Annotated in this window: 43 protein-coding genes (1 of these 43 cut by a window edge); 18 read left to right on the top strand and 25 right to left on the bottom strand. The window is 40.5% G+C overall.

The genetic code is table 11. The features are described 5' to 3' along the window. Positions 1-30: 30 nt before the first annotated feature. Positions 31-177, top strand: coding sequence for a transposase domain-containing protein (locus FW757_RS12645; RefSeq protein ID WP_446441277.1), 147 nt, complete (start codon positions 31-33; stop codon positions 175-177). A 272-nt stretch (positions 178-449) separates the two neighbouring features. Here FW757_RS12645 and FW757_RS12640 read toward each other — a convergent pair whose 3' ends face one another. Further along, a complete protein-coding gene (locus FW757_RS12640; RefSeq protein WP_182719543.1) occupies positions 450-1217 on the bottom strand; it encodes a hypothetical protein in 768 nt (255 codons plus the stop codon). A 362-nt stretch (positions 1218-1579) separates the two neighbouring features. On the opposite strand from FW757_RS12640, the gene FW757_RS12635 reads away from it, so the two are divergent. Both FW757_RS12635 and FW757_RS12630 read left to right on the top strand, forming a co-directional pair. Next, positions 1580-1900 (top strand): DUF2834 domain-containing protein, encoded by a 321-nt coding sequence (locus FW757_RS12635; RefSeq protein WP_149982410.1) that lies wholly within the window; start codon positions 1580-1582, stop codon positions 1898-1900. A 340-nt stretch (positions 1901-2240) separates the two neighbouring features. Beyond that, complete coding sequence (locus tag FW757_RS12630) at positions 2241-3095, top strand: CPBP family intramembrane glutamic endopeptidase (protein ID WP_182762551.1); 855 nt, start codon at positions 2241-2243, stop codon at positions 3093-3095. 266 nt (positions 3096-3361) lie between these two features. Here the strand turns inward: FW757_RS12630 and FW757_RS12625 are convergent, their stop codons facing one another. Further along, complete coding sequence (locus FW757_RS12625; protein ID WP_446441275.1) at positions 3362-3994, bottom strand: trimeric intracellular cation channel family protein; 633 nt, start codon at positions 3992-3994, stop codon at positions 3362-3364. 224 nt (positions 3995-4218) lie between these two features. Then, complete coding sequence (locus FW757_RS12620) at positions 4219-5235, bottom strand: LacI family DNA-binding transcriptional regulator (RefSeq protein WP_149982408.1); 1017 nt, start codon at positions 5233-5235, stop codon at positions 4219-4221. A gap of 340 nt (positions 5236-5575) precedes the next feature. On the opposite strand from FW757_RS12620, the gene glk reads away from it, so the two are divergent. From glk to FW757_RS12585, 7 genes are all read left to right on the top strand, one after another. Further along, a complete protein-coding gene (glk, locus tag FW757_RS12615) occupies positions 5576-6574 on the top strand; it encodes a glucokinase (protein ID WP_145233464.1) in 999 nt (332 codons plus the stop codon). A 35-nt stretch (positions 6575-6609) separates the two neighbouring features. Continuing rightward, entirely contained in the window at positions 6610-7623 is a 1014-nt protein-coding gene (locus FW757_RS12610; protein WP_145233466.1) for a LacI family DNA-binding transcriptional regulator, read from the top strand. A 480-nt stretch (positions 7624-8103) separates the two neighbouring features. Further along, the gene (gene edd, locus FW757_RS12605; RefSeq protein ID WP_446441274.1) at positions 8104-9954 is read left to right on the top strand and encodes a phosphogluconate dehydratase; all 1851 of its coding nucleotides are present in this window, start codon (positions 8104-8106) and stop codon (positions 9952-9954) included. 32 nt (positions 9955-9986) lie between these two features. Further along, positions 9987-10607 carry a bifunctional 4-hydroxy-2-oxoglutarate aldolase/2-dehydro-3-deoxy-phosphogluconate aldolase gene (gene eda, locus FW757_RS12600; RefSeq protein ID WP_145233470.1) on the top strand — a complete coding sequence of 207 codons (621 nt, stop codon included), beginning with the start codon at positions 9987-9989 and terminating at the stop codon, positions 10605-10607. A gap of 18 nt (positions 10608-10625) precedes the next feature. Continuing rightward, on the top strand, positions 10626-11630 hold the full coding sequence (gap, locus tag FW757_RS12595; protein WP_145233472.1) for a type I glyceraldehyde-3-phosphate dehydrogenase: 1005 nt from the start codon (positions 10626-10628) through the stop codon (positions 11628-11630). 280 nt (positions 11631-11910) lie between these two features. Beyond that, complete coding sequence (locus FW757_RS12590) at positions 11911-13035, top strand: sterol desaturase family protein (RefSeq protein ID WP_149982407.1); 1125 nt, start codon at positions 11911-11913, stop codon at positions 13033-13035. Positions 13036-13221: 186 nt separating this feature from the next. Then, positions 13222-14976 carry a hypothetical protein gene (locus FW757_RS12585; RefSeq protein WP_182797995.1) on the top strand — a complete coding sequence of 585 codons (1755 nt, stop codon included), beginning with the start codon at positions 13222-13224 and terminating at the stop codon, positions 14974-14976. 192 nt (positions 14977-15168) lie between these two features. Here FW757_RS12585 and FW757_RS12580 read toward each other — a convergent pair whose 3' ends face one another. The 4 genes from FW757_RS12580 to FW757_RS12565 all read right to left on the bottom strand — a co-directional run bounded on the left by FW757_RS12580 (position 15169) and on the right by FW757_RS12565 (position 21411). After that, a complete protein-coding gene (locus tag FW757_RS12580) occupies positions 15169-16443 on the bottom strand; it encodes a leucine-rich repeat-containing protein kinase family protein (protein ID WP_182797994.1) in 1275 nt (424 codons plus the stop codon). A gap of 88 nt (positions 16444-16531) precedes the next feature. Then, on the bottom strand, positions 16532-17245 hold the full coding sequence (locus FW757_RS12575; protein WP_145233481.1) for a YebC/PmpR family DNA-binding transcriptional regulator: 714 nt from the start codon (positions 17243-17245) through the stop codon (positions 16532-16534). A 180-nt stretch (positions 17246-17425) separates the two neighbouring features. After that, on the bottom strand, positions 17426-19495 hold the full coding sequence (locus FW757_RS12570) for a M13 family metallopeptidase (RefSeq protein ID WP_182760794.1): 2070 nt from the start codon (positions 19493-19495) through the stop codon (positions 17426-17428). Between the two features lie 173 nt (positions 19496-19668). Further along, a complete protein-coding gene (locus FW757_RS12565) occupies positions 19669-21411 on the bottom strand; it encodes an ABCB family ABC transporter ATP-binding protein/permease (protein ID WP_182740248.1) in 1743 nt (580 codons plus the stop codon). A gap of 222 nt (positions 21412-21633) precedes the next feature. On the opposite strand from FW757_RS12565, the gene FW757_RS12560 reads away from it, so the two are divergent. The 4 genes from FW757_RS12560 (at position 21634) to secF (ending at position 26192) form a co-directional block, all read left to right on the top strand. Next, positions 21634-22683 carry an NAD(P)-dependent alcohol dehydrogenase gene (locus tag FW757_RS12560; RefSeq protein ID WP_182718567.1) on the top strand — a complete coding sequence of 350 codons (1050 nt, stop codon included), beginning with the start codon at positions 21634-21636 and terminating at the stop codon, positions 22681-22683. Positions 22684-22810: 127 nt separating this feature from the next. Beyond that, the gene (locus tag FW757_RS12555; RefSeq protein WP_182718568.1) at positions 22811-23308 is read left to right on the top strand and encodes a hypothetical protein; all 498 of its coding nucleotides are present in this window, start codon (positions 22811-22813) and stop codon (positions 23306-23308) included. Positions 23309-23415: 107 nt separating this feature from the next. After that, positions 23416-25269, top strand: a complete 1854-nt coding sequence (gene secD, locus FW757_RS12550; RefSeq protein WP_446441273.1) for a protein translocase subunit SecD — start codon at positions 23416-23418, stop codon at positions 25267-25269. Next, positions 25266-26192, top strand: a complete 927-nt coding sequence (gene secF, locus FW757_RS12545; RefSeq protein WP_149982401.1) for a protein translocase subunit SecF — start codon at positions 25266-25268, stop codon at positions 26190-26192. The genes secD and secF overlap by 4 nt, the downstream gene beginning before the upstream one ends. 68 nt (positions 26193-26260) lie before the next feature. Here the strand turns inward: secF and ttcA are convergent, their stop codons facing one another. The 11 genes from ttcA to ccoN form a co-directional block, all read right to left on the bottom strand. Beyond that, entirely contained in the window at positions 26261-27166 is a 906-nt protein-coding gene (gene ttcA, locus FW757_RS12540) for a tRNA 2-thiocytidine(32) synthetase TtcA (RefSeq protein ID WP_145233494.1), read from the bottom strand. 74 nt (positions 27167-27240) lie between these two features. Continuing rightward, on the bottom strand, positions 27241-28167 hold the full coding sequence (uspE, locus tag FW757_RS12535) for a universal stress protein UspE (RefSeq protein WP_182731414.1): 927 nt from the start codon (positions 28165-28167) through the stop codon (positions 27241-27243). Positions 28168-28259: 92 nt separating this feature from the next. Beyond that, positions 28260-28994 (bottom strand): FNR family transcription factor, encoded by a 735-nt coding sequence (locus FW757_RS12530; RefSeq protein ID WP_145233499.1) that lies wholly within the window; start codon positions 28992-28994, stop codon positions 28260-28262. Between the two features lie 41 nt (positions 28995-29035). Beyond that, positions 29036-29707 carry a sulfite exporter TauE/SafE family protein gene (locus FW757_RS12525; RefSeq protein ID WP_446441272.1) on the bottom strand — a complete coding sequence of 224 codons (672 nt, stop codon included), beginning with the start codon at positions 29705-29707 and terminating at the stop codon, positions 29036-29038. After that, entirely contained in the window at positions 29700-29867 is a 168-nt protein-coding gene (gene ccoS, locus FW757_RS12520) for a cbb3-type cytochrome oxidase assembly protein CcoS (protein ID WP_145233504.1), read from the bottom strand. The genes FW757_RS12525 and ccoS overlap by 8 nt, the downstream gene beginning before the upstream one ends. After that, positions 29864-32239 carry a heavy metal translocating P-type ATPase gene (locus tag FW757_RS12515; RefSeq protein WP_446441271.1) on the bottom strand — a complete coding sequence of 792 codons (2376 nt, stop codon included), beginning with the start codon at positions 32237-32239 and terminating at the stop codon, positions 29864-29866. Before FW757_RS12515 ends, ccoS begins: the two co-directional genes overlap by 4 nt. A 10-nt stretch (positions 32240-32249) precedes the next feature. Next, complete coding sequence (locus FW757_RS12510) at positions 32250-32741, bottom strand: FixH family protein (RefSeq protein WP_182718574.1); 492 nt, start codon at positions 32739-32741, stop codon at positions 32250-32252. Between the two features lie 148 nt (positions 32742-32889). Further along, positions 32890-33855 carry a cytochrome-c oxidase, cbb3-type subunit III gene (gene ccoP / locus FW757_RS12505; RefSeq protein ID WP_182718575.1) on the bottom strand — a complete coding sequence of 322 codons (966 nt, stop codon included), beginning with the start codon at positions 33853-33855 and terminating at the stop codon, positions 32890-32892. Next, positions 33852-34037: a cbb3-type cytochrome oxidase subunit 3 gene (locus tag FW757_RS12500; RefSeq protein ID WP_064667100.1), complete on the bottom strand. Its 186-nt coding sequence runs from the start codon at positions 34035-34037 to the stop codon at positions 33852-33854. The genes ccoP and FW757_RS12500 overlap by 4 nt, the downstream gene beginning before the upstream one ends. Positions 34038-34043: 6 nt before the next feature. Further along, the gene (ccoO, locus tag FW757_RS12495) at positions 34044-34718 is read right to left on the bottom strand and encodes a cytochrome-c oxidase, cbb3-type subunit II (RefSeq protein WP_149982438.1); all 675 of its coding nucleotides are present in this window, start codon (positions 34716-34718) and stop codon (positions 34044-34046) included. Between the two features lie 12 nt (positions 34719-34730). Continuing rightward, on the bottom strand, positions 34731-36164 hold the full coding sequence (ccoN, locus tag FW757_RS12490; protein WP_149982386.1) for a cytochrome-c oxidase, cbb3-type subunit I: 1434 nt from the start codon (positions 36162-36164) through the stop codon (positions 34731-34733). 339 nt (positions 36165-36503) lie between these two features. Here ccoN and FW757_RS12485 point away from each other — a divergent pair, with 339 nt between their 5' ends. The 4 genes from FW757_RS12485 (at position 36504) to FW757_RS12470 (ending at position 42528) form a co-directional block, all read left to right on the top strand. Further along, positions 36504-36926, top strand: a complete 423-nt coding sequence (locus FW757_RS12485) for a hypothetical protein (protein ID WP_259398507.1) — start codon at positions 36504-36506, stop codon at positions 36924-36926. 820 nt (positions 36927-37746) lie between these two features. Next, positions 37747-40437: a TonB-dependent receptor gene (locus FW757_RS12480; RefSeq protein ID WP_182718576.1), complete on the top strand. Its 2691-nt coding sequence runs from the start codon at positions 37747-37749 to the stop codon at positions 40435-40437. 116 nt (positions 40438-40553) lie between these two features. After that, complete coding sequence (locus tag FW757_RS12475; protein WP_182718577.1) at positions 40554-41909, top strand: hypothetical protein; 1356 nt, start codon at positions 40554-40556, stop codon at positions 41907-41909. 70 nt (positions 41910-41979) lie between these two features. Continuing rightward, on the top strand, positions 41980-42528 hold the full coding sequence (locus FW757_RS12470; RefSeq protein WP_149982382.1) for an HPP family protein: 549 nt from the start codon (positions 41980-41982) through the stop codon (positions 42526-42528). A gap of 49 nt (positions 42529-42577) precedes the next feature. Here FW757_RS12470 and FW757_RS12465 read toward each other — a convergent pair whose 3' ends face one another. The 7 genes from FW757_RS12465 to FW757_RS12435 all read right to left on the bottom strand — a co-directional run. Then, a complete protein-coding gene (locus FW757_RS12465) occupies positions 42578-42829 on the bottom strand; it encodes a DUF3862 domain-containing protein (protein WP_149982381.1) in 252 nt (83 codons plus the stop codon). Between the two features lie 18 nt (positions 42830-42847). Further along, positions 42848-43684 (bottom strand): peptidoglycan binding protein CsiV, encoded by an 837-nt coding sequence (locus FW757_RS12460; protein ID WP_182718578.1) that lies wholly within the window; start codon positions 43682-43684, stop codon positions 42848-42850. Then, the gene (gene mfd / locus FW757_RS12455) at positions 43684-47157 is read right to left on the bottom strand and encodes a transcription-repair coupling factor (RefSeq protein WP_182718579.1); all 3474 of its coding nucleotides are present in this window, start codon (positions 47155-47157) and stop codon (positions 43684-43686) included. The genes FW757_RS12460 and mfd overlap by 1 nt, the downstream gene beginning before the upstream one ends. Positions 47158-47201: 44 nt before the next feature. Continuing rightward, positions 47202-48095, bottom strand: a complete 894-nt coding sequence (locus FW757_RS12450; protein WP_145233544.1) for a carbon-nitrogen hydrolase — start codon at positions 48093-48095, stop codon at positions 47202-47204. Then, entirely contained in the window at positions 48092-49147 is a 1056-nt protein-coding gene (locus tag FW757_RS12445) for an agmatine deiminase family protein (RefSeq protein ID WP_182718580.1), read from the bottom strand. Before FW757_RS12445 ends, FW757_RS12450 begins: the two co-directional genes overlap by 4 nt. An 87-nt stretch (positions 49148-49234) precedes the next feature. Beyond that, a complete protein-coding gene (locus FW757_RS12440) occupies positions 49235-49867 on the bottom strand; it encodes a PilZ domain-containing protein (RefSeq protein ID WP_149982437.1) in 633 nt (210 codons plus the stop codon). Between the two features lie 123 nt (positions 49868-49990). Continuing rightward, a protein-coding gene (locus FW757_RS12435) for an efflux RND transporter permease subunit (RefSeq protein WP_182718581.1) crosses the window boundary here: on the bottom strand, positions 49991-50786 show its 3' end. It continues 2378 nt past the right edge of the window; 796 of the gene's 3174 nt are visible here — the last part of the coding sequence; the start codon falls outside the window, past its right edge; the stop codon is at positions 49991-49993.

Raw genomic sequence — 50786 nt, 5'->3', positions numbered from 1 at the left:
AATACCTGCAATGGTGCTCATGCCAGCGCTATACTTTATAGTCTTGTTGAAACCGCAAAGGCAAATGATCTTGTAGTGCATGACTATATTACTACTTGCTTACAACATATTGCAGAGCAGCCAGATAACCTTGAGCCACTTCTGCCTTGGAACTTTAGCAAAGCTAGGTGTCGTTAGCTATACGCTTACCAACCACTTGAAAATAAAGCACAATGAAAGACATGATAGTAGTACAGTTTTTTAATGTTAAAAAACTTTATAGTCTCGTTAATTTAAATAGCTTATGTGAATTGCGCGCCCAACTTTTGACTTACACGGGCGCATCTTGGGCATATTTGGTAAGCAGTAAATAAAAAGCTGAGCTTAATGGGACTCAAAATGAGCTCTCTAAACTGATAAAATATAACCAATAATCTTCGAGTGGCGATTACATTGCACAAATATGTGATTTATCTTACACATAAGGCTTCAGATTGCTCGGTAAATGGTAATGGTAATTCACATTTATAATTACCCCCCATAGCATTTATTTCAAATGCTAAGTTATTACCTTGCCAATTAAAGTTTTCAAACCACCAGTTGCCGTCTTTTCCTATAAGATCAATGATTGAGTCGTCCGTTTTATTTATGGCACTACAAACATGTTTAATGTTTGTTGGGCCATCAAATAGGGATGTACTGTAATGCTCAATGGTAAAACATGGGTTCATTTCAGAATTATTAAGAATAAGACGAAACAGACCTTCTGCTTCTTTTACATTGCCAAACTCTATATGTTTAACAGCAGGAGGGATGACAACCTCATTCTTTTTTACCGCTTTTTGGTGCTCTGCTTTAACGTCTTCTTCCTTTTTGGGTTTGTTTTTTAGCTCACAACTAATCGTCATATTTGACAGTTCTATAGTACAAGCTTGATCAGCCCAATAGGCAGCAACAAAGAAATATAATCGGTGACCTGAAAAATTAATATCAAAAGGGTAGATGTTAGGATCATCAGCTAAATTAATGCCTTTGGTGATCTGACAAAAGCGGACCTCTTTATGGGTTGTTAGGTTTTTAACCTGAATACAAGGAGCGCCATTTTTTATATAAGCGGCAAACTCCGGTTGCTGATCATCTCTGAAGTTGTCTGTTGCATAGAACTTATATTGACTAATGTCATCGGCTTTAGCGACACTGGCGATGAGTAAAATAAGTAACACACATATCTTTTTCATTTTTTATAAGCCTTATAGCTAATCAGGGGTTTTTATAAAAAAACGGAACAACACTTTAACTATTTTAAAGGTTTTTGCAATAGAGTTGTTATGGTGGGTATTTTGAAAGACTAATAATTTATGTCATATCTTTGATAGTTAATGGGCGTCTCTTATTTCACTAGGTAGTTTGGAGTTGTAATTATTTGGTTCATATTAAAAAACACCAAATCACACTAACCACTTCAAAAGCCGTTAATCACTAAACGATTGAATCAAAATAGGAATTCGGCTATGGTTGATACAATAATAAAAATAAATTAAAAACGAGTTATTCTACAGATTCATTAGGGCTTACTAAAAACAGTTGCAAGGATGGTGAAATGGTTAGGTTTTATCTGGTTCTTACTTTATTAGGAATTTTACTTCCTTATGGCGCCTTTGTTCCTTGGCTAGTTACAAATGGTTTAGATCTTGGTCTCTTGTTTAATGACGCGGTGACAAATTCTATCAGCGTATTTGCTTGGCTTGATGTTGTAGTGTCTGCAGTTGTTTTGTTGGGTTTTATCATTGTCGATGGTCGCAGAAATAAAGTGACATATCGATATTTTGCTGTGCTGGGCACGTTGTTTGTGGGTGTGTCGTTTGGGCTTCCACTTTATCTTTACCTCAAAGAAAAGCAGTCCCTTGAATCACAGCCCTAACAAATAAGTTATGGCGTCAATAGCTATCTTCAAGTATCTGGCGCTTTCCGCATTTTACTACTTACTAGCACTGAATTTAAAATCGCCATCATTTTCCAGATGTAAGCAATGAGACGTAGTTACTGGTGTTAGCCCTATTTTTAGCGCTATTGGTACTTCAATGGTGTTATTTATTTAGATACTAATACCATTTATAGAGCTTTGTATTATGAATATTAAATGTAAAAAGCAGACAGAGCTTTTTTACTTTTATAAATACCATACAACTGGTCGGATCTGAAAAAGGCGTTAATTAAAGTAAAAAGCCTTTTTAAAATCTAAAACATAAGATTACACATTCATGGCTTTTTGTTTCCTAGCGCTATCTATTTTATGCGTTTTTCCATTTTGTAAGATAGTAATTTTGCGCCAACCAATTTGGCAATACTTGCTGCTGCTAAGTGTTATAACTGCCTATCATCAGGAATATATAAACTTATACGCAGTTGTTGTTATTGTGTTTTATTTAGGCTTATTGCACTTTTCGGTATCTGCAACCTCTGCGTTAATACGCAGTATCTTAACGCCTTTGTTTGTAATAGCCTCACTTGGTTTAGCCTTACATTGGTTCCCCGGTTTTAATAACCAGCCTATTGTTGTTAATGAACAGCTTACTAGCAATGCGATTGCATTTACCCTGTATGCTAATTTCGATAAAGCATTAGCGGGTTTGATGCTGAGCGCTTATTTTTTTACAAAAAATAAAACGCTAAAACCAATAAGGGTAGGGCATCCACTTTCGATTATTGCCATCACGATTTTAGCTGCACTCATCACTGCTTTAATATTGGGCCTTATGGAGTTTGCACCTAAAGTACCCGAATTTTGGTTTTTATTTATAGCAATTAATCTATTTTTTACCTGCGTTGCAGAAGAGGCGTTATTTAGAGGGATAATACAAACTAAGCTTTCGAAAGTGATAACCTCGGCTCGGTTTGCATTACTAGCGCCTGTGATCTCTACTGGTTTATTTTCACTCGCACACTTTTCAGCTGGAGCTAGTTACATGCTAGTGGCAGCTGTTGCAGGTTTTGGCTATGGATACATTTTTTATAAAACTCAGCGTTTAGAGTGGGCTATTTTATGCCATTGGCTCGTTAATGTGTTTCACTTTTTCTTATTTACTTACCCTATGCTTGCAACACCCTCTTATTAAATAACTATATGCTATCAAGTACTGATGGTGTTATTTGTGTATTACCTTAATAAACTTCCCCTCTGCTATTGGTTTATATTGGGCAACATCAAGTGGTACAAGTTTATTACAATCTTTATTACTCAATAATTACTTTCAAAATAAAACAGCCGTTAAAACTATTTAGTTTTAACGTATGAAAATAATATTTTTTGGCTGTTTCAATAGCCTAAAAAGTAATTGGACTATTGAAAAGCTTATGAGCAGGGGTTAATAAATGACTGCCTTTACTGTTCATTTTTCAAATTAGCTGGTTCTAATAAACTAAACGTCGGTAAGCGCCATTTGAAGCGTACCGATGCCATGCGTATTAAATACCCTACAACTAGGCTTGTAATAACGCTGATGTTGTCATCAATGTTGTAGTGGTGTAGTGCTAGATATAAACAAGCTACAATCAGCGCTACGCTGGCGTAAAGCTCATGATGTAATACTAGCGGCGCTTGGCGACAAATTAAATCACGTAATAATCCACCAAATACGCCGGTAACAATAGCAGCGACTACACAAATACCATAGTGCAAACCCATATTAAGCCCCACTTGGCAGCCAATAATACTAAATGCGGCAAGCCCAAGGGCATCTAAACGCATAAAAATGCCTTTAAATTTAACCACCCATTTTGCAAGCCAAGTTGTAATAATACCGGCAACGCAGGTGATCAATAAATATTCTGGATGTTTTACCCAAGTTAAAGGGTAATTGCCAAGTAAAATATCGCGTACGCTGCCACCACCAATTGCTGTGGCACTGGCTACTAATATAACCCCAAACCAATCCATGTTTCTGCGCCCAGCACTCAGCGCACCGGTCATGGCTTCGGCTGTAATACCAATAATATAAACAATAGTTAATAGCATAAGATATTCACTTGAATTTTTAAGAGCAAAAATAAAAGTGCGATTGTAGAGAGAAACTAATAAAAAGACGAGTGAGAAATTACACTAAAAACGCTCAGTTTCAGATAAAAAAAACTAATGTGAAATCAATGTGTGAATTGGCTGTTAATAGTACGTTGACCTAGCGTGTAATTATAAAAAAATAAGGACAAAAGACCGTAAATAATGTAATAAAATATATGTAGTTAGCTGGAACCTCGTGCAATTAGTCGCGGTGTTAGTAGGGTGCTTTGTACTTGTTCACCACGAATTAGTTTTAGTAAGTTTTCAACTAGCATTTGTCCTGCTATCGTGGTGTTTTGCTCTATGGTTGTGAGTGGCGGGTTTACATAGCTGGCAATCGAAATATTATCAAAACCTATCACGGCTACATCTTTCGGCACGTTAATATTGGCTTCTTTTAAAGCGCGTATTGCACCTATAGCAATCAGATCGCTAGCTGCGAAAAGGGCATTAAAGGTAATATTGTTGGCAATAAGCGAACGTGTGGCATGATAACCAGACTCTTCGGTCGAAATCGCATTCGCTATTTTTCGCTCGCTTAAGGTAATAGCATGTTGTTTTAACTTGTCTTTAAAGCCATTAAAACGGGCAAAAAATTCAGGGCTATGATCAGATGCATCACCAATAAATGCGCAATCAGTTCGGTTATGCGCCAATAAATGCTCAGCAGCAAGTTGGCCGCCGCCATAGTTATCACAGCTAATTGTTAAATCGGCACGATTATCTACCGTTGCTCCCCAACAAACAAATTTGGTGTTTTGTTCAAGCAAGGTATTAAATTTAGGCTGAAAATCAATGTAATCGCCATAACCTAATAAAATAATACCATCAGCACGGTGACTGTCTTCGTAGTCCGCTTGCCAATCTGAGCTTGCAGATTGAAACGATACCAATAAGTCATACCCTTCTTTTGCGCAAGCACGCGTTATGCTGCCGAGCATCGCTAAAAAGAACGGATTGATTTGTGATTCATCTGCTGTGGGATCTTCAAACAGTAACAAAGCCAATGTACTACTTTGTTGAGTTCGAAGGTTACTCGCATTTTTGTCGACTTTATAGTTAAGCTGTTTGGCTACCTCAAAAACACGTTTGCGGGTTTCTTCATTAACCAATGGACTGTTGCGCAAGGCGCGCGAGACAGTGGATTGTGATACCCCTGCGTAGTGTGCAATGTCAAACGATGTAGCTTTACCTTTCATACACAACCTAACTATTTCAAGTAACTAAAGTGCAAATAACTCGTGTTATTCTCGTTTATTTGCTGATTTTTACAAGCTATTTATCAGTAATTTATCAGTAATTTAAAATTTTTATTGATCCAACCCTGACACCGGTGTCATAATGCGGGTGTTTTATCATTTTGTTGTCAAAACGTATTGGCTGCCCATTTAGTTGGGCAGCATTTTTTTATACTAGAGTAACTACTTTGAGGTGATAGCTCAAAGTTTATCTCATAGCGATAGCAAGACCATTGAAATTACAATAATAAGCACGGTTATAGCTAAGTATATAAACCGCTTAGACAAAAGAGAAAACACGATGAACTCCAAGCCAAATTCAGAATTCGATCCTATCTTAGTGGCCGACATCGGCGGCACTAATGCCCGTTTTGCTTTAATTACTGCTTTTAACCTACAAGAAAAACAATTCGTTATTGAGCATAATATCATTTTTCCCAGTGCCAATTTTGGTTCATTGGAAGCGGCAATAACGCATTATTTATCTCAAGTTAGTCATATTCAACCTCGACGCGCGTGTTTAGCCGTGGCTGGACCGATAAAAGCAGGCCAAGTACATTTAACTAATTTAGGTTGGCACTTTAGTGTCGAACAAGTAAAAGCTGAGTTTAATTTAGCTCAACTGGAAGTGATCAACGATTTTGCTGCGTTTGCCTATGCAGCACCTTATTTAGATCCACAACAAAACATTGCAGTTAAAGCAGGACAAGCCGATACTGATGCAAATATTGCAGTCATGGGTCCGGGCACTGGTTTTGGTGCGGCGTGTTTAGTGCGTACTAGCCAATCACGTGCTGTTTTGAGTTGTGAAGGTGGGCATATAACATTGGCATCAGTGAGTGAATTAGATACTCAGCTGATCATCGAGTTACGTAAGCTATTGCCACATGTATCGGTCGAAACAGTATTTTCAGGGCCGGGTATTGCTCATTTGTATCAAGCCATGGCGGCTGTAAAAGGTGTCGATGCTAAGAATTTAACCGCTGCGCAAATTAGCGAATTAGCAAATAGTGGTGAATGTGCCATTTGCGATGCTACGTTAAATCAATTTTGTGATTGGATTGGCAGTGTCGCAGGCGATTTAGCACTGGCATTTGGTGCGTTAGGTGGTGTGTATATTGGTGGCGGTATTTTACCGCGTATGCAAGCTCGTTTACTTGCTAGTCGTTTTGTTGAGCGTTTTGGTGCTAAAGGGATCATGTCGCAGTATGTGAGCCAAATACCAGTGACGTTAGTCACACAAGATAATATTCCACTTATTGGTGCTGCTGCATGTTTGCACGTCAATGAGCAGTCATAATACATCGCTCATAGGGGTGTTATTGGGAAGGTTGGATGAAGAAAGTTACAATAAATAGTGTTGCAAGTTATGCCGGGGTCTCTAAAAAAACCGTGTCTCGGGTTTTAAATAATGAACCTAATGTTAGTGATGCAACCCGTGAAAAAGTTCTTAAGGTTTTTAAAGAGCTAGATTACACTCCTAACCCGATCGCCAGAGGTTTGGCGCAAAATCGTAGTTTTATTATTGGTTGCATTTACGATAACCCGAGTAAAAGTTATATCACTCGGGTGCAAACTGGTGCGCTTGCTGCGTGTCAAGAAAACAACTATAACTTGTTGATCCACCCATGTGATTTACGTGGTGATGCGTTGATCAGTAATATTGAGCATTTACTACAATCTTCTCGTCTTGATGGCTTGGTATTGACGCCGCCATTTTCAGATTTTAAGGTATTAGTCGATTTTCTCAAAAGTAAAAAAATTCCGTATGCACGAGTTGCATCAGCAGTGCTTGAAGACGATTCAATTTCAGTACGCAGTAATGATGAGCAGGGCGCATTTGAGATCACTGAGCACTTAATTAAGCTTGGCCATAAAGCGATCGCGTTTATTAAAGGCCACCCAGATCACAGTGCCACTGAGCAGCGTTTCAAAGGTTATCGCAGAGCGCTTAGTACGCACGGCATTGAATTTAATGAACGTTTGGTTGAAGAGGGTAACTTTAGTTATCATTCTGGGGTCGATAGTGCGCGCAGCATTTTAGATTTAACCCCACGTCCAACCGCCGTATTTGCATCAAATGATTACATGGCTGCGGCGGTATTAAAATTGGCAACACAACGTCAATTTAAAGTACCCGATGATATTTCTATCGCGGGTTTTGATAATGCGCCAATTGCTCGTCATATTTGGCCTGGTCTTACTACCATAGCGCAACCGGTTGAAGAAATGACCAAACAAGCGGTTACTAAACTGATTGAGCATATTGGTGATCCGCAAGAGCAACCGTATCAGGTTACGCTTGAAGCGCGATTAATCACACGCGAGTCTACCGCACAAGTTAGATAAAGGCTTTTCACAGTTGCCCGAGTTTGAGTGACGCTTACTCGGGCATTTTTTTGCTTAACAAAGCAGTCTGCATGTTGTTGCTATCTGGGTTTTTTTATCCGCTCATAGGTACTTACGATTGATATCATTTAGATTATAAAAAGATATTATAATCAATAAATTAAAGTAAAAACTCCTCACATTTTCTAGCACTCCAGCAACACAATTTAGCGACCAAGCTAGATCCCCTAATGAAAAATTATTTTCGTTCATTATTTGGTCATTTAAAATATTTAAACTAAATTTATAGGATAGGGTTGACACCGGTGTCACAGTCATGCGTTAATACAGTGACACCGGTGTCAGGTTGATTGTGAGAGACAACCTGCCAACGTATACCTTTGAACGGGTAAATCAAAGATGCTCAGTGCAAGTTCATTCGTGGAGTATGCACTTGCCACTGAGCCTTTATCCTCTAACCTTAGAGATGAGTCGAATTTTATGTTACATCCTCGTATTCAAGAAGTCACCGAACGCGTCATTGAACGCAGTAAAGCTACTCGCCAAGCCTATTTAGAACGCATCAATCATGCAAAAAAACAAACAAGAGTTCGTTCTGGTTTAGGTTGTGGCAATATCGCCCATGTTATGGCTGCGTGTAGCAGTGACGATAAAGCACGTTTAAAAGCTGATGAGCAGCCAAACTTAGCGATTATCAATTCATATAACGATATGCTATCTGCGCACGTGCCATACAAAGATTATCCAGATTTAATTAAAGACATTGCTACAAAGTACGATGCCACAGCTCAAGTTGCAGGCGGCGTGCCAGCCATGTGTGATGGCGTAACTCAGGGCCGTGATGGCATGGAGTTATCGCTTTTTTCTCGTGATGTAATTGCGATGTCGACAGCTATTTCATTATCACACGATGTGTTTGATGGCGTATTTTGCTTAGGTGTGTGTGACAAAATTGTCCCTGGTCTATTAATTGGTGCTTTATCATTTGGTCATCTACCGGTGTACTTTTTGCCAGCAGGCCCGATGCAGTCAGGCATTCCAAATAAAGAAAAAGCCCGTATTCGTCAAAAGTTTGCTCAAGGCTTAGTAAGCCGTGATGAGCTTTTAGAAGCGGAGAGTGCGTCTTATCACAGCGCGGGTACTTGTACGTTTTACGGTACTGCAAACAGTAACCAAATGTTGATGGAAATTATGGGCTTGCACCTTCCTGGTAGCTCGTTCATCAATCCATATACAGAGTTGCGTGATGGTTTAACCGGTAATGCGGTAGAAACCATGCTTAAACAATTGATTCAAAGTAAAGATGCCAATTGCTTAGCGGATGTTGTAACTGAAAAAACCATTATTAATGGTTTAGTTGGTTTGTTAGCAACCGGTGGCTCTACGAATCATGCAATTCACTTAGTGGCAATTGCCAAAGCGGCAGGCGTTGAGCTGACATGGAAAGATATGTCGGATTTATCAGAAGTGGTGCCACTGCTAACACGTATTTATCCAAATGGTTCTGCTGATGTAAATCATTTCCAAGCAGCCGGCGGCATGGGTTTCCTTATGAGAGAACTCGTTGGTGCAGGGTTCTTGCACAATGACGTTAAAACCATTGTTGGCGAAAGTCTCGAGGCGTATACCCAAGAACCACGTTTAGATACTGACAGTAACCTGATCATGACGAGCGCAACAGGCCCAAGCAAAGTTAAATGGGTACCGTGTCCAGAGAATTCATTAGACGAAGATGTACTTCGTCCAATTGACAACCCATTCAGTAAACAAGGTGGCTTACAGTTACTAACTGGTAACTTAGGTAAAGCCGTGATCAAAGTGTCTGCGGTTGCGGTTGAGCATCAAGTTGTTACAGCACCAGCAAAAGTATTTGCTTCACAAAGTGCATTACAAGAAGCCTATACACGCGGTGAGTTAAACCAAGACTTTATTGCTGTGCTAAAAGAGCAAGGTCCAAAAGCCAAAGGTATGCCTGAGCTGCATAAGCTCACGCCAGTAATGGCAACCTTGCAAGATGAAGGTTACAAAGTAGCGATCGTAACTGATGGTCGTATGTCAGGCGCATCAGGTAAAGTGCCAGCGGCAATCCACTTAGCACCAGAGGCTGTTGAAGGCGGCATTATTGCTAAGATTCAGGAAGGTGATTTAATTACTCTTGATGCACCAGCAGGTATCTTAAGAGTACATGTAAGTGATGAAGAATTAGCACAACGTGAATTACAACTTAGCGTACCTAGCTTAACGTTTGGTACGGGCCGAGAGTTGTTCACCGGATTTAGAAATATCGTAAGTAGCGCAGACATGGGCGCTAGCGCCTTTGGAATAGAATAATAATTCGCCAAACTGGGTATGAGGAACACACTATGAGCATAGAAAAAATATTATCATCGGCACCGGTAGTGCCAGTGGTGGTAATTGATAATTTAGAAGATGCAGCGCCACTAGCAAGAGCGCTATATAACGGCGGTCTAAAAGCACTTGAAATTACACTGCGTACACCGATTGCTGCAGAAGCTGTAAAGCTAATGAAAGCCGAAGTACCAGAAGCCTATGTTGGCACCGGGACTGTGGTAGATAAAGCAAGCTTTGATGCATCAGTTGCCGCAGGTGCTGATTTTATGGTGAGCCCAGGCGTAAATGATGAACTTTTAGCACTGGCAAAAGGCACTGATATTCCATTTCTACCGGGCGCCGCAACGCCAAGTGAAGTGATGAAATTAGCCAGTCACGGATTTAAGTTTTTAAAGTTCTTTCCAGCAGAAGCTGCAGGTGGAACAGCAATGCTTAAATCGATTGGTGGGCCATTACCACAAGTAACATTTTGTCCAACCGGTGGCATTAGCCTAGCAACAGCACCAAGTTACTTAGCACTTAGCAATGTTATTTGTGTTGGTGGTACCTGGATGCTAGATAAACAACTAATTGAAAATAAAGACTGGCAAGCCATTGAAGCGCTTGCTCGCCAAGCAAGTGAAGTTAAATAATTTAAGTGGAGTTTTGAAATGATTAATGTAGCAATTAATGGCTATGGCCGTATCGGTCGCAATGTTTTACGCGCGCTTTATGAGTCTGCACAAAATAATGAAATTAAAATTGTCGCAATTAACGACTTAGCACCGGCTAATGTTAATGCACATTTAACACAATATGATTCAGTGCATGGGCAATTTTCTCATAAAGTAACACTTGCTGATAACACCATGTTGATTGGCGACGACGTTATTACTCTTACCCAAGAACGCGACCCTGCTAACCTTCCATGGAAAGCATTAAACGTTGATATCGTTTTAGAATGTACGGGTTTTTTCACTAAGCGTGAAGATGCTGCAAAGCATATTACAGCGGGCGCGAAAAAAGTAATCGTTTCAGCCCCTGGTACTGATTTAGATGCAACCGTTGTTCACGGTGTAAACAGTGATGTGATCACTGCAGATAGCAACATTATTTCTAATGCTTCATGTACAACTAACTGTTTAGCACCAATTGCCAAAGCAATTAACGATACAGTCGGTATTGAGCAAGGTAGCATGACGACAATCCATGCCTACACTAATGACCAAAACTTGTCAGATGTTTATCATCCTGATCTGTATCGTGCACGAAGTGCAACGCAGTCAATGATCCCAACTAAAACCGGTGCTGCTAAAGCAGTTGGTTTAGTGTTACCTGAGCTTGCTGGTAAACTTGATGGTATGTCAGTACGTGTACCTACAATCAACGTATCACTGGTTGATTTTACGTTTATTACTAAGCGTGAAACAACTGCTACAGAAATCAATGAAATTATGAAAGCAGCATCTGTTGGGTCGATGAAAGATATTTTACAATACAACGAGCTACCGCTTGTTTCTATTGACTTTAACCATAACCCAGCGTCGTCAATCTTTGACTCTACGCAAACGAAAGCTGATGGCAAACTAGTTAAAGTGATGGCTTGGTATGATAACGAATGGGGTTTCTCAAACCGCATGTTAGACCAAGTTAAAGCGTTAGGTCAGTACTTGTAATAAGTACCACGTAAAAATTTAGCTTTATCCAACCAAGCCGCGACTATCGCGGCTTTTTTGTGTCTAGCGCTGGGCTGTAGATATGGTATTCTGCGAGCTGTTTTAATACCAATCGACTTAAATACTTAACCATGCTAGCGAGCTAAATAAAGCGCTAACTGCGGTATAATTTTTTCAAGTAGAACAACTACATGTCAAAATTTACGCTTGTTATCATTGTATTTATCTGTCGCTATAAATGGTCAGTAACTTAACACGATTGATATAAAAGGAATTACTAATGAAAAATACTCTAAAAACTCACCTGTTTCGTACTAACCACCTACAAATAGGTGAAGGTAATATTAGCGGTTATATCGGCTGCTTTTTAGCGATGCTGTCTTGTTTAGGCGTGCTCGCCTTTCATTTTCCAGAATATTTAACCACACCGGAACTGAGAAAGAGCTACAGTGTCGAATTTTTACGTCAACTGATGTTTGGTGCGCTTATCGTGGCCGGTAGTTTGGGGTTACTTAACTTTGTACGTAACAAAAATAAACGTTTAGGTGCAACTGCGTGGTTTTTTATTGTGCTGGCCATTGCGTTTGGCGGCCCTAATGTTGAGGTGAATGATTTTGCTGATAACACCCCCTATATAGGCCTAGACTGGTTTATATTAGATTTATTGGGCTCAACCTTAATATTTATTCTCATTGAAAAGCTGTTACCGCACCGCAAAGAACAAAAGATATTACGCAGTGAATGGCGCGGTGATCTAAACCACTTTTTTGTTAACCATTTGATTATTGGGTTTGTGTTATTAGTGACTAATCACTTTGTGCACTATGGTTTTGGTTGGGCAGTGTCAAGCACTGTTCAGGGCTACATTAGTCAATTACCTTTTATATTGCAAGTGCTGTTAATTATTTTAGTCGCTGATTTGATGCAGTACTTTGTACACCGCGCTTATCATGAAGTGCCTTATTTATGGCGTTTTCATGGTATTCATCACAGTGCAAAAGAAATGGACTGGCTTGCAGGCTCTCGCCAGCACATTTTAGAAATTTTAGTGACGCGCAGTTTAGTACTTACGCCTATTTTCGTGCTGGGTTTTTCGCAGCAAGTGATCAGCTTATATGTGATAATCGTGGGTTTTCAGGCGGTATTTAACCATGCCAATGTACGGGTGAAATTTGGTTGGTTGAAATATTTATTGGTTACGCCACAGTTTCATCATTGGCATCACTCTTCAGATAAAGCGGCCATTGACCGTAATTATGCTGCGCACTTTTCATTCTTAGATTATGTTTTTGGCACGGCCGTAAAAGGCCAACAAGAATGGCCAGAAGCTTATGGCGTAGTCGGGGACTATGTACCAACTGGGATGTTAAAACAGCAGCTGTTTCCGTTTAAAAAGCAAAAATAGTCGCGATATGGGAATCCTTTCAATTTAGTGTTTTCGATAGTGATCATATTTTATCGAGTATTGGTATGGACAGATAATAACCAAAAATATATTGCTAAAAAAGGTACTAGTAGTAATAATTGATAACTGAAGGAATATGTATTAGTAGCGACTTTTTTGAAACTAATTAAACACAAGGATTCTATTTTGCAATTTAAATCATTTTTAGTGAGTTTATCTATTTTAGCCGCAAGTGGATGCGGTGGCTCTTCTGGAGACAGTCAAGATACAAAGCCACCTGCTATTTCAGAGCAAACGTTTACGCTCAAAATAACAGCCAATGGTGTTGCCGCAGGACTTGAAGTGTCATGGATGGATAACAAAGCGAAGCTTACTGCAGACAAGGTTATTGAACTGAGCGCAACGTCAAAAACATTTGTACAACCAACCTTATTAGCTATACCAGAAAGTATCACGTGCGACACACAGCTGAGCAATACAACAACGTTGAATTATAGCCTTGCTGTTAAATGTGTATCTTCTCAGGCGAGTTTTGCACAAACAACCCCTTATTCATACCCTGTAACTATTCGTTATGGCGAGCAAAGTATTCAGTTAAAAGACTCTCCAGTCTCGGTTCCACCACTTACAATGATTGAGCCTGAAATTACAGCGCTTGGCGGGCCACAGATTTGTGAAGTTGATGACTCCTCTAATCTTAAGTTTAAAGTAGCTTGCCGTCCTTATACTGTGGTGTATGAAAAACGTAAATTGTATTTGGTGTTTAGTGAACAAGAAAAGCAATTATTATTTGATAACCCCGACAAAGAGCGGTTAATTGAATCTGAATATTTATGGTTTGATGAGCAAGTTTGGTTTATTACTGAAGGCGCCTCTACGCAATACAAATTACACTCTGCTTCTTTTGATAATGGCCAATTAGGTAATTATAAAATCCATGATATTAACGCTTCAAGTCTAGCTATTTCAGGCGGTAAACTATTTGCGTTAACGTCTTTTCCTGATGGTGTTTATAGTTGGCAAAGTGGTAAATGGAAAGCAGTATCTAACCTAATCAACGATGGGGTTTTGAAAAGTGAATTTATTGCAAATAATCAAGACCTTTATCTAGCGCTTGAAGATAATAATGAGGTTTCATCAAAATCGTATATACAGATCATAAATGCTCAGATCCGAGGGAGCACTGTATTGAGTAAGCAGATCAGTACATTTAGTCATACACCATTTTTTGAATATGATGACATCACATTTGGTCTAGGTTTTGGTACTGATGAGCAGTTGCTTATAAATGTAATGGACGTTATACCAAGTGCGCGCGATGACGCTGTGTTTTCATTGAATAATGTACGCAATGCTACTATTTGGCAAAATGGTAATAACCAGTTCTTATTTACAAACCAAGACAGTGGCATTGAACAGTTTAAATTTACACGAGAACAAGTAGAGACAAGTACTGCATTCGATTTAACCGCGTTAAGACAAATAACTCCTGATTGGATTGGCGGCGACTTAGATACTTTACTAGCGGGTGATTTTGTTGAGACAGCATCGATAAAATATGCCGTGCTTAAATATTTACGTAAGGCTGGTACAGAGCAGTCAGAATTGCAGTTGCAATCACGGTTAAATACCACTCAACCGATCAGAGTTTATAATGAAACATGGCGCACAATTGCGAGTTATGCACGAAGTAATACTAAAAAAATAACTCCTATTGTGAGTGAACAAGGCTATTTATTGATTTATGTAGGTGATGCGTCATCTAATCAATCTACGGGGCAACTGTGGGCCCTATCAGCGGATAAAGAGTATTTGATCAAAGCTGATGTGTCATGGGAAAGTTATTCAATGAAAGACTTTCATTTTGAGACTATTTCTGAAAAACACCTTGTGGTGTATAGCGAATTTGCCAACGAAGTCATTACAATAACGCTTGATTAACGCTATTTTATTAACCAACTGAGCTTTGGGTGAATTAGTTTGACCAAAGCTCAGTAAAGTTACTGATATTATAAAAGCATACCAGACACGAAAGCCATATAAGTAGACCAAGGCTTATTTATATTCAGTTTTATTTTATAGCTATGTAGCAAAGCAAGGCGGTAAAGCATGACTCAGAGTCGCGCATAAAAGTTATAGTTTTTCTATTAGTGCTTTTAGAGTTGGTCGTTGGCTCATATCTGCATTCATACATTGTTGAGCAAGTTTTCTTAGCTGTGTTGCATCGCTCGTAACTTCAGAACACACGCTCAGTAAATCATCAATTAAGCAGCCAATCGCTCTGACTTCAATACGCTGCATTTGTTGGCGCTGATAGTCGGTCAGAGAGTCTAAATTAGTTGCTGCGCCAAAGTCACCAAACAATACTGTGTATTCATCGTTTATCATGGTGTTGTGCGCATATACATCGCCATGACTTACGTTATTGATATGTAAGTGGGCAAGGGTGCTGACCATTTGCTTAGCAATGTGTTTAATGGCGTGAGCAGTGAACTGTGTATGCTCAAAAAAGGTATCGCGGGTGCAAGTATCAAGTGACGGCGGTAAGCCGAGGTTTTGATAGTCCTTACTGATAAGCTCCATAACCAGACCAAGTTGCTCTGGGTTATCGATATAGGCGAGAACGTTTATTAGGTTTTTATGTTCGCCCGCTTGCAAGCAACAGTTTACTTCATCAAGTGGATAGCCATCACTGGTGATCGCGCCTTTAAACAGTTTTAACGCCACATTATTGTGCTGCCACTGTGCTAAGTGAATAATCCCAGACGCACCTTCACCAATTTTTTCAACAAGTGAAAACTCGTTTAGTTGTACGGCTGCTAATTGAACTTGTTGTAAACTTTGTGCTTTATTAAAGTCATTGCCTGCAAAAGCCAGCCAACTGAGTTTTGGTAATTCAAACAGCCAGTCATTAACATCAGTTAAGTTATTCGCAGATAAACGCACGAGTTCAAGCGCTTGGCACTGCTGCATGCTGTGTGGCAAAGTCGTTAGTCGATTACCAGCAAGGGCAAGTTTACGCAGTTGCGTAAGTTCACCAAAAGAGTCTGGCAATTGTTCAATATGGTTGTCAGTTAAAATTAACCATTGTGTCGAAAGCGGCAAACTATGCTCGGCAAATTCACTGATTTTATTGCCTTTAAATGCAATCATAATAAGGGAAGGGCATTTTGCCAATACAGCAGGAATATGCTGGAACTGATTGAATGATAAAAACACCCGCTTTAATTTAGTTAAACTAGCAAATTCGTCGGGCAAATCAGATAAATTATTATTTGATAAATCGAGTACTTCGAGGGTATCTGCAAGGGTAAAAATTTCGTCTGGGAATGTGGTTAGCTCTTCAACTAGTTGTAAACGTTTAGTGCCAGCTAATTTACCACTACGAAGCTGTTCAACGGTATTCAAAATACAAATCCATTTATTTAGGGGTTTAACAATAAGAAAATAAAAAGGCCAATCAAGTTGGCCTGAGTCATAATTTTAGTCAATAAAATTAAAATTGTGCGTTGTGGTACACGTTTTGTACGTCGTCACAATCTTCAAGCATCGCTAAAAAGCGTTCCATTACTTCTACGTCTTCGCCTGCAATGGGTGCTTCAACTTGCGGCACAAAAGAGATCAAATCTTCATCAAACTCAGTAACGCCCATTTCTTCAAGTGCGGTACGGGTGTTGTTGTACTCAGTATGCGGAGCAAAAACAGTGACTTTGCCGGCTTCAACTTCTACGTCAGTAACATCAACGTCAGCCATCATTAGTGCTTCAAGCACGGCTTCGTCATCATCGCCATCAAATACAAAAATAGCTAAATGATCAAATAAGTGAGATACCGAGTTTTGTGCACCAATTTTAGCGTTTGCTTTAGTAAAACATACACGTACATCAGCAAAAGTACGTTTGTTGTTGTCAGTTAAGCAATCAACAATGATCATGCAGTTACCAGGGCCATAGCCTTCGTAACGAGTTGCTGAGTAGTCTTCACCGCCGCCGCCTTTGGCTTTATCAATTGCGCGGTCAATTACGTGTGCTGGTACTTGATCTTTTTTAGCGCGTTCAATTAAACGACGTAGCGATAGGTTGCCATCGGGATCAATACCACCATTTTTTGCGCAAATATAAATTTCTTTACCGTACTTTGAGTAAACTTTAGTTTTAGCACCCGCAGTCTTAGCCATTGAATCTTTTTTGTTTTGGTAAGCTCTTCCCATCTGCGTTTCGCCTTAAATATGTTTTTAAAAGTATAAATTTTGTAGTGCCGTATTCTATACCCAACTCGCTTGGAAATACAGAATTCAGTGGGAATTAAAGTTGCTTTGAGTGAGCAAGCAGCACAAAAAATATAACCCGCAGTTGCGGGTTATATTTTCAATCGAAATGTATCGGGTATATTACCAAATACGTACGCGTTGATCTTCTGGTAAATACAAGGCATCACCCGGTTGTACATTGAATGCTTTGTACCATGCATCGTGGTTACGTGGTGCTTGTGCTCTAAAGCGACCGGGTGCATGTGTGCCACCACGAAGCTGGTTTAACATGCTTTGCTCAGTGCGTTTTTCTTTCCATACTTGTGCCCAGGCTAGGAAGAACCGTTGATCGCCCGTAAGGCCGTCAATAATAGGCGCTTCTTTACCGTTTAGGCTGAGTTTGTAAGCGTGATAAGCCATTGCTAACCCACCCACGTCACCGATGTTTTCACCTAAGCTATTACGACCATTAACGAAGTTACCAGGGATTGGCTCGTATTGACTGTATTGTGCAGCAAGTTGGTCGGCTTTGGCATCAAATGCAGCACGATCGGCATCTGTCCACCAGTTACGTTGTACGCCGTTAGCATCTGATTTAGAGCCTTGATCGTCAAAACCATGGCCCATTTCATGACCAATCACGGCACCAATGCCACCATAGTTTACTGCCGGATCGGCATTAGGATCGAAAAATGGTGGTTGTAGAATTGCTGCAGGGAATACAATTTCGTTAAACGAACTGTTGTAGTAAGCGTTAACACGTTGTGGTGTCATGCCCCAGCGGTTACGGTCGGTTTTTTGCAATTCTTTTGCAGCGCTTTCAGCTCGGAAAAACTCGCGGGTATTTTTGATGTTGCCCATCAAATCATTGCTACTTATGCTTAAACCATCAAATGATTGCCATACATCGGGATAGCCAATTTTAGGCACAAACGCAGCGAGTTTAGCGCGGGCATTTACTTTAGTTTCTGCGCCCATCCAGTCTAGGTTGTCAATACGTTCGCCCAGAGCTGTTCGCAGGTTTTCTACCAATGCTGACATTTGTTGTTTTGATGATTCAGGGAAGTAGCGTGCTACATACACTTTACCAATGGCAAAACCTAATGAATCAGTGCTCGACATTTGGCTGATAGCGCGTTTCCAGCGTGGGCGAGGCTCTTGCTGGCCATTTAGCTCTTTTCCGTAAAATGCGAAGTTAGTATTGAATACATCTTCAGACAGTAGCTCTGCATTAGAGCTTAGTGCGTGATAGGTTAAGTAATCTTTCCATACAGTAAGATCTTCTTGATTGATCAATGCAATCATGGCTTTGATCGGCTCTGGTTGCGATACATTTAACTGTGGTACTTGGTATCCTGTTTGTTCAAAATACAGATCCCAATTAAAATCAGGATAGCTAGAGCTCAGCTCGCTGCGTTCGATTTGATTTAGGGTAAGGTCGCGGTTACGACGTTTTTCTCGTGGCCACTGGCCTTGTGCTATTTTGGTTTCAAGGGCTAAAATTGCCTCAGCACGTTCAGTTGTATTGTCAACACCTGCAAATTTAAGCATGTCGGCAATATGGGCTACATAAGCAGTACGAGTTTTAACAAAACGTTCTGAATCTTCAAGGTAGTAAGAACGATCTGGTAAACCTAAGCCGCCAGCACCTAATGACATTTCATATTTATTTGGGTCTAAGCGGTTAAACCACATGCCACCACCAATAGGCGAGTTAACGCCCGTTAACCACGATTGGCCAAACAATTTGGTTAGATCATCGGTTGATGAAACGTTACTAATTTCCGTTAGTAGTGGTTTAATTGGCGACACACCAAGCTTATTAAGGGTATCGGTATCCATATACGCGTTATAGAAATCGGCAACTAACTTTTCTTCAGTATTTAAATCTTTTCGGGCTGCGATCTCTTCAATAATTGCCTTAACACGCTCTTCGCTGCGCTCTGCCAATCCTGCAAATGCACCGTAGCGAGTTTTATCGGCAGGCATAACGTAGTTGTCATACCATGTGCCACTGGCGTACATGAAAAAGTCATCACCTGGTTTTATGGCTTCATTGCGGGCTGTTAAATCTACCCCAAAGCTACCTAATTCAGCTTTTGCTGTCTGGGTTTCGGCACTAGGCTGCTGTTGCGCTTGTGTTGTTTTAGGCTCTGAACAGCCGGTCAGAAATGTGGCAGCAAGTGTTGCTGCAATAAGTGTTTTCTTCATTGGATTTCCCTGAATGTAATTTAATTATTTTTATCTCACGTTTTTCTAACTCGGATTGTTATTGATAACCTAAAAACAGACAAACTTTTGAGGTGAATTACTTCTCAGTTAGGTGAAACAACAAGCAACGCGACATACAGTGTGTATCCCGCGCCGAAGATGAGTCTCCATGTTTATGCTGTTTTTTGTTGAAGTTCCCACATGCGCGCGTATTCACCATTGAGGGTAAGTAACTCATCATGTTTACCTTGCTCGATCAGCTGGCCCTCTTTGAGCACAATAATCGTATCTGCATCTGTTATTGTTGATAAGCGATGGGCAATAACTAAACTGGTATGATTAGAGGCTAGTGCAGACATGGCTTTTAATATTGCTTGCTCGGAATGAGAGTCTAGCGCTGATGTTGCTTCGTCAAAAATGATAATAGGGGAGCGTTTTAAAATGGCTCGGGCTATGGCAATGCGTTGTTTTTCACCGCCTGAAACTTTTAAACCTCGTTCACCAACGAGGGTTTGATCACCTTTATCTAAACTATCAATAAAGCTGCGTAAATGCGCCATATTAATAGCATTATCAATGTCTTGTGCTGTAGCATCTGGACGGCCATAAGCAATGTTGTCGCGAATGCTGGTATTAAATAACACAGTATCTTGTGGCACAATGGCAATCGCTTGTCGCAAGCTGTTGAGTGTGACGCTAGTAAGTTGTTGACCATCAATATGTATTTCACCGCTGTCAATATCATAAAAGCGATACAGTAAACGGGCTAGGGTGCTTTTTCCTGCACCGCTGGCGCCCACCACCGCGACTTTGCTGCCTGCTTTAATAGAAAAACTAAGCTGCTTAATGATAGGTCTTGATGGATGGTAGCCAAAGTTAACGTTTTTAAATTCTATATCAGCGTGTTGTATATTGAGCTGTTGTGCATTTGCTTTATCTGAAATGAGTGGTTTACGGGTTAATAGTCCGAGCATATTTTCAAGGTCGGTTAAGGCGCGGCGAATTTCTCGATAAACAAAGCCTAAAAAATTGAGCGGTAAAAATAATTGGATCATATAGGCGTTGATCATTACCAACTCACCAATAGAGAGTGTGCCTTTAACCACTTCAATACTAGCAAGCCACATTAAAGCGGTGATCGCTGCTGCTATGATCAAGGCTTGACCTGAATTAAGGGCAAGCAACGATAAGCGGTTTTTAAGCCGGGCTTGCTCCCAACTAGCTAAAAAGCCATCATAAGTTTGTGCTTCATGCTTTTCATTATTAAAATATTTAACGGTTTCATAATTAAGTAAGCTGTCAATAGCACGGCTATTACTATTATTGTCGGCTTGGTTTGCTTCGCGAATAAAGCGGTTGCGCCACTGTGTTACAACAACCGTGAAGGTAATATATAAAGCCACTGCAAGCAGGGTAACTACGGCAAACCACGGCGAAAATAAAGTTGCAAAAATAATCGCAACTACGGCTATTTCAAATAAAGTTGGCACAATATTGAACATTAAAAAGCGCATTAAGAAGCTTAAGCCACTGGTGCCACGCTCTATATCACGGCTAATGCCGCCAGTTTGCCTATCAAGATGAAACGACAACTCAAGGCTGTGTAGGTGATTAAATACTTTTAGGCCAATATGGCGCATAGCATGTTCAGTTACACGACCAAACAACGCATCACGTACTTCACCAAAAAACACACTCGCAAAACGTAGTCCGCCATACAGTAACAGTAAAGCTATGGGTACGATGACTATATTTTGTAAACTTGGATCAACACTGTCGATTATTTCTTTCAGCGCCCATGGCATCAATAAAGTGGCACCCTTTGCGGCGATCAATGCCAGTGTTGCAAGTGTTACACGGCCTTTAAAAGCAACTAAGTAAGGCCACAAGGTGACAATGCTTTGCTTTAAATTCATCGCATCATGATGTTTTATTGCTTCTTGTTTACCCATTCCGCGCATATTTTCTCTAACTCTATTAAGTCTGCATTAAACTTTTTCTAGTAGCCTAGAGTATAAACTTTAACAGTTTGTATCTAGGGCTATACTACTAACAGCACATAGTACAGTTTAGGCAGCTTAAGACAATGTTTTAGAGTGGTTAATTAAACTCAGTTTTTAACAAAGAAGGGAAAGCAGATGAAAACTATCGGATACGCAGCAAATCAAGCTAATACGCCATTAGAGCCATTTCATTTTGAAAGACGCGATTTGCGCGATGAAGATGTTGCGATTGAAATCTTATATTGCGGGGTGTGCCATTCAGATCTACATACCGTAAATAATGATTGGGGTGGTACTAGTTACCCAATTATACCAGGACATGAGATTGTCGGTCGTGTCGATGAGGTTGGCAGCAAAGTGACTAAATACAAAGTTGGCGATAATGTAGCAGTTGGTTGTATGGTTGATAGCTGCCTTGAGTGTGACCAATGCCACAAAGGCGAAGAGCAATTTTGTCGCGAAGGTATGGTCGGAACTTATTCAGGAAAAGATCGTATCACTGGTGAATCAACCAAAGGTGGTTACGCCAAACACATTGTAGTGCGCGAAGAGTTTGTTTTAAACGTTCCAGAATCACTTGATCTTGCTAAGTGTGCGCCAATTTTATGCGCGGGTATTACCACGTATTCGCCGCTACGTACTTTTAATGTCGGGCCTGGTAGCCGAGTTGGCGTTATTGGCTTAGGTGGGTTAGGCCATATGGCAATTAAAATCGCAGCGGCAATGGGTGCCCATGTGACAGCTATTAGTCGATCAGATGATAAAAAACAGCAAGCGTTGGAATATGGCGCTGAAGGTTTACTGGTATCTAAAGACGAACAAGCCATGAAAGCATACGCTAATCAGTTTGATGTGATCATTAATACTATTCCAGTTAAGCATGACTTTACCCCTTATATGCCCCTATTAGATATTGATGGTACTCAAGTATTAGTCGGACAAGTGGGTGAGATGGCTGAATCAAACTCGGTGCCATTATTATTGGGGCGTCGCCGCGTGGCTGGCTCTTTGATTGGTGGTATTGCACAAACTCAAGAAATTCTTAATTTCTGTGCGCTGCATAATATTTTACCGGAAGTAGAGATGATCAATATGGCAGATATTAATCAGGCTTTTGAACGCTTAAAAGAAGGTGATTTGTCTCATCGTTATGTCATTGACATGTCCTCACTTGAAGTCGCTTAATTATCGACTGTGATTTTTGGCCGTAAGTAGTTTTACTTGCGGTTTTTTTTGTTCAATTGCAAATTAGCTATTGAAATAGGGCAATTACTCCCCATTTATAATACCAGCTTACTATTTAGATAATAAAATGATCCGTTTTCGCTTAGTCCTTACTGTATTACTGCTGTTTACTGCACTTTTTAGTGTGCAGGCTAATGCTGTGAGCAACGCTGAGACTAATGTGAGCCAGCCTACCGCTTTTTTTCAGTCGGCGATGTTATCTGATTTGAGTGTTTTAGAGGTTAAGGTATTTGATACTTCAGTATCAGATAGCACCCCTTTTACCAAGAAGATACCAATTGCGGCGGCTGATCAACAAACAGAAGGCGCGGGGTTTGAGTCTTTACAGCCACGCTTTTCAGCGAGTAATTCATCGTTATTTCTGTATCAAAGCCAAGTTGAGCCAAGTTATGTGGCAATATTTGAGTTTTTTGTACCTAGCCTTGCGCGCCAACTTTACTTACAACCCCTTGAACCGCCAATAACATTACCTTGGTTTGTAGCCTACGAAGGTAAAAAATCACGGATTAGTGGTTGGAAAGACGCCAACTTACAATACCGTGCAGTACTTACTTACTTCAGTTAACTCTTCCTACTAATTTTTTCGATGTTTTAGTCATTCAACTAAAGCAAATAAATTACTGCGCCTATGAGGCGAGAAACCGATGCTTGCATTGGTTTAAAGGAAGCAATATGTTAAAAAATTCATCAAAAAAACCGCAGCTACAGCGTTTTAAAATAAGCTATATGGCGATGTTTTTGGCGCTGGTATTATTAGCTATCAGTGCCTTACCAAATTTATATCCAGCAAAATCGTGGCTGCATCTGAGTACAACGCAGAGCCAGCCACATTCACAGCAGTTACTAGCGAATACTCCTTCGCAAAAATCTGTTATTGATTTTTTAAATCAACATGGGTTTCTGGTTGAGCAATCAATTCAAGTGGCGCAAAACAGCCTTTCATTAAATGTGTTACTACAAGAGCCAACCAAAAGTGCCGCAGCGCAACAAGCGTTAAAAAGTGAATTTACGCAGTTGAATGCAAAAATAGTCACGCATCAAACAAGTCCCGATTGGTTACAAAGCTTAGGATTAGCACCTATAAAATTAGGTCTTGATCTTAATGGTGGTGTGTTATTTGTATTAGATGTTGATTTAGTGAAAGCGCAACAAGAGCAACTTGATAGTGCGTATGAACAAACTAAAACAATTATTCGTGATGAAAAAGCCAGAGGTGTTCGTGTACAAAAAAATGCCCATGGTTTTGAATTACACGCGTTGCCTGCTGCTAAAAGTGACTTAGCCGCAGTACAGGCGAATGTACTAAAGCGTTTTGAGCGTTTAATGGCAACTGCGCATTCACAGGGTAATTTAACAACGGTGGCATTTAGTTTTAGTGAACAAGGTAGTAATGCGTTTGATAAAGAAGTAATGAGTCAAACCTTAACCACTTTAAGAGGCCGTATTGAAGAATTAGGCATTACTGAAGCAGTTACCCAGCGCCAAGGTAAACAACGTATTCGTATTGAGTTACCCGGTGTACAAGATCCAAGTGAAGCAAAACGTATTATAGGTGCAACAGCGTCGCTTGATTTTTATCAGCTTAAAGAAATCGGTGGAAAAACCTTTAACCTGCAAAATGGTGGCTCGATCAATTTAGACCCAATTGCTATTTTTTCAGGACAGCACATCAATAATGCCCATGCAGGGCGCGATGAATGGGGCAAGCCGCTAGTGCAGCTTAGCCTTGACAGCCAAGGTGGCGAGGCGATGTCAGCATTTTCAAAACGTAATATCGGTAAACCAATGGCAACGGTGTATTCTGAATATTATAAAAATGCCAAAGGTGAAGTAGTTAAAAAAAGTGAAGTGATTAATGTAGCCAATATAGCTCAACATTTGAGTAGCCAATTTAGTATTACTAATATGCAAAGCCCACAAGCGGCGCAGGATTTAGCATTGCTATTACGTGCAGGTTCATTAACTGCGCCGGTGACAATCGTACAAGAACAAACCATTGGGCCAAGCTTGGGCGCAGATAACATACATAATGGGCTCGCGGCCTTAATGTTGGGAATGGGTATTACATTAGCCTTTATGGCGCTGTGGTATCGCCGTTTAGGGCTGGTGGCAAATATTGCCTTATTATTGAATTTAACAGCTTTAGTAGGATTAATGTCACTGCTGCCTGGCGTGGTGCTAACTTTACCGGGCATCGCCGGGCTGGTACTGACAATCGGTATGGCTGTTGATACTAATGTTATTATTTTTGAGCGGATCAAAGAAGAGCGCCGTAAAGGCCGAGCACCATATCAAGCGATAGAGCAGGGCTACCAACAAGCATTTGCGACAATTTTTGATGCTAATATTACCACTATGATCACGGCAATTATTTTATATGGTATTGGCTATGGGCCAATCAAAGGCTTTGCAATTACGCTGGCGTTAGGGCTAATAACTAGCGTATTTACCGGGGTGTATGTTTCTAAGGCGTTGAGTCAGACTTTGTATTTAAAATTGGCAAATAAGCGAGGAGCTCGCGCATGAGCAATTCAAATGAAAAAATGAGCACCACAACCCGCTTACGTTTATCGGGGTTGGTTTTATCTATCCTACTAGTGCTGCTCTCTGTAATAGGGGTTGCTACAAAAGGATTGAATTTCGGCCTTGATTTTACTGGTGGCTATTTAACTGAGTTTACCACTGCAGTGCCAATTAGTGAGGCTGAGCTGGCGAAAAAAATTAGTTATTATCACCATGATGACTTTACCTTAAGCGCTCAATCTAGCCAGCACTTTCAGTTAAGAGAGGCAGAGCAAGCCAGTACATCGCCTTGGTTAGCAACGCTTACGCAAGATGAGACATTGGGTGCTGAAGTGTTGTCATCTTCTTACTTAGGCTCTCAAGTTGGCGATGAATTATTTGAACAAGGCTGTTTGGCATTATTTGCGGCAATGGTTGCCGTGATGATTTATTTAGCGCTACGCTTTGAGTGGCGTTTAGCGTTGGGATCGGTTGTGGCTTTAATGCATGACGTGGTGGTGGTAGTTGGTTTATTTGCATGGTTACAGCTTGATTTTAACTTAACCGTGTTAGCGAGTTTACTGGCAATCATTGGTTATTCATTAAATGATTCAATTATTGTCGGGGACAGGGTACGCGAGCTACTGCGCTTAGATTCCACAACACAACAAGCTAGCGTGAATACGGTGATCAATGAATCAATTAAGAGCACTTTGACCCGTACTTTGATCACCTCAGGCACTACTCTTGCAACAGTGGCGAGTGTGTGGTTATTGGCTGGTGCGCCGTTACAGGGGTTTTCTATCGCACTATTTGTAGGAATTGTTGTGGGAACATTATCGTCAATTTGTATTGCTGCAACGTTACCGCAGTTACTTGGTTTAAGACATGAAAACTATCAAGTTAAGGTCGATGAGCAAAGCCAAGCGTTGATGGATATGCCGTAACTGACTTTATCAACGAAAAACAAAAATGCCGCGATATACGCGGCATTTTTATTCTTTAAGTTAATTTGTTAACTTAAATTAATTGTCACAACGTCAGCTGTTTCATCATCGTTGAGTACAGGTTGTTTTGGTATGTCTGGTTTATCAAGCGCAATATCGCCGCCATCAATTACTTCACCGGTTTTTAAGTTGGTGAAATCAAATAACTCATTATCTGCTAGATGCGAAGGCACAACATTTTGCATTGCAGTAAAAATACTCTCAATACGACCAGGGTGCTCAATATCCCACTGTGCAAGCATCGCTTTGGTATGTTTGCGTTGCAGATTTTCTTGTGAGCCACACAGATTACATGGAATGATAGGGTATGCTTGGCTGATAGCATATTGTTCAATATCTGTTTCTTTACAGTAGGCTAATGGACGAATTACCATGTGCTCGCCGTTATCGCTCATTAATTTAGCTGGCATGCTTTTCAGTTTGCCACCATAAAACATATTTAAGAATAGGGTTTCGATCATATCGTCGCGATGATGACCTAAGGCGATTTTAGTGGCCCCCATTTCATTTGCGGTACGATATAAAATGCCGCGACGTAAGCGTGAGCATAGCGAACAGGTTGTTTTACCTTCAGGAATAATATCAGTCACTATACTGTAGGTGTCTTCTTCAACAATTTTGTATTCAATATTCTGAGTGTCTAAATATGCTGGCAATACATGTTCAGGAAAGCCTGGTTGCTTTTGATCAAGGTTAACAACAAACAAATCAAATTTAATAGGTGCAACACGCTGTAAATGCTGCAGCATGTCAAGTAGAGTATAACTGTCTTTTCCACCAGAGAGGCACACCATGATACGGTCGCCTTCTTCAATCATATTGAAGTCCATCACCGCTTGACCGGTTTGACGACGTAAGCGTTTTTGTAACTTAGATAAGCTATGTTGAGCTTTGGCTTGAACAGAATGCGACATTACGCCCCCTTTAGAACTATGGGTAAAATAAAGGGGCGTATTATATGCCTAAAGTTTCAATCAACAAAATTTATTTAATCTTTTGCCAGCGGGCTCACATAGCCATCGGGTTTTAAGGCTAATACGTCACAATCAAGGCTGTCAATAACATGCTCTGCGGTGTTACCTACTAAGGCTGCACTTAATCCAGTGCGGCCAACCGTACCAATTACCACTAATTCACTATTAAGGCGCTTTGCTACATCCGGGATCACGTCCTCTGGTAAACCTTCTTCTATGACACAGTTTTGCTGGGCGATTTGATGACTAGCTGCTAACTCATGGGTTGATTCTATATGGTGTTTTTTAACCGACTCGTTATAAATACTGGGGTTAAACTCAGGGATTTCAATTGCAATGTTTACCGGTGTCGCAGGATAGGCGTTAACGATACTAAGGCTTGCGTTAGCCAGTTCACATAAAAACTGCGCATCTTGAATAATACGATGGTTTAAATCAAGGTGCTGTTGGTTTTCACTTACAGCGTTAACAGCAGCTAAAATATTACCCTGCGAAGGCCAAGCGTGCTCTTTTACCAATAATACCGGGGCTGGGCATTTACGAATTAAATGCCAATCGGTTGGAGTAAAAATTACTGACTTAAGTGTATCGTGCTGGTGAGTTCCTTTTACAACCAAATCAAACTGTTGGTCTATTACCGTATCGATGATCGCTTCATAAGTGCGATTATGCCAAACCACTTGGCTGTTAATATCGACGTCTGGGTAGTGTTGCAAAATTTCATCCAGCCATAACTGACGGTCTTTAACGACGGCATTGCGCATTGCCTCGCGCTCATCGCCAGAGAGCATGGTCGTCATCTCATAGGAAAAATCATAAATGCTCATAAAAGCGGTGATACTGGCACCGGACTTTTTGGCTAATTCGATAGATCGAGATAAACCATGCTGAGACTCAGCGGTTGGATCAATAATGGCGAGTATTTGTTTGATGGTGTTCATAAGCTGCTCCTTTAACTACTTTATAGCTAGAGTGTAACGTATAACGTGAGTAGTTAAAGTAACAGCTAACAACTAGTTGCGCTAGATCAAGTTTATTTTGGGTGGATTGCTGCAGCTGCGGATAACCCATCACTATCTAGAATAGTGATAAACTTACCTTCCACTTTTATTAAAGCAGCTTTTTGAAAACGACTCAGTAAACGGCTAATCGTTTCAACGGTTAAACCAAGGTAATTACCAATTTCACCACGGGTCATGGTAAAGCGAAACTCTTTACGAGAAAACCCGCGTTCGCCAAAGCGATTTGACAAGTTGTAGATAAAACTAGCTAAGCGCTCTTCGGCTGATTTTTTATTCAGTGACAAAAACATTTCTTGGTCGTAGTTAATTTCACTGCTCATCAGGCGCATAATCTGCTGGCGTAGTTTTGGTAATTTACCCGCTAGGTCATCGAGTGTTTCAAATGGAATTTCGCATACCATTGAGGTTTCGAGCGCTTGAGAAAAGCTTTGGTGTGCCATTTTATTTATTGCATCAAAGCCGATTAAATCACCTGCGAGATGAAAGCCAGTAATTTGTTCGTCACCTTGCTCTGAAAGGGTGTAGGACTTAAATGAACCAGAGCGAACAGCAAAAATAGCGTTCAGTGGCGCTCCTGATTCAAAAAGAAAATCCCCTTTGTGTAATGGTTTTTTACGCTCAATGATTTCATCAAGTTTATCCATTTCTTGCCCATTGAGGGTAAAAGGTAAGCACAGTTGACTTATGCTGCAGTCATTGCAGCTGATTGTGCAATTATTTTTGGCTTTGTTTTGATATAAATCCATTAGTTCAGTCCATTAAATGTTGTCACATTAATTTGTTAAGATTAATGCAGCAGCTTGTCAGTTGCAATGATAAGTAAATAAATCCCGTACCAAATAAGTACACTGCCCAGTGCTATTCGTGCCCATGGGTGATTTAATACTTTATGTAATACTTGTGCGCCCATGCCGATACTTAACATCGCGGGAAACGTACCAAGCGCGAAAAATAGCATGACTAGAGCGCCATCAAGGGCTGTGTTGCTGGTCATCGCCCAGGTTAGCGCTGAATAAACTAAACCACAGGGTAACCAACCCCATAATGCGCCATAAGCCATTGCTTTAGGTAATGAGTTGATTGGCATTATAAAACGATTTAGTTTTACCAAGTGCTGCCACACCAAGGTTTTCCCTAGCGATTCCAGCCATTGTAAGCTTGCGCCTAACCGCATGATATACAAGCCAACCAAAATCATAAACAGGCCACTTAAAAACGCTAAAATTAACGCGAACCAATGACTTTGGGCGGCAAAATGGCTGCTGATCCCAGCAACGAGCGCCCCTGCGAGCATATAACTGCCGGCACGACCGATGTTATACGCAATGGAGTACTGCAATGGTCGGGTTTTATCTGTGGCTAATTGTAAGGAGCTGGCAATACCACCACACATTGCTATGCAATGTCCGCTGCCAATAAGGCCCATGATAAAAGCGCTGACAAATAAGGGGTCAATCATTACTTTTTTTGTGCTGCTCTTTATCATCTTCAAACAAAATGCTATGACCTTGTTTGTTTAAATCTGAAAATTGTTCACCGCGAACGGCCCAAAAAAACACTCCAATCGCGATCAGTACAAATAAAATAGCAATTGGAACTAGAATATAAATTATACTCATAATTTTAATAACCTTAGTGAGTTACTGATCACAATGATGGAACTGGCAGACATCCCAATCACAGCCATCCAAGGTGCAACTAGGCCTAATGCCGCAAGCGGTAAGATTGAACCATTATAGAGCAATGAAAGCGCTAAATTTTGCTTTATTATTCGGCGTGTTTTTTTCGATACCGTTAATAAATGCTCGATAGCGGCTAAATCACTATTGAGTAATACCACATCGGCGGTGTTTTTGGAAATATCAGCGCCGGTTTCCATTGCGATAGATAAATGCGCGCTATTAAACACTGGACTGTCGTTGACACCATCTCCTACCATTGCCACGATTTCACCTTGGCTTGACCACAGCTTCACTTCGCTTTGTTTATCCTCTGGTAGACAGCCTACTTTAAAGCTATCAAGTTTGAGCTTCTTAGCAATTTGTTGCCCTGCATTTGAGGCGTCCCCAGTTAGCATGTGACAGGTTAAGCCTTGCTGTTGCAAAGAGGTGATTAAGTTTGCCGCATTACTTTTCACTTCATCTACAAAGTAAAAGTTAGCAACTGGTTGTTGATCAATGTAGAACGTTGCTTGAGCATTACTTTTTTTACTGTTGAACCAACCACTTTTACCAATTGCATAGTTATGATTGTTATCTTCACCGGTGATGCCACAGCCAGGAAGAATTTTAATATTCGTTAAGTCGCGCTGTGCGGGTGTAAACTCATTAAATGCAGTCGCTATAGGGTGTTCGGAGTAACTTTCAAGTTGTGCTGCAAGAGCCAAAATCTGTTTTTTAGATAAAGAATTTGCTAATAAGTCCACAGCATCTAGGCTAAAACGCCCCTGTGTTAACGTGCCTGTTTTATCAAAAGCAACGCGCGTTAATTGTGGTAGTGTTTCTAGCACATGAGACTGCTTAATGAGTATTCCTTTGCGGGTTAAGGTAGCCACCGCGCAGGTTAAGGCGGTTGGAATTGCTAAACTTAGCGCACATGGGCAAGTTGCAACAAGGACCGCAATGGTGATCCAAAAGGCATGTTCAGGGTCAACTTGATACCAGCCGATGGCGGTAAGTGAGGCAAATACCAGCAAGCAGGCAACAAACCACTGTGCCACTTTGTCGGTGATTTCCACCAGTTTAGGACGGGTGGCAAGCGCACTGTGCTGCAATTTAATTATTTGGTTTAAAAGAGTATTTTGACCAATTTTATTGATAAGGATTTCAATTACACCATCATGATTCACGGTACCGGCAAAAACTTGATGATCAATGTACTTACTAACTGGTAAATGCTCACCTGTCATCATTGCTTCATCAACGGTGGTGCTGCCAGAGAAAATAACACCATCTGCAGGAATTGTTTCTCCGGCTTTAATTAAGACTCGGTCACCGAGTTTTAATTTTTTAGCTGCAATAATATGTTCGTGGCCGTTTTCATCCAAAGTACGGGCTGTAAGTGGTAATAACTTTTGTAAGTTAGCAGTAAACTCACTGGCTTTCAGTCGAGCCCTAAACTCTAAATATTTACCTAGCAATAATAAGAAGGTGAACATACAAATTGATTCAAAATACACTTCGCCCACGGCCATCACTGTGGCGTAACTACTTGCGCCATATGCGCCAAAAATAGCAAGGGATACAGGAAGATCCATGTTTAACTGCTTGGCTTTTAAGCCATTAATTGCATTGGTTAAAAAGGGCATAGCACTGTATAAAATAACCGGTGAAGCGAGTATTAAGCTGATCCATCGAAAATACTGTTCAAAGTTTTCTTCCATACCAGAAAACATGCCAAAGTACATGGCGAAAGCAAACATCATCACCTGCATGGTCATTAAGCCTGCTACGCCGAGCCTGCGTATATACGCTTTGGCAACTAGCTGCTTTTGACTTGCTTCAACATCGACTTGAAACGGGTAGGCCTTGTAGCCAATTTCTAATAACGATTTGATAATGTCGCTTAATGGTGTCTTATCTTTATGCCATTGGATCATCGCGCGGTTTGTTGATGTATTTACGTCAACGCGTTTGATTGCGGGTATGTTTAACAGTTGCCTTTCAATCAACCATGCACAGGCAGCGCAAGTGATCCCTTCAACGGTCAATAACACTTCACTGATATCGTTAGTTTGAGAAATAAACTCGTCTTGAATATCTGGGTTATCGTAACTACTAATAAATGCTAATTGCTCAGGAACTAGCTGTTCTACTTTACCAGCGCGCACGGTTCTGAATTTATAATAATCGGTCATGCCTTGAGCAACAATCGTCTCGGCAACGGTTTGACAGCCTATGCAACACATCGGTTGCGCGCTACCGTCTATAACAACAGTAGCGTTAAAACCCGATGGTACACTTTCAAGGCAATGAAAGCAGTTATTAGACATGATGGGGTGACTACTTATATTCAGGACTTATGGCAATACTTTGCTCACTTGGCAAAGTGATGTTTTCTTTTAATTTCCAGCTACCGTCTATCGGCTCAATAAATACAGTATAAGCACCATCAGTATATGGTTCGACAATTGCTGTAAATTCACCATTCGCATTTGGGGTTAAATGAGTACTAAAGTCATGAGCCTGAATCGTTCGGTGATAAAACGATAGTTTTAATGAGTGGATATTACTGGTGTCCCCCTTATTGAATTTAAAGCTGACTTTATCAGCTTCGATTAGCAAGTCACCATGTAAATATAACGCTTTAGCTTTCTCGAATTTGCTCAGTTCTAAGTTAATTGCTTTGCCTTTTTTATAGTAATCATCAACCACCATATCAGGACCATTGCCGATCGCAGTTATAAAAAGGGAAATACAACCAATGATGGCAACTAGCGGAAAAAAGATTAAGAACCACGGCCAGAAATTTTTATACCAAGGAGTAGGGGTCATAAATACACTTAATTAGTTTACGATAAGGGCATTTTATAGGATTTAAGTTGAAAAAACTAAAAAAAAGCCTCCAGATGGAGGCTTTTTTGATCTGAATTAATCTATTGAATTAAAACATTAAAATATAAACATTCTATTAACGTTTTAGTTATTTATCTTGCGATAAACTATAAACGTATGCAGTTAATAGATGAATTTTTTCTTCACCTAAAATGTCTTTCCAAGCTGGCATAACACCGGCACGACCGTTGTTAAGTGTTTCTTCAACAGCACGTTGAGAACCACCATATAGCCAGATGTTATCAGTTAAGTTAGGTGCACCAAACGGTAAATTATGTGCAACTGAACCTTTACCATCAGCACCATGACACGCGGCACACATTGCAAACTTAGCTGCACCTGCGGCTGCGTCTTTTTGGTTAACGGTACGACCTGATAAACTTAGTACATGAGCAGTCATTTCTTTAACGCCTTGCTCACCCAATGCAGCACCCCAAGGTGGCATTGCAGCAATACGACCATGTAACAGTGTTTCTTTGATTTTATCTGGCGTGCCACCGTACAACCAATCTTTATCAGTTAGGTTAGGGAAGCCTTGACCACCACGGGCATCAGAACCATGACACTGCGAACAGTTTTGTGCGAATAAACGCTGGCCAATTTCCAGTGCTTTTTCATCAGTAACAAGCGTTTCGATATCTTGCTGAGCATAAGCGGCAAAAATAGGACCAAAACGCTCATCTGCAGCTTCATATTCTTTATCAAGCTTTACAAATTCACCATTCGCTTTGGCTTCTTCAACTGCTTTTTTAGATTCAGCTAAAGAGGTAATACCTTGGTTAGAGCTACTCCATTTAGCAATACCTTCCCAATTACCTAAACCTGGGTATGCTGCTAAGTAGTAAACTGACCATACAAATGTTGCAAAGAACATGTAAGTCCACCACTTAGGTAGCGGATTATTTAGTTCTTCAATACCATCAAATTCGTGCCCGCAGCTTTCACCTTCTTTAACACCAGTGTAGTTTGTTAAATTCCACACTAGTAAGCCAAAAATGATAAATAAGCATGCAAGGGTTAATACAATAACCCATATACTCCAAAAGCTAGTCATTTCTCAGACCCCTTTTCCTCGTTAGAGATTGTATCGTTGTGTTTTTTCTCATCTTCAAAGATGACATTAGCGGCGTCTTTAAAACGAGTTTTACTACGCTTGCTATATGCCCACACAACAATGACAATAAATAGTACTAAAATTACCAGAGTTAAAATGCCTCTGTATGTTCCGTAATCCATAATTAATTACTTCAAGTGCGTGCCAAGTTGTTGCAAATAAGCGATAAGGGCTTGTATTTCTGTCGCACCTTTACCGTCATTCATTGCATCAACTTTAGCAACATCAGCGATTAGTTCTTCATCACTACCATATCCTAAACCAGGGTGAGCTGGGTTTTGTGGATTAATAGCAAATGTATCACGGAAAATTTTAAGCTTTTTCAGAGTAAGGCTAGTGTCAACACGATCCTCTGCTAACCAAGGGAAACCTGGCATGTTTGACTCAGGAACCACAGCACGTGGATTCACTAAGTGAGCATAATGCCAGTCATCCGAGTAACGTTTACCTACGCGTGCTAGGTCAGGACCAGTACGTTTAGAACCCCATTGAAATGGGTGATCCCATACTGATTCACCAGCAACAGAGTAGTGACCGTAACGTTCTACTTCATCACGGAAAGGGCGGATCATTTGTGAGTGACAGTTATAACAACCTTCACGTACATAGATATCGCGGCCTTCCATTTCCAGCGCGTTTAGTGGACGTAAACCATCCACTGGCTTTGTTGTATCGTCTTGGAACATCAGTGGAGTGATCTCTACTAATGCGCCGAAGCTGATAGCAAAAACAGTCAAGATAGCCATAAGGCCGATATTTTTTTCGACTATTTCATGTTTGTTTTGTGAATTTTTATTGCTCATCATCTCACTCCGTTATGCTAATTGTGCTTGCGCATCTAATTTCAACGAATCATTCTTCGCTGAAATTGTACGGTAAACGTTATAAGCCATAACCAGCATGCCTGTGACGATGAATACACCGCCTAAGAAGCGCATAACATAGAAAGGATGTGATGCTTGTAGCGACTGTACAAAGCTGTACATTAATGTACCGTCGGCATTTACTGCACGCCACATTAGACCTTGCATAACACCTGAGATCCACATTGCTACAATGTAAAGTACAACACCCACAGTGTGTAACCAGAAGTGTGTATTAACAAGTTTCACGCTATACATACGACCTTGTGAAAATAACGCAGGGATAAGGTGGTAAATAGCACCGATAGAAATCATTGCAACCCAACCAAGCGCACCAGAGTGAACGTGGCCAACAGTCCAATCAGTGTAATGAGAAAGAGCATTAACTGATTTAATTGCCATCATTGGGCCTTCGAAGGTCGACATACCATAGAAAGACAACGATACAACTAAGAAACGTAGTACTGGATCAGTACGTAGTTTATGCCATGCACCAGATAACGTCATGATACCGTTTATCATACCACCCCAAGATGGAACGAATAAGATGATTGACATCACCATACCTAAACTTTGTGTCCAATCAGGAAGTGCAGTGTAGTGTAAGTGGTGAGGACCAGCCCAGATATACAGTGATATCAATGCCCAAAAGTGAACAACTGATAAACGGTATGAATAAACTGGACGACCAGCTTGTTTAGGCACGAAATAATACATCATACCCAAGAAACCAGCTGTTAATAGGAAACCTACAGCGTTATGACCGTACCACCACTGAACCATAGCATCTACTGCACCGGCGTAGATTGAGTATGACTTAGTCAGTGATACTGGTACTGCCATGCTGTTAACAATATGAAGTACTGCAACAGTAATGATAAAGCCAGCATAGAACCAGTTAGCAACATAGATATGAGACACTTTACGTTTAGCAATGGTGCCCATAAATACAACTGCATAGGTAACCCAGACAATAGCGATTAGAATATCGATTGGCCACTCAAGCTCAGCATATTCTTTTGAACTTGTTATACCTAGAGGTAGAGTGATAACCGCAAGTACGATAACTAACTGCCAGCCCCAAAATGTAAAGGCGGCTAATTTGTCGGAAAGAAGGCGCGTTTGACAAGTACGTTGAACAACATAATAAGATGTTGCAAAAAGTGCACTGGTACCAAATGCGAAAATAACTGCGTTCGTGTGTAACGGACGTAGTCGAGAGTATGTTAACCATGGTGTATCAAAGTTAAGTGCTGGCCAAGCTAATTGGGCAGCAATCAGAACCCCAATACTCATGCCAACGATGCCCCAAATCACTGTCATAATAGCGAATTGGCGTACAACCTTATAGTTGTACTCAGTTTGTGATGCTACTGTTTGGCTCATTTTCTGGCTTCCGCTGCAATAAATGCGTTTAGAAATGAATTACCCACTTTATAAAGTGGGGCCTACTATTATTCTCAAGTATGTTATCAAAAAACCCTCAATGCCTTGACTGCTTCAGAAAACAAACTCGAGAAACCCTTATTTTTGCGGGGAAATGATAAAATTTTTGGCCTAAAAAAGATAGGTCAATTGCATAAAATTATGACATCAATCAATTTTTCACATGCAGTTGGCTATTTTTTGACACACTTTTGTACATTTGTGTAAGAATTTTGTTCAGTGGTTGTATTTTAACAGTACGCTGATTAGTATCGGCCTTTAATTTATCTAAGGAATACTATGCCAATTAAGCTTTTAGTTGTGTTTTTAAGCGCATTGCATATGTTAATGGCGTGTGGCCCACAACCGCTAAGTATAGAAGCGCAAACCCAAGATGCAAGTTGTCGGCCAAATCAGTTATGCGAGTATGATAATCAGGTGAAAATTTGGTTGAGTGAGCAACAAATAACACCAGAGACGCCTTTTGAAATACATTTATCGTTACCAAGCACATTGTTAGTTCACAGTGCTAAGCTTGAAGGTATCACTATGTATATGGGATATATTCCAGTGTTGTTTGAGCCGCGTAATGATATTTTAGTCGCGCAAGGTATGGTTGGCATTTGTTCCGAGCGTAATATGACCTGGAAGTTGACACTCGAAGTTAAAAATCCACAGGGCCAATTTAAGCAGATATTTTATTACTTTGATGCGATTTATTGATATCAGTTTAATTCATATTAAATCGGATTGTTGGTTAAGAAGTTGCTACCCGAAGCTTAGAGTATAGAGTTACGAACGTTCGTTATCAATTATTCTACCCATCCATACACGCAATTTTTGGTACCTTCATTAGCTAAGTATTAGCTGACTTCATGCATTAATAATGCACTGGACCCATTTTTTAATTGAACCTTTAACTCATCAAAACACTTCAAAGCAATATTTACTGAAATAATACGCTAAACATTAAGTTGAGTATCTATTTGTAAATCAGAGTTTTCAGTTTAAGTCTCGCCTCGTTTTTATATTTTCAGTTAAATTTATAGAGTGCGCATAAAACCACCTTATTTTGACATTAAGCTGCAATGAACAAAGCTAAAAACCACTACATTGCTATCAAAAAAGTTGCATAGAGCTTAAATACGCAAAATTATTGCATAACTATGGTTAGCAGTTGTTGGTCAGTTTTGCAGTTTTAATAAAATGATGTGATTAACTTGTGAAATTTTCTGATTTAGGTATTTTTTATACGTTAATTACATATAATTACAAAATCTATTAGTTTGATTTCATACATGTTTAAAATGTTTTTGTTTGTCCTTAAGTTTATGAACTTAAAGTGTATTAACTAGTTAACAATGAAACATTCATTAACCAACGTACCTGTTGCAGGTTTATCAATAATCGCAAAGATAATTATTGACCACTCATTCAGATTTCATTCAGTTAAATCCGCCTAAGTTGCCATCGCTGACTCGATATTCTCAAATAAAACGAGCGCTACCTGAGCAAGGTATTTCTCCAACAAGTAGGGTTTCACATGAAAAAATCTATGATTGGCTTAGCTGTTGTCACAGCTATTCCTATGTTTTCAACAATGCAAGTAGCAGCAGCTGAAAATGCGGCGCAAACTATCGAAAAAATTCAAGTAACGGGTTCTCGCATTAAGCGTTCAGATATGGAAACCGCTAGCCCAGTTACATTAATTGGCGCCGATGATATTAAAGCAATGGGTGCAACAAGCATCGATAGCGTATTACAAAAGATGACCGCTACAGGCGGCGCAATGACAAACCCTGGTGTTAATAATGGATCTGGCGGTAACGCATCGATTAACCTTCGCGGTTTAGGTTCTCAACGTACTTTAGTGCTTGTAAACGGTCGTCGTATGATCAACTCAGGGACTGGTGCAGCGTCTACCGTTGATTTAAACACTATTCCAGTATCAATGATCAAGCAAATTGAAGTACTTAAAGATGGTGCTTCTGCTGTTTATGGTACTGATGCTGTGGCAGGTGTTGTAAACATCATCCTTAAAAATGACTTTGAAGGTTTAGACTTAAATGTAAACACTGCAATGACTTCAAAGCATGATGCAACTGAAAATTCAATTGATTTTACAGTTGGTACTTCTTTTGATAAAGGTAACATTGTTTTTGGTGCTCAGTACACTAATCGTGGCCAAGCAAGCCAAAGTGATCGTGACTTCTCAAGCTGCCCACTACTAGAAGGCGCAAATGGCCTATATTGTGGTGGTTCTTCATTCAGCGAAGGTGGACACATTCAAAGTAATGTGACGGCTGATATCTTAAATAAAGATGGTGAATTAGAGAAGACGGGTGTTGCTGACGACAGTGGTTTAAGTGGACTAGGCGGTACTTTACATCGCTACACAACAGCAGCTGATGCATACAACTACTCAAAAAGTAGCTATTTATATACACCAATGAATCGTTTAAATATTACGGGTCTTGGTACATATGAACTTACCGACGATACAAATTTCTTCAGTGAATTCACTTATACTAAACGTTGGTCAGAGCAGCAGTTAGCTCCACAACCAATTAACTTTGCATTTAACTACGATCCAAGCACTATGGGCAATAGCTTATTAGGCCAAACGTATGATAAACGTCAAGTTGTTAATAATGCGTTTGTAGAAGATGCAAATGGTGATTATGTTACAACGCCAACCAACTACGCTGCAGGTGACCCAATTAGCTACCGTCGTCGTATGAGCGAAAGTGGTACTCGTAACTACACCCAAACTGTAGATACTGTGCGCATAGTTGTTGGTGCTGAAGGTGTAATTAATGATTACTCTTGGGATCTTTCTGCAAATTTTGGTCGTAACGATTCAGTAAGTAAAACCAGCAATCTTCACAATGTTTCGGCGTTAAAAGCGGCCGTAGATGCTGGCACATTTAATCCTTTAAATGAAGCTGATTGGGCTCAAGCAAATGTAAATCCTTATATTTACAAAGAACAAGAATCAGGTGGCAGCCAGTTATTTATCGTTGCTGGTTCACTGTCTGGTGAGATGTTTGAACTACCTGCAGGTTATGCTGCATTTGCTGCTGGCGTAGAGCATCGTCAAGAAAAAGCATGGCAAGATCCTGACTCAATTGCTGCACAAGGTCTAGGTAATGATCCTCGTATCGATCCAACAAGTGGCGGCTTTGATGTTGATGAAGCTTATGTCGAATTTGCAATTCCATTATTAGCAGATGCACCTTTAGCGCAAAGTGTTGAATTAAGTGCGGCAATTCGTGCTTTTGATTACAGCACCTTTGGTTCAGATAATACTTGGAAGTTAGGTTTAACTTGGAGAGCAACAGACGAGCTAATGATGCGTGCTGTGCGTTCAACAGCTTTCCGTGCACCTACTGTTGATGAATTGTATTCTGGTAAAGCAATATCTTATGATGGTGTAACTTACCCTGGCGCAGACGATCAAGCTGAAGTTACTGTTGGTGGTAATACAGCTTTAACTCCAGAAGAAGCTGATACATTAACATTCGGTATTGTGTATGAGCCTGAGTGGATTAGCGGCTTTTCAATGACAGTAGATTACTACGATATTGAAATTGAAAATGCGATCAGTACTTACACTAGTCAATTCGTTGTTGATCAATGTATTAATCCTAGCGGCACAGGTACTACACTGTGTGAAAATACCGGTGCATTTATACGTCCAGATGGTCGTATAGTATTTAATAACCAGTTACGTAATATCGGTTCTGAAAAAACATCAGGTATTGATTTAAACTTAGCGTATTCATTTGATGCATTAGGTGTAGCTTGGAAAGCAGGCTTAGATACAACATATTTAGACGAGTATGTAGTAGACACTGGTGCTGTGATTGATTACCAAGGCTACGTTACAAATGGTAGCGGTGGTTTTGCAGATCTTAAGTCAAACTTCCACCTTACAGCAAGCAGTGATAGCTGGGATGCAACGTATGAAGCCCGTTATATTGCCGGAATGGATAGCTTTACATGTCGTAATGAACCGGGTAAATGTATTGCACCAACGACTCCATCTATTGTATACCACGATATAAGTGGCTCATATATGATAAATGATATCGTGAGTGTTTCAGCTGGTGTAAATAACTTATTTGATAAACAACCACCTTATTACTCAGGTAACTACGATTCAAATACTGATCCGTTCACATATGATGTATTAGGTCGTCGTTTCTTTGCTGGTGTGAATGTTAAACTTTAATCAGTAAGTAACTTTGATTTTATCTAAGGCCTAGTTTTTACTAGGCCTTTTTTTATTGAACAAATGAAAGTGTGGCAGTAAACTAGAGGCATCTTTTTACTTATTAGGAGAGCTGATTGCTAAAACAGGATGAAAACTTATCCTTTATAATTGAACCTGAATTGAGCCCGCGCTCTGAACAGCGCATTGATATGTATTTTTCTATTCCGAATGAAATGGGCATCAATCCGCAAACGTTAACAGAAGAATCGTATTTTAATAACCACTTCAAATCGTATTTAGCGTATAACGCCAATAATATCCATTTACCTTTAGTGCGCAGCCGCTTTGTTAGTAAAAATAAAGGTGAACAACAAGACTATCGGCAAAACCTCAATTTGTATTGTTATCAAGTCCGCCTAGCGATTGATACCGATATCAAAGATACATTGAAGATTGAAGAAGTTGATGAGTTTTATCAGCGCGCTATTGAATTATGTGAACAAAGTCAAAGCTTACTTAAAAAACTAAGGCGTTACACACCAGATGATGAAAAACTGATCTCGTTTTATACCAATGCAGATAACTATCTGAGTTGGCATATTGAGCAGTCGTTTTTAAAATTACTTGACGAAGGGCCTCGTAGCAGTGATTACGCGAAAGAGCGTAATGATCTGATGAATTTTTGTAAAGCCGAGCAAGATTATCGACATGAGCTGCAATATAACTCGGAATCAACCCTTCAGGATGCAAACCGGATCACCAATAAGATGCGTCTTTTACAGCGTTTGATTGAGCATGGTGTGGTGTTAAATCGTAATACTCGTTACCTTAATAGTTATTTAAAACGATTGGTTAAAGGAACCGTTACAGCGATTATAATGGCGCTTGTTATGGTTGTGGTTCTGAATGCGCGGATCTCATTTACCGAAGTGACTGCAACATTAGTGATCATTTTGGGCGCTATTTACGGGATGCGAGAAATTTTTAAAGAAGATATAACACGAGTTATTTGGCGAGCTATTGTGAAAGGGCGGCCAAAATGGCGGTTTCAATTTCGAAATAGTGTAACCAAAGATAAAATAGCTACACAATACATCTGGCTTGAATATACACGCTTTAAACATATTCCAGAGGATGTACGAAAAATATTTTCAAAACGACGTCAACAAAATAAACAAGCAGCGCAATGGCTGCACTTTGCCAGTGAAATTCGGGTTAATGCAAAAGAGTTTTTACCTGGTTATGATAGCTTGCAACAGACCTTACAATTTAGTTTAGCGGCGTTTGCGCGGAACTTAAAAAAAGGTGAAGGTAAACTGTATCATATTGATAATAATAAAATATCTAAACAGAGTGTGGAGCGGCGCTATCAACTAAATGTAGTGCTTTCATATCAAAATGACGAAGAGATAAAGTATCAGCGTTATAAAATCACTTTAAATAGAAGTAAAATTGTTAGTATTGAGCTTATTTATAGCGAAATGGAATAAAAGTTGTCGTCGATTTTCTTATCTATCAGGTATTATCTCCCTCATTTTACACAGCTTGAGGGGAAGTGATATGCGCTTTCTGATTTCCAGGATGGCCGCAACCAGTCAATGTCCACCACGTAAACCAATGAGTAAAATTATGTGGTCTTTACTTGGGTCATTTTTGGGCATTTATTTGGTTGCTATAATTGGTAAAAGTTTACAGTTTGATCCGTTAACTAATTTATTTTTAATTGGTTCTTTAGGTGCAACTGCAGTGCTTGTTTACGGTGCGCCATTAGCGGAGTTTTCTCAGCCGCGCAATCTTATTGGCGGTCATGCTCTCAGCGCGTTGGTAGGTGTGACTGTGGCAAAACTGCTAACTGCTGATTTAATGTTGGCAAGTGCTTTGGCTGTATCATTATCAGTTGCAGTTATGCACTTAACACGTACTTTGCATCCTCCCGGTGGCGCTACTGCATTGATTGCGGTTATTGGTGGTAATGGTATACAACAGCTTGGTTATTACTATGTGCTTAGCCCTGTGTTGTTTGGTACGACAATTATGCTGTTAGTTGGGTTGCTAGTTAATAATTTATCACGCAATCCTAAACGTCATTATCCTGTTTATTGGTGGTAATAACATTAAGTCAGTAGGTAGTAAGTTTGTTACTACCTACTGCAATGGTTTATTTTTCTAAACCAGTTTTACTGTACAAAGATACTTTGTTTGACACTAAGGTTATTTCAATGTTTTTACTGTCATCGCCCCATGTACAATTTGTGTGTAGGGTTTTTTCAACACAATTATCAGCACTGCCTAAAATAGCTTCTACTGCAGTTTTATCCATGCCAATTTCGATTTTTTCGTAGTTCTCTAAGCTTACTTTTGAGCAAGCTGCTAGGCTTAATGCTGCAGCAATAATTAAAAGCTTTTTCATTCGGTCATCTTCCTTTATTTAGTGTTTGAATTTTCTAATTTGTACAATCATGCCCATTTTAGGATGGTCAAAATAATGAATGTCGCCACTTATAACACGTTTGAATTGTGCGAACCGAGCGTGTTGGATTTCACCGTTGGCTTGTCTTTCATTCACATCAAAACTGGCGTTTATAAATAAATAATGGCGCAAGTAAATATTAAAGCTACCGTCTAGCTCCCATTGATCCGCAGCTTGTTCAACTACTGGGGCTATGCTCTGATTGGTGTTGACTAAACTAATAAAGTCATTATTTGTATACTGTGGCGTTTGTGTAATCACAGGTGCGCGTAATAATTTACCGCCAAACAGTTTAATGCTTTCAGAGCGAGATTGGCTCGCACCTTCAAAACGCCATCCTGTATGAAGTATAGGCTTGAGTCCTTTTCGCGCCAGCTCTTGCTGTTGTGATATAAATTGTAGCTGTTCGGGAGCAAGTAAGTAGGTTTGCTCCATATCGTCTTTAACAGGCGCTATTGGGCTAAGTGGCAGTGCTGAGTAACTGTGTAGGAAGTCAATACTGCCATCACATAAATTAGAGCGATTGGCACCAATCACAGAATCGGTTAATGACTGTGAATTAAAGCGAGTGTCGCCGTTGATACACTCCTGTTTAGCTTGCGCAGTATAAAGTGGTGTCAGTAAATCAACGCTACGCTTGGCCTTAATTTGCTCTTTGTCTAAGCTAAAATCCTCTTGCAAATAAGGGGCAGGGCGCTGTTTGAATATCAGTACTTCTACTTCAAACCAACGTTCTGCAAATGCTGTGCTACTAAATACACAACACAATAGGATAAGAGATTTTTTAAGCAACATTAATGGCTAACCTTTTTTTCGAAATCTGCAATCATTGCAGTGACCATTTTTAAGCGTTCGCGGGCATTCGCCTCATCGATCGCAAAGCGCAACTTATTTGCACCATCCATTTTATACACCTTAGGTGCACTTTGTATCAAACCTATAATGAAGCTAGGGTTAACCTTAGTATGTTGACTAAACTCAAAATAGCCACCTTTTGGATTTGCTTCAATTTTTTTAATGCCTAATTCGCTGGCTTTGAGTTTCAGTTGTTGCAAACTAAATAGGTTTTTAGTTGCATCAGGCAGCAGGCCGAAGCGATCAATCAGCTCAACTTGTAATTCGTCCATATCATCTAGGTTAGCGCAGCTGGCAACCCGTTTGTAAATACCTAGTCGCGCATTTACATCGTGAATATAATCTTCAGGCAGTAAAGCGGCTAATTTTAAGTCCACTTCACTTTGTTGTTGTAGCAAGTTATCAAGGGTAGGCTCTTTGCCTTCACGAAGAGATTTCACAGCTTGCTCAAGCATTTCCATATATAAGCTAAAGCCGATGGTCTGCATTTGTCCTGATTGATCATCACCAAGCAACTCACCAGCACCACGGATCTCTAAATCGTGGGTTGCGAGTGCAAAACCGGCACCTAAATCTTCCAGTGACTCGATGGCTTCAAGGCGTTTTACAGCATCTTTCGACAGCCCTTTAGGATTACCCGTTAATAAGTAAGCATAAGCTTGATGATGGCTGCGACCAACTCGACCCCGTAACTGATGTAACTGCGCCAAGCCTAGTTTATCGGCTCTATCCATAATAATTGTGTTGGCTGTGGGGATATCAATTCCCGTTTCAATGATGGTAGTACATACGAGTACGTTGTATTTCTGGTGGTAAAATTCGCTCATCAGTTGTTCTAAATCACGTTCGCGCATTTGGCCATGGGCAGAAGCGACGCTTGCTTCAGGTACCCATTCACTAATTTCTTCTGCCACGCGGTCAATAGTTTCAACGTTATTATGTAAAAAGTATACTTGGCCACCACGCTTTATTTCCCGCAATACCGCCTCTCTGATCAAATCTGCATCGCGTTGACGAACAAATGTTTTAACCGCTAAGCGTTTTGCAGGAGGGGTAGCGATGATTGAAAGATCACGCATACCACTCATGGCCATATTTAATGTACGTGGGATAGGTGTTGCAGTGAGTGTTAAAATGTCAACATCGGCACGCAGTGATTTTATCTTCTCTTTTTGACGTACCCCAAACCGGTGTTCTTCATCGACAATGAGCAAGCCAAGATCTTTAAATATAATATCGGCTTGGATCAATTTGTGAGTACCAATGACGATGTCCAAGGTACCTTTAGCCATTTTTTCTAGGGTGTCTTTTTGTTCTTTAGGTGAATTAAAGCGAGACAGCACACCGACTTCAATGGGTAAGTCGGCAAATCGATCTTTAAAGTTTTCAAAGTGTTGTTGTGCAAGCAAGGTAGTTGGTACTAAAACGGCTACTTGTTTATTGTCGTTTACAGCAACAAAGGCGGCGCGCATCGCAACTTCAGTTTTGCCAAAACCTACATCACCACAGACTAACCTATCCATTGCTTGTTTACTTTGCATATCACCTAGCACAGCTTCGATAGCGTTACGCTGATCGTCAGTTTCCTCAAATGGAAACCCATCGCTAAAGACGCGATAAGCAGCACCATCAAGTTTAAAGGCATTCCCCGGTTTTGCTTGGCGCTGGGCGTAAATATCGAGTAATTCAGCGGCCACATCACGTACCTTTTCCGCCGCGCGTTTTTTCGCTTTTTCCCAAGCATCAGATCCCAGTTTATGCAGCGGTGCACTGGCTTCTTCGCCACCAGAATAACGACTGAGCATATGCAGGGCTGACACTGGCACATACAACTTTGCTTCATTGGCATAGGTAATGGTTACAAACTCAGTGATCAGTCCCGCCGCATCAATCGTTTGCAGACCTTGGTAGCGGCCTACACCATGATCCAAGTGTACAATCGGTTGGCCAACTTTAAGTTCAGCTAAGTTACGGATGAGCGCATCTTGGCTAGCTTCGTATTTATGTTTACGACGGCGACGCTGCGATACTTTAATGCCAAGTAATTCTTGTTCAGTAACAATGGATAATGCGGGCTTTGTACCAAGTACCACACTTTGTTCTAGTGGGCTGACAATTAAGCCAACATCGCTACTACTATTTACAAATTCATCGAATGATGAAAACTCTTTAAACTTTAAGCCACTGGGTTTAAGTATAGCGAGCAGAGATTCACGGCGACCATCGGATTCTACTGACAGTAAGATACGGCCTTTTTGTTTCTTTTGCGCTGCTACATAATTTATAAATGCTTGATAGGGTTCATGTAGTTTATGATCAATGCGTATTGCGGGTAACTCGCTGGTGACTAGATTTTTATTGCCTGCTTTTGTCGCGAGTTTTGCTTGCGATAACCGAATGCGAGCAAAGTTGCCTAAATTTTCAAACAGTTCATTAATGGGTTGATAAAGTGCAACTGGCTCAAGTAACGGGCGCAGTGGATCGACTCGACGGTTTTCATAACGCACATTAATATCATGCCAAAAATGCTCCGCAGCATCTTCTAAATCTCCCAGTTGCATCACTGTTGCAGTATCTGGCAGGTAATCAAAGATAGTGGCTAATTGCTCAAAAAACAGCGGCATATAATATTCGATACCAGCAGGCCAATTGCCTTTGGTCACTTGCATATACACGGAATCTTGCGATGAGCTGGCACCAAATTTTTCACGGTAGTTTATTCTAAATCGTTCAACATCGGCTTCGTTGGTAGGGAACTCATGAGCAGGTAGTAATTCAATTTTATCGACTTTTTCATCCGAGCGTTGGCTTTCAACATCAAATAAACGAATGGTATCAAGTTCGTCATCAAGAAAATCGAGTCTAAATGGATGCGGACTGCCCATTGGGTATAAATCAACAATCGAGCCACGAATGGCGTATTCACCATGCTCCATGACTTGTTGCACATGTAAATAGCCTGCTTGCTCTAAGTTACTGCGAAGTTTGTGGGTATCGAGAATATCACCGACTTTAAAATTAATGGTTGAACCATAAATAAACGAAGCAGGGGCGGTACGTAGCATCAAGGTAGACACAGGCACAATTAATACACTTTGTTGTTCTTTTTTTAAAGTATTTAAGGTGGCTAAGCGCGATGAAATTATATCTTGATGGGGTGAGAAATGATCGTAAGGCAACGTTTCCCAATCAGGGAATATCATTACTGGATGCTCGGGGAGCAAGCACTCCAACTCTGTTTCAAGGCGCAATGCACTGGGTGTATCAGGGGTAACAATAAGCACTAAGCCAGCTTGTTGTTTAACTCCTTGTGCAATGGCAATACTTAAACCACTGCCAGTGAGTTGCCCCCATTGAATTTTATCTTTTTGAGATTTTACCCAAGGCAAGGCTGCCCATTGCGCAAACGCCATTTACTACTCCTTTAATGCGCCTCAACTGAGGCGCTAATTTATTCTTAATCGCGATATATTTTGGTTAAATCGTGGTAATGATCTATACGACGGTCGCGTAGGTACGGCCAAATGCGTCTTACATTTTCAGAACGCTTTTGATCAAGTTCAACAAGTAACAGTTGCTCATCAGTGTTGTTGGCTTCTGCTAGCAGTTCACCTTGAGGACCCGCTATAAACGAGTTACCCCAAAATTGAATACCTTCACTTTGACCACTTGGATCACTTTCATGACCGACACGATTACAACTAATCACGGGTACGCCATTGGCAACCGCATGTGCGCGTTGCGATATTACCCACGCATCTTTTTGACGTGTTTTCTCGCCTTCGTCATCACGTGGATCCCAGCCAATTGCGGTTGGGTAAATTAATAGTTCAGCACCGGCCATTGCCATTAAACGCGCAGCCTCTGGAAACCATTGATCCCAACACACTAAGACACCAAGTTTGCCGACAGAAGTTTGAATTGGTTCGAAACCTAAATCACCCGGAGTGAAATAAAACTTTTCGTAAAAGCCTGGATCGTCAGGGATATGCATTTTACGGTATTTACCCGCAATTGTGCCGTCTTTTTCAAGCACTACCGCAGTATTGTGATAAAGCCCTGTGGCACGTTTTTCAAATAAAGAGGCAACAATAACAATGCTTAATTCTTTTGCAAGCTCAGCTAAAGTGTCGCTACTTGGGCCAGGAATAGTCTCTGCCAAATCAAATACATCAACATCTTCGGTTTGACAAAAGTACAGACTGCGATGTAATTCTTGTAACACCACCAGTTGTGCGCCTTGGCTTGCGGCATCGCGAATACCGGCAATTGATTTTGCCATGTTTTGTGCGGCATTATCACTGTTACTTTGCTGCACTAAGGCAACGGTTAAATTTGCAGGGCTGCTCATAATGATGCTCCAGCTAAAAATCCACGGGGTAATTGCATAGTAATGCAGTGTAAACTACCAAATTGATGAATAATTGGTAAGCAGTTTACGCCTATTATTTGATGCTCAGGGTAGGCCGTTTGAATTTGTGCTAAGGCTAATTCGTCATTGGCATCAGCATAAATAGGCACAAGTACAGCTCCATTAATGATTAAATAATTTGCGTAGGTGGCAGGTAACCTGTCGCCATCATCATTAAATACGGCTTTTGGCCATGGTAAATCAATTAAGGTATAAGGTTTACCTGTTGTTGTTTTAAAACCTTGTAACTGCTTTTCCATGGCATCAAGAGCGCTGAAGTGTTGGTCATTTTTATCATCACACTTTACATACACTAAGGTATCATTAGGCGCAAAACGCACTAAAGTGTCGATATGACTGTCGGTATCGTCACCGGCTAAATAGCCATGATCAACCCATAAAAAGTCGGTGGCGCCAAGTTGTTCACGCAAGCACTGTTCAATGTCTTGTTGGGTTAGATTTGGATTACGATTTGGATTAAGCAAACATTCACTGGTGGTCAATAGTACACCGTGTTGATCAATCTCTACACCGCCACCTTCAAGAACTAAATCAAGCGCTTGGTATTGATTGCGCGTATCGGCAAGTTGTTTAACCAGTACCGCATTAATTTTATTATCTAATTCACTGGTAAATTTATTACCCCAGCCATTAAAGATAAAATCAACAATTTTTAGTTGGCTATTATCAGCAACTGCGGCGCAGGTTAATGGGCCATGATCACGTGCCCACGTATCGTTACAGGGAGTAACAACAAAATGCACGCGGCTCAAATCAACAGCGTTGTTGCGCAATAATTGGCTAATGTGTGTTTTTAAGGCTTCATCATGAGCGATGATCACTAATTGCTCTGCATTACAAATATGCTGACATAATTGCACGTATACAGGCTCTACAGCGGTTAAATTGTCGCACCAATCAGTGGCTTGGTGTGGCCAAGTGAGCATAACGGCGTCTTGCTCAGCCCATTCGGGTAAAAGTCTAAAGTTCATGAATTTAATAAACAAACAAAGGTGCTATTAGTTTAGCATTTCAACTATAGCCAAGCCACTTCAAAATGAGGGTTGCTAGTATCTATATTATTCTGGTTTTGTTGGCTCTGTTGTGTCTTGGTTATCAAAGTTATCGCTTTCATGTTGCAGCAGCTGACGCTTTTTCAGTTGTCTGGTTTGTGCATGTAAACTAGCACGTACCACAAGTTCTTGATCAGTATCGCGGATGGCTTTAAAAAGTAGGGTGTATTGGTAGTGTTCATCGTCAATCTTATTAACCGCAACTACCTCGGTGTAACAATAAATAGCAGAGGCTTCATGCTGTAAAAATAATTTAGTGCGAAATGCTTGGCCAATAGAGTAGACTTTTGTATCGGTTAGTTTGACACCGCCACCGCCGTAGCTATCACAATAAATAGCGTTATCTTCGGGCTGCTCTGAGGCCAATATATGGCTCATGATCAAGTCGATTTTACGCGATTGTGCTTGTAAAAATACGGCAAGTTCTTGTGCCAAATCACCAAGGCTACGCAATGGTCTTAACGAGCTTTGCTCTAATTCACTAACCTCATTGGCCAATTTAAATAACGGTGGGATATCTGCTTCTAGTTGCGCTAAAGTAGTAGGCACTTTGCTATCGTCAACAGCAAATAAATTTACTCGATTACTTTCATCAATCTGAAAGTACTGCTCAAACTCGGTTAATTTTTCACTATTCATCATAAGGCTCCTCGACGCAATAGTTTAATAGTAGCGCCGACAGTATAAAATTGCTAGTTATCAAATTACCATAAAAAAGGGCAAACCACTGTTTGCCCTTATATTTTTGTAGCTGAGCTTAAATCATAAATTACCCTCTTGGGTGTCGACATGTTCACGCTTGTGGTGGCTTGCAATTTCATCGGATAAATCTGCTCGCGAGCGTTTTTCAGTAAGTTTGCGCTCAGTTAACCAATAAAAGAACAGTGGTACAAAGAACACGGCAAGGAAGGTTGCTGCCATCATGCCGCCCATAACGCCAGTACCAACGCTATGACGTGCACCTGCACCGGCGCCTGAGCTCAATACTAATGGCACTACACCTAAAATAAAGGCCATCGAAGTCATGATGATGGGTCTAAATCGAAGGCGGGCAGCTTCAAGTGCTGCAGCGCTTGCGCTCCAACCTTGTTGATGTTTCATCAATGCGTATTCGACAATCAAAATGGCATTTTTACTGGCTAAACCAAGTAAGGTCACTAAGCCGATTTGGAAGTACACATCGTTAGTCATGCCTACTAACCAGATTGATATCAATGCGCCAAAGGTTCCAAATGGCAATGCTAGCATCACCGATAGTGGCAATGACCAACGCTCATATAGTGCTGCAAGGATTAAGAAAACCATGATCACCGCAAGGCCTAAAGCAATTCCTGTGGTACCTGAGCTGCGTTTTTCTTGATACGCAGAGCCGGTCCAGTCGTAGGTCATATCCGGTGGTAATACTGCTTTTGCAATACGTTCAACTTCAGCAATTGCTTGGCCAGAGCTGTAACCGGGTGCAGCATTACCGAGCAGTTTTACCGCAGGCAAGTTATTATAACGATTTAGATTTTCTGGTCCGCGGCTATATTCAATATTCGTAAACGCAGACATAGGG

The organism is Pseudoalteromonas sp. 1181_04 (assembly GCF_052850545.1).
The sequence above is the reverse complement of the archived record's forward strand: the minus strand, read 5'-3'. Positions and strand labels throughout refer to the sequence as shown.

Bases quoted from the DNA above. Each gene is read 5' to 3' on its own strand.
- FW757_RS12640 (WP_182719543.1), bottom strand. From the start codon at position 1,217: ATGAAAAAGATATGTGTGTTACTTATTTTACTCATCGCCAGTGTCGCT.
- FW757_RS12635 (WP_149982410.1), top strand. From the start codon at position 1,580: ATGGTTAGGTTTTATCTGGTTCTTACTTTATTAGGAATTTTACTTCCT.
- FW757_RS12630 (WP_182762551.1), top strand. From the start codon at position 2,241: ATGGCTTTTTGTTTCCTAGCGCTATCTATTTTATGCGTTTTTCCATTT.
- FW757_RS12625 (WP_446441275.1), bottom strand. From the start codon at position 3,994: ATGCTATTAACTATTGTTTATATTATTGGTATTACAGCCGAAGCCATG.
- FW757_RS12620 (WP_149982408.1), bottom strand. From the start codon at position 5,235: ATGAAAGGTAAAGCTACATCGTTTGACATTGCACACTACGCAGGGGTA.
- glk (WP_145233464.1), top strand. From the start codon at position 5,576: ATGAACTCCAAGCCAAATTCAGAATTCGATCCTATCTTAGTGGCCGAC.
- FW757_RS12610 (WP_145233466.1), top strand. From the start codon at position 6,610: ATGAAGAAAGTTACAATAAATAGTGTTGCAAGTTATGCCGGGGTCTCT.
- edd (WP_446441274.1), top strand. From the start codon at position 8,104: ATGTTACATCCTCGTATTCAAGAAGTCACCGAACGCGTCATTGAACGC.
- eda (WP_145233470.1), top strand. From the start codon at position 9,987: ATGAGCATAGAAAAAATATTATCATCGGCACCGGTAGTGCCAGTGGTG.
- gap (WP_145233472.1), top strand. From the start codon at position 10,626: ATGATTAATGTAGCAATTAATGGCTATGGCCGTATCGGTCGCAATGTT.
- FW757_RS12590 (WP_149982407.1), top strand. From the start codon at position 11,911: ATGAAAAATACTCTAAAAACTCACCTGTTTCGTACTAACCACCTACAA.
- FW757_RS12575 (WP_145233481.1), bottom strand. From the start codon at position 17,245: ATGGGAAGAGCTTACCAAAACAAAAAAGATTCAATGGCTAAGACTGCG.
- FW757_RS12570 (WP_182760794.1), bottom strand. From the start codon at position 19,495: ATGAAGAAAACACTTATTGCAGCAACACTTGCTGCCACATTTCTGACC.
- FW757_RS12565 (WP_182740248.1), bottom strand. From the start codon at position 21,411: ATGAATTTAAAGCAAAGCATTGTCACCTTGTGGCCTTACTTAGTTGCT.
- FW757_RS12560 (WP_182718567.1), top strand. From the start codon at position 21,634: ATGAAAACTATCGGATACGCAGCAAATCAAGCTAATACGCCATTAGAG.
- FW757_RS12555 (WP_182718568.1), top strand. From the start codon at position 22,811: ATGATCCGTTTTCGCTTAGTCCTTACTGTATTACTGCTGTTTACTGCA.
- secD (WP_446441273.1), top strand. From the start codon at position 23,416: ATGTTAAAAAATTCATCAAAAAAACCGCAGCTACAGCGTTTTAAAATA.
- secF (WP_149982401.1), top strand. From the start codon at position 25,266: ATGAGCAATTCAAATGAAAAAATGAGCACCACAACCCGCTTACGTTTA.
- ttcA (WP_145233494.1), bottom strand. From the start codon at position 27,166: ATGTCGCATTCTGTTCAAGCCAAAGCTCAACATAGCTTATCTAAGTTA.
- uspE (WP_182731414.1), bottom strand. From the start codon at position 28,167: ATGAACACCATCAAACAAATACTCGCCATTATTGATCCAACCGCTGAG.
- FW757_RS12530 (WP_145233499.1), bottom strand. From the start codon at position 28,994: ATGGATTTATATCAAAACAAAGCCAAAAATAATTGCACAATCAGCTGC.
- FW757_RS12525 (WP_446441272.1), bottom strand. From the start codon at position 29,707: ATGATTGACCCCTTATTTGTCAGCGCTTTTATCATGGGCCTTATTGGC.
- ccoS (WP_145233504.1), bottom strand. From the start codon at position 29,867: ATGAGTATAATTTATATTCTAGTTCCAATTGCTATTTTATTTGTACTG.
- FW757_RS12515 (WP_446441271.1), bottom strand. From the start codon at position 32,239: ATGTCTAATAACTGCTTTCATTGCCTTGAAAGTGTACCATCGGGTTTT.
- FW757_RS12510 (WP_182718574.1), bottom strand. From the start codon at position 32,741: ATGACCCCTACTCCTTGGTATAAAAATTTCTGGCCGTGGTTCTTAATC.
- ccoP (WP_182718575.1), bottom strand. From the start codon at position 33,855: ATGACTAGCTTTTGGAGTATATGGGTTATTGTATTAACCCTTGCATGC.
- FW757_RS12500 (WP_064667100.1), bottom strand. From the start codon at position 34,037: ATGGATTACGGAACATACAGAGGCATTTTAACTCTGGTAATTTTAGTA.
- ccoO (WP_149982438.1), bottom strand. From the start codon at position 34,718: ATGAGCAATAAAAATTCACAAAACAAACATGAAATAGTCGAAAAAAAT.
- ccoN (WP_149982386.1), bottom strand. From the start codon at position 36,164: ATGAGCCAAACAGTAGCATCACAAACTGAGTACAACTATAAGGTTGTA.
- FW757_RS12485 (WP_259398507.1), top strand. From the start codon at position 36,504: ATGCCAATTAAGCTTTTAGTTGTGTTTTTAAGCGCATTGCATATGTTA.
- FW757_RS12480 (WP_182718576.1), top strand. From the start codon at position 37,747: ATGAAAAAATCTATGATTGGCTTAGCTGTTGTCACAGCTATTCCTATG.
- FW757_RS12470 (WP_149982382.1), top strand. From the start codon at position 41,980: ATGCGCTTTCTGATTTCCAGGATGGCCGCAACCAGTCAATGTCCACCA.
- FW757_RS12465 (WP_149982381.1), bottom strand. From the start codon at position 42,829: ATGAAAAAGCTTTTAATTATTGCTGCAGCATTAAGCCTAGCAGCTTGC.
- FW757_RS12460 (WP_182718578.1), bottom strand. From the start codon at position 43,684: ATGTTGCTTAAAAAATCTCTTATCCTATTGTGTTGTGTATTTAGTAGC.
- mfd (WP_182718579.1), bottom strand. From the start codon at position 47,157: ATGGCGTTTGCGCAATGGGCAGCCTTGCCTTGGGTAAAATCTCAAAAA.
- FW757_RS12450 (WP_145233544.1), bottom strand. From the start codon at position 48,095: ATGAGCAGCCCTGCAAATTTAACCGTTGCCTTAGTGCAGCAAAGTAAC.
- FW757_RS12445 (WP_182718580.1), bottom strand. From the start codon at position 49,147: ATGAACTTTAGACTTTTACCCGAATGGGCTGAGCAAGACGCCGTTATG.
- FW757_RS12440 (WP_149982437.1), bottom strand. From the start codon at position 49,867: ATGAATAGTGAAAAATTAACCGAGTTTGAGCAGTACTTTCAGATTGAT.